Consider the following 57,671-nt stretch of genomic DNA (forward strand, 5'->3'; position numbering starts at 1 on the left):
ATTCGTCTAATTGACCATCTGCAATCCGATCTTGAATGACGGAATGAACAAATTCTTTAATTTTTTCATTTGTGGGAGAATCCATTGCCCGAACAGCCGCTTCACAGGTATCAGCAATGCTGACAATCCCTGCTTCTCTTGTTTGCGGTTTTGGTCCAGGATAACGGAATTCTTCTTCCTTAATATCAGGATTGCGTTCCTTGGCTTTAAAATAGAAGAACTTCATTAAGGTTGTGCCATGATGCTGATAGCAAATATCAATCACCATTGAAGGCATACGATAATCTTCTAAAATTTTAGCGCCATCAATCACATGACCAAAAATAATTTGTTTGCTATCTTCAGGCAATAAGAAATTATGTGGATTCTCTGCACCAGCCGGCAGATTTTCAACAAAGAAGTTGGCATGCTTGATTTTGCCAATATCATGATAATAACAAGCCACACGAGTTAATAATGAACGACCGCCGATTTCAGCAACCGCATTAGCACTTAAGCTGGCCACCATCATACTGTGATGATACGTTCCCGGTGCTTCCTCCAACAATTGTTTTAACAATGGATGATTCGGATTGCTTAACTCGTTCAGTACAATCATACTGTCATCCGTCACCAATAATTCAATGTAAGGGTGCAAGCCCATGCTTGAAAGAAATGACAAAGTCGTTCCCGCTAAAGCACAGATCATCATCGTCCAGGATTTACCGTCAAGCACGCTCATCCCTTGATAGATCATTAGAATAAAATCCATACATACCGGAAAAATAACCACCCAAAAGATTGCCACTAATCCTTGTTCACTAATTCGTGTTCGTTTAACTACAGTCGCCAGCATACCGGAGAATGCATAACTCACCAAAATAATGGTCAATGAATTGGTTCCAATCGAATTATAAAAAACAAAAAGCGAAAAGACTACTTGGAAAATGGCTGCTAATATACCAGCTCTACGATTAACAAATGAATTTAATACAAGCGGTGTAAACGCCGCAGGGAAGAATAAGGAAATATACATCATTTGTTCTGACTGGAAAATCTGGAAAAATTTCATTAGTAAAATGCTTAAAGACATAGCACTCACATAAAACAGTATAAAATGCCGCCGTTTGCCGTCTTCAGTCACTTGCTTAGTAAAAAAGATCAGTACTAACACTTGCAGTAAAATCGCCAATGCAAGAGCTACAATCGGAAAAACCGAGGTGCTTTGATTCGTCATACCTAAAAGCTCAAGCTTTTCCATTGCTTTGGAATCAATTTGTGTTCCTTCACGCACAATGATTTCACCTTGATAAATCATTGACGGCTGAACTGCATCCATCGCATTTTGACGTAGCTCTTCTGTTTTCTTATCGTTAGGAAAATCATTGACGACAATTCCTTCATTGACAAGATAGCGAATTTCCTGCTGCATGGTTGGAGTCACATCAAGAAACTGGATTTTTTCGATCGCACTTTGACGAATTTTGCTTAAATCAGCTTCTCTTACGTGGTCCTTCATTTTTTCATCAATAATCTTTAAGCTTTCCGTTTTTACTTGTTGAATCTGATTGTTGGTCAAAGCAAAAATATTTTGATAAAACGAATTAGGCAATTTTTGGAAAAAGGAGAGTTCATCCTGATCCAGCGATTCAAATTGTGCTTTTAGATTCGCTACTCTTTCCTCAATCGTTGGCTTGGGAATCGTTTCATCCTTTTTCGCCTTCGCTTGTTTCTCTTGATATTCTTTATCTGTTTTTTCATTTGCTGTAACGATTAATTTAAACAACTTTTCAATTCGTTTATGCTGAACACCGGCTGTATCTTCTTGATACATGTACTCCGGTGTAATTGCTTCAGCAGCTAATTTTTTCTTAGCATTGGTTTCATGCGTATTTTCGATGTTTTTGTTGGCACGAATCGTTTTTTCAGCCAACTGACCGGCTTTAATTTCGACTCTCTTTTGATAGACACTACCAAACATGACGATAAATAAGAAAGCTGAAAAAAGCAACAGCAGCAACGGAATAAAGGCTTTGCCTAATTTATCACGCAGCTTTATTAATGAGTGTTTCAACGGAATTTCCACTCCTTTCCGCAACATTGTGCCTACGAATTTTAATCTGCTTGTTCGTAGGCTCGAATAATTTGAGCAACTACCGGATGTCTTACTACATCATTGGCATCAAACTGAACAAAAGCAATTTGGTGAATGCTTTGAAGAGTCTTTTGCGCATGAACCAGTCCGCTTGTCACTCCCTTTGGTAAATCAATTTGACTTGCATCGCCATTAACAATCATTTTTGAATTAAAACCAAGTCTTGTCAGGAACATTTTCATTTGAGCCACGGTAGTATTTTGCGCTTCATCAAGAATGACAAAAGCATCATCTAGCGTGCGTCCTCTCATATAGGCCAGCGGTGCAATCTCAATTACACCGCGTTCCATTAAGCGATTAGTATGCTCCATCCCAAATACTTGATACAAGGCATCATAAACAGGACGCAGATAAGGATCAACCTTTTCTTTTAAATCTCCGGGTAAAAACCCCAGACTTTCCCCTGCTTCGACTGCCGGACGTGTTAAAATGATCTTTTGGACCTCGCCTTTTTTTAATGCAGCAATCGCCATCACAACGGCTAGAAACGTTTTACCGGTACCAGCTGGACCGATCCCAAAGATTACATCATGACTGCGCACCGCGGCCACATAATTCTTTTGACCAATATTTTTAATACGAATGGCTCTGCCATGATGATCCTTCATGATCTCTTCTTCATACATTGCCATAAATTTATCCAAATCATTACTTCTTGCCATTTTTAAGGCCGAAACAACATCAGGTGTACTGATCTTGATTCCTCGCTGAATTAAGACCTGAAGTGTTCTGATTACCGTAGCAATTAGTTGAACCTCTGCTTCTTCTCCAATTAACTGGATCGTTTCGCCTCTTGTATTAATGGTGACAGCAGAATTGTCTTCTAAAAATTTTATGTGTTTATCATGGGTTCCTAAAAGCATACTCACATCATCAGAATCAGTTAATTTCAATTCTAACGACACCGACTGATTTTCTGTCAAAAAAAGCCCATCTCCTTTATTTTTTTCATTCCTAACAATCATACCACATTATTAATTTATAAAAAAGAAGTCATCCTTTTTAGGATCTATTTGAACAAAAAAACCAACGGCTTCCCGTTGGTCCTTAAGACTAATTCTCTTGTAGTAATTCTTTTACAATTGCATTGACCTGGTTTCCGACTGCTTTACCTTTTACTTTCGGCATCACAGCGCCCATTACCTTACCAAATTCCTTGGCTGAGCTTGCTCCAGTCTGATCAATTGCCGCTTGAACAATCTGACGAATCTCTTCTTCTGAAAGTTGCTCGGGCATATATTTTTCAACAATTGTTATTTCGATTTTCGCTTTGTCAGCAAGATCATCACGTCCCGCTTTTTCAAACTCTGCTAAAGAGTCTCTGCGTTGTTTCATCTCACGAGATAAAACTGTTAACTCTTCTTCTCCGTTCAAATCACGGCCAGCTTTAATCTGCTCATTTTGAATGGCTGTCTTCAACATGCGAAGCACAGACAATGTTTCTTTATCTTTTGCTTTCATCGCAGTTTTGATATCGTCATTCAGTGTCGTAAGTAATGACATACAACCAGCTCCAATTCATCGAAAACTAGAATTTTTTACGCTTTCTAGCTGCTTCAGATTTTTTCTTACGCTTTACACTTGGTTTTTCGTAGAATTCACGTTTACGAGATTCTTGTAAAGTACCCGCTTTTGAAACGGAACGTTTGAAGCGACGAAGAGCATCGTCAAGAGATTCGTTTTTACGAACAACAGTTTTTGACATGTTAATTCCCTCCCTCCGAGCTTAAAAAGTAACCGTTTTTTGTATTTATGAATAAAACAACATAAATAAAATACCGTTCTTAGTATATTATATCTAATGGTTATTTTAACGTCAACCTCTGTCTTAAAAAATATACAAAAAAGTTTCAAAATGCGTAAATTTTTAAACACAACACTGCTTTCAAGCCTTTTTACAAATTATCGCCGCGGCATTCTTCACAACGACCGAAAATTTCAAAACGGTGCCCTTCAATTTCACAGCCGCTTAATTGCTCTTTAAAAAAATCCATCGGACACATGTGAATTTCTTTCGTTTTTCCGCAAACCGTACAAATAAAATGATGATGGTGGCCTACTTCTTGGCAGCAATGAAAACGAAATTTTTGTTCGCCATTTAATTCTGTAGTTTCCAATAAAGCAAAGGCTTCAAAATCACGCAAGTTACGATAAATTGTATCATAACTGATTCCTTTGTATTCTTGATTCATATATTCGTATACTTCGCGCGCAGAAATATAACGATTGCGTCGAATCAGATAAGTAATCATCGCTTCGCGTTTTTTAGTATATTTCAAGCCATGTTCTTTCATAACGGCTAACGACTGTTTAACTTGAGAATTTGACTCATTCATTTTAACGCCTCCAAAGGATAAATCAGAATCATTACGAATAAGATTCATGAAGGTATGGTATACTATTTCTATAAAAAAAGCAAGAGAGGAATAAGACTATGACGACAGAAAAAAAATGTGTGACGATTTTTGTCATTTCTGATTCAGCCGGCGAAACTGCCTCAAAATTAGCAGCAGCTTCCATGGCACAATACCCCACTGTTGATTTTACTTTAATCAGAAGAACTTTCGCTAAAGAAGAGGATAAGCTAAGAAAAGCACTCGAGGATGCTAAAAAAGCTGATGCTATGGTTTTACATACGATTGTCAACGATCGTCTTGTTAAAATCGCGAATGAATTCTTCGAAGAAAATAATCTTTATCATTTTGATATTTTAACACCTCCAGTCGCTGAAATTGAACGTTTGACAGGAGTTGCTCCTACAAGAGAACCGGGAGCATTACATCATTTGAATGAAAACTACTTTAAACGTATTGAGGCAATGGAATTTGCCGTAAAATATGATGATGGCAAGGACCCACGCGGCTTTTTGGAAGCTGATGTGCTCCTACTAGGAGTTTCGCGCACCTCGAAAACGCCGCTTAGCTTGTTCTTGGCTAACAAAAACTTAAAAGTCGCTAATTTACCGTTAATTCCGGAAGCCCATTTGCCAAAGCAATTATGGGAAACCAATCCTAAAAAAATTGTTGGTTTAACAAATGATCCAGAGATTTTGAACGGCATTCGAAAAGAACGCATGAGAACCTATGGACTTCCGGCTGATACCTCCTATTCAGATATTGAAAAAATCCGAACTGAGCTGGCTTTTGCTAATGAACTTTACGAAAAACTGGGTTGCGTAGTGATTAATGTTGCTTCATTATCCATTGAAGAAACAGCTTCTATGATTTTAAATGCCTTAGACTTAGAAGATCACAGCTACTATACTACTGAAAGTATCGATGCTTAATCATTCGTCGTTTTTCTGAGCAAAACAACGAACCGACCTTTAAACATTAGACTTAAAAATCTAGTGTTTAAGGATCGGTTCTTATTTTTATTCATTAAAATACCTGAATTCCTTCTTGATCGACTGCTAAAACATTAATCGTAGCAGAAAGAGGGATTTCTTTTAGAGCCGCGACCATTTGCTCTGTTTTTTCTTCCGGTGATAGAATTAATACTGTAGGCCCGGCGCCGCTCAAAAACGCGCCATAGGCACCAATCTTATGGCCCAATTCACGAATCTGATCGAGATGAGGAACTAGTTTTCTACGATGCGCTTCATGCCAGCGATCCTTTTCCATCATCACCCCAGCTAACGGTAAATTACCGTTTAAAATAGCAGCGATCATCACATTGGCAATGGAGCTCGCCTGTACTGCCTCTTGATAAGATAACGTTTGCGGCAAGACACTGCGGCTTTCAGAAGTCAATAACTGTGTGTTTGGTACATAAGCAATCACATCACATAACGGAAAATGATGCTTCACAGAATGGACTTCACCATCCACGTAACTAGCCACGACAAAATCTCCGCAAATAGCAGGCGCCACATTATCAGGATGTCCTTCAATTTCCGTCGCAATTTGTACCTTTTGTTTTTGAGATAAATTCAACTTTCCTAAGCGATTAGCCAATTCAATACCGGCAACAATCACGCTGGAACTACTACCAAGACCTCTGGCAAGTGGTATATCAGAGGTCATTTTTAAAACTTTTGGTGAAAGCTTCGGTGCAAGTTTTAAGGCTGTTTGCAGTAAAAGATTGCTTTCATCGGTCGGTATCTCGTCTCCTAAAGAATGAATAATTTTCCAATCATCCGCTTCTTCCAAAACTTCGATATTAAGATATTGGGAAAGCGCAATACCACAAGAGTCAAATCCTGGACCAAGATTTGCACTGGTCGCGGGAATTCTTATTTTCATAGCTCAGACACTCCATTACGTAAATGCAAACGCATTTCTTCCACATCACTCATTTTAGAAATTTTCACATCCGTTGCGTTGATAGCTGTATCTGGATCTTTTAAGCCATTGCCGGTAAAGACAGTAACGACTGTTTCACCTGGTTTGATTTTGCCGGATTTGACATGCTGAATCACACCAGCCAACGAAGCTGCCGAACCTGGTTCAACAAAAACACCATCCTGCGCCGCAACTTTACGGTAAGCATTTAAAATTTCTTCATCTGTCACTGCATCAATGTAGCCATTGGATTCATCACGTGCTGCTTCGGCCAATTGCCAGCTGGCAGGATTTCCAATTCGGATTGCCGTAGCAATCGTTTCAGGCTCTTTGATCGCTTCTCCTCTTACGATAGCAGCGGCACCTTCTGCTTCAAAACCGTGCATCCGTGGTAAAAGCGTCCCTTTTTTATCATGCCATTCTTTAAAGCCTTTCCAGTAAGCGGAAATATTTCCGGCATTCCCTACAGGAATCGCTAAAACGTCTGGTGCCTTGCCCAACTGTTCACAGACTTCAAAAGCCGCCGTTTTTTGCCCTTCCAAACGATAGGGATTCACTGAATTTACCAATTGTACTGCTTCTGTCTTGGCAATATCGCGTACAGCTTTCAATGCTTCATCAAAATTTCCAGGGATGGAAATAATATCCGCTCCGTAAACAATTGCCTGCGCTAACTTGCCCATTGCAATTTTCCCATCCGGAATAACAACATAGGCTTTAACGCCAGCTCTAGTCGCATATGCCGCTGCCGCCGCACTGGTATTCCCGGTCGAAGCACAAACAATCGCTTTAGCACCTTCTTCCACCGCTTTTGCAACAGCCATCACCATGCCACGGTCTTTAAAGGAGCCAGTCGGGTTCAATCCTTCATATTTTCCATACAAAGTAATCCCCAATTCCTTAGATAAATGGGGCAACGGAATCAATGGTGTATTCCCTTCCGCTAGTGAGATCATCGGTGTTTTGTCAGTAATCGGTAAATATTCTTTATATTGTTTTAAAAGTCCTTCATACATTGCTTTAATCCCCCAGTACTTTAAATGTATTTAACAAATCAAATTCTTCTGTTGCTTTAATTTCTGTTATCACTTTTTTCATTTGTGCTTTCGTGATTGTATGTGTAATTGCCACAATTCTGGCTCTAGTACCATCGGATTTTTGCTGAACCAATTGGTCAAAGCTGACGTTTGCTGCGGTCATTAATTGCGTTAATTTTAAAATCTGTCCTTGTCTGTCCGGCACTTCAATGGAAAAATAGTATTTTCCTGAAATTGACTGATCAGCTGCAAGCTTGGTGTCGTGTTGATAGGCATTAAACATATGTCCAGTTGTTCCTAAACGAATGTTTTTAGCAATGGTAATAATATCGCTGACCACGCTTGTCGCTGTCGGTTTTGCACCTGCTCCCGGTCCATAATACATGGATTCCCCTACACCTGAGCTTTCAATGAAAACCGCATTAAATTCATTGCGGACAGAAGCGATCGGATGTGCTTTAGCGACTAACATTGGCCCAACTTCTACAGCAATACTGCCGTCAATATTTTCTGAAGAACCGATCAGCTTCACTTCATAGCCTAAATGAGCGGCCATCTCCACATCGTCCAGCGATAAGCCACGGATTCCTCGAGTGTCAACCTGATTCAATTCAATATTCATACCGAACGCAAATTGGCTTAAAATAACCATTTTATAAGCAGCGTCTATACCATCCACGTCATTCGTTGGATCAGATTCAGCGAAGCCCAGCTCCTGCGCCTCTTGCAAGGCCTGATCATAAGCTTTCTTCTCAGAAACCATCTGCGTCAGCATATAATTAGTCGTACCGTTAACAATCCCTAAAACCTTTTGAATATTATCCGCCGCTAGACTATTGGCAATGGTTCTTAAAATAGGAATGCCGCCGGCAACGCTTGCTTCATAATAAAGATCACACTGATTCTCCTGAGCCAAGGCAACTAATTCACTACCATGCTGCGCTAAAAGATCTTTATTCGCCGTTACAATATGCTTGCCGTTTTTTAAAGCTTTTGTAATGAAGGTTTTCGCTGGCTCCACTTTTCCTATCAATTCTACAACGATTTTGATCTCATCATCATTAATAATCTCATCAATATCGGTTGTCAACTGAATATCAAATCTATCCGCCTGACGTTTCTTTTCGTCCTCATCGCGAACCAATGCTTTGGAAACCACCACTTCCATTCCAGTTACTTGAGAAATCTTTTCCTGATGTTCTTGTAAAATTGTCGGCACTCCTGATCCGACTGTACCGAGACCAAGTAGACCAATCTTTAACTTTTCTTGCATCCTTCTTCCTCCAGCTATAAAAATTAGAAACATTTCATCTTCTTCTAATAAAACATGTATCTAGTATAACGAACTGCCGAAAAAAAAACTACCCTTTTCCATGAATTTCCACGGGAAATCATAGAAAAGGCAAGTTATTGATGTTTCACATGTTCGAATGTTTGAGTAAGAATATCGATAACGTGGTGATCATCCAGTCTGTAATAAATTGTTTTGCCTTCTCTTCTGGAACGAACCACGTGCGTATCACGGAGTAGTTTTAATTGATGAGAAACAGCTGACTGCTCCATTGAAAGCTTTGTACCAATCGCCGTAACATTTAATTCTCCCTGCTTCAATAAAAGTAATATCCTTAATCTGGTTGGATCACTCAACACTTTGTATAATTGGCTGACTTTTTGAATTTCTTCTGTTTCTTTCATTGCTGAGCTTCCTTTCCTTTTTCTCCTTGCTTATTATAACAAACTTCCTCAAAAAGTGGCTAAAATTTTTCTCAAGATCGGGGCAAAATTAAAAAATAGTTTTGATCCATCCTCTGAACACGTACAAACGGCGGGAGCAGCAGTAACTCCTTCTTATTACGTTGAGTCACGAAGAACGAAGTGATTCGATGATGAGTGTACCTTCTCTTGGTTCTCGGAGCTTAACACTTCTGTCCTAGCCTTATGAAAAGAAAGAACCCATAAAAATCAGTTGAAACACTGATTTTTATGAGCGTCTTATTAGATCTTTTTAGCTATTCGCTTGTTTCACTGCATCCATCACTGCATATCTAAAGCCATTTTTTTCTAAAGCAGCGACACCTTTAATTGTGCTGCCTCCCGGAGAAGTTACGCCGTCTTTTAATTCACCAGGATGTCTTTGAGTTTCAATGGCTAGTTTTGCTGATCCAAGTAGCATTTGTGCTACGACATCATAAGCTAATGCGCGTGGCATGCCTTCCATTACTGCTCCATCGGCTAATGCCTCCATAAAGATATCCACAAAAGCAGGACTACAGCCAGCTACCGTTCCAAAGGTTCCTAAAAGATTTTCATTGACTTCCTCAACCTTACCCAGCACCTCTAAAACCTTTAATGCTTGCTCTTTAGCTGATGCCGGCATACCTTCTGCAAAAGCAGCGCCGATCATTCCTTCATTCACACTAACAGGCGTATTTGGAATAGCGTGAACAACATGAATGTCCTTACCAACCGCTGCCTGCGCCTCTTTTACGGTGTGACCAGTTGCAACAGAAATTAGAATACTTTCTTTAGCCATGAAAGGTGCTGCTTCTTTCAAGACCTCCAGCACGATTTTTGCTCCGGTAGCAATAAAAATAATTTGGCAGTCTTTTAATTCTTGATAGTCTTGCATTAGTTGAAAGCCCAGTTCTTTTTGCAGTGCTTCGACAGTACCGCTAGAGCCGCCTTTGACAAATAATTGTTCTGGCGATACAAACGAGGCGTTTAGTAACCCTTTAATCATGGCGCTGCCCATATGACCGGCGCCGATAAACCCGATATTCATTAACCATCACTCCTAGATTTTGCTGTAAAACAGATTGAAACAAATAGTCCGCAGCAAAAGCGACGACTATTTGCTTCAATTATTTTTTAAGCTGTTAAAGTGTTAATTGCTTCTTCAAATTCTTTGATTTTTTGATCAGCTTCTTCTTGTGAAGCCGCTCTTGTAGCTATATAGAATTTAATTTTGGGTTCAGTGCCGGAAGGCCGAATAGCAATCCAGCTGCCGTCTTCCAAATAATATTTCAGAACATCCGCAGGTGGTGTTTTTAAAGCTTCAGAATGACCATCTGCCGTTGTTACCCGGATTAATGCTTTGAAATCTTCTGTTTGAGTTACCGGAACTTCAGCAAACGCTTTTGGTGCTTCTTCACGGAACTTAGCCATTAAAGCTTTGATTTTTTCACTACCTTCAATACCGCTTAAGGTAACAGAAATGGTTTTTTCTTCAAAATAGCCGTATTCTTCAAAGATATCTTGCAAGCCGTCGTACAAGGTTTTACCTTCTTTTTTGTAATACGCAGCTACTTCAGCTAACAGAACAAGCGCTTGAATCGCATCTTTATCACGAACGAAGGGCTTAACTAAATAGCCGTAGCTTTCTTCAAAGCCGAACATAAAGCTTTGGGACTGATCTACTTCGTATTGTTGAATTTTTTCAGCAATAAACTTGAAGCCCGTTAAAACGTTCACCATTTTTGTATCGTATTTTTTAGCGATTTCTGTCGCTAATTCACTGGAAACAATAGATTTTAAAACAACCGCATTTTCAGGTAGTGTGCCTGCTTGCTGGTGTGCCTTCAAAATATACTGAATCATAATGGCACCCAGTTGATTACCGGTCAACACTTGATAGGTTCCATCAGGTAAACGGACAGCTGCTCCTAATCTATCAGCATCCGGATCCGTGGCGATTAAAAGATCAGCGCCTTCTTTTTCACCCAAACGAATCGCATATTCAAAAGCAGAATGCTCTTCCGGATTTGGTGATTTTACCGTAGTAAAGTTAGGATCTGCCACTGCTTGTTCTGGTACAATGACAAATTTTTCAAAACCGGCTTGCTGCAGCGCTTTTTCTCCTAACATTTTTCCTGTACCATGTAATGGTGTATAGACTAATTTTAATTCTTTCCCCATTTCGTCAATCAACGCTTGGTTAATCGTGACTGTTTGAAGCTCTTTTAAATATTCAGCATCCACTTCTTCACCAATAATGGTGATTAAGTCACTCATCTGCGCTTCATTTTCAGAAAGCACTTCAACCTTTAACGGATTTTCAACGGCACGAACATATTTGGTTAAAGCATCTGCATCTGCCGGTGGCATTTGTCCGCCGTCTTCTCCATAGACTTTGTAACCATTATATGCTGCTGGATTGTGTGAAGCCGTAATCATAATTCCTGAAAAGGCATTTAAATGACGAACTGCAAACGATAACTCCGGAGTTGGACGTAAGCTTTCAAAAACATAGGCCTGAATATTGTGCTGCGCCAAGGTTTTCGCTGCTTCCATTGCAAATTCTGGAGACATATGTCTAGAATCATAGGCAATTGCTACGCCGCGGCGTTTCACTTCTATTCCTTGTGCATCCATAAAGCGAGCCAAGCCTTCTGTTGCCTGACGAACAGTAAAAATATTCATACGGTTAATGCCGGCGCCTAAAATGCCGCGCATCCCCGCTGTACCAAATTCTAAAGGCGCATAAAATGCATCCTCACATTTTTCAGGATCTTCATTTAAATCTTTTAATTCTGCTTTTAAATTTTCCGGCAGGTTCTCTTCATTTAACCATTGTTCATATACTTGTTGCCAAGACATATTCAGCACCTCTTTTTTTTCTATTGTTTTTATCTCATCTTCTAGTATATCATCCTAATGCTTTAGAGAAAAGCAATGCCTACAATACTCGTGAAGACAGACAATTATCATTGAATGATCCCTTGTAATTTCAGCAATTGATCTGTGACAAGGGCAGGTTTTGCGGCAAAATAATCTGCAAATTTCTGACTCCAACGTTTTGTTTCTCGCGCCTCGCCAAAACGTTCCATCGTTTCATTATATTGTTCTATCATGGTATAGGCAGGACGCTGATAACGATCGTAATGAACAACGAGTGCTTCCGGCAATCGTGGTTTTACTCTCATTTCTACAATCGGCTTGCCGATACTTAAGCCAAATAGAGGAAACGTATTTTCCGGTAGCTCCAATAATTTTGAAATTTCTTTTCCATTTTTACGGACACTGCCAACCACTACTGAGCCTAAACCAAAACTATCCGCAGCAATTACTGCGTTTTCCAGTGCTAATGCGGCATCTGTGGTCGCCAACAACACTGACTCAATACTTTCATTGATTAAATAGTCGCTTTTATGTGCTTCACTGACTAGCTTTGTTCGATATAGGTCCCCAACAAAAAGCAGAAAAACTGAACTTTTCAGCATATGAGGATTGCCGGGATTCCATGACACCAATTGTTCACGAATTGCTTGATCCTGAATCACAATAATGCTGTAAAATTGCCCATTCATCCAGCTGGGCGCTTGACGTGACGCATCCAAAATCGCCTGTAGTTCTTCTTTAGGCAATTTATATTCTGGGTCAAACTCTCGATAACTGCGACGTTCTTTTAATAGATGAATTGTTTCGTTCATAACACTTCGCCTCCGTTTCTTTCTATTTTAGCATAGAGTTTAAGTCTCAGAGACAATTTTTTCAGTAATCGCTTGTATTTTTGATTGAAAAAGGGGTAATTCTGCTTGAGCTACACGCGAAAAATTGATCCGAATGCTGTCGTTCCGTTCACTAAATATAAAACTAGGAGCGATCAGCAAGCCTATTTCCAAAAATCGAGACCAGTCTTTCGGTTTCAGGCTGCCCTTTTTCCATGTAGCCCACAAATAAAATCCGCCTTGAGGTTCAGCTACGTCCCATTCCTTCATATTCGCCATAATCTTGTAAACAGCTTGACCACGTTGCTTCACTTCTTCTTTCAAATCAGCTATTTTCTCAGCAAAGGCTTCATCGGTGAGTGCAAGATTTGCTAAAAGTTGCGGGAAAATGCTTAAAGAAAAATCCATCATTTTTCTCGCCTCAGCTAGTTGGCGGATAACAGAGGTTGGTGCACTTAACCAGCCAATTTTGGTCGTTGAACCAAGTATTTTAGACAAAGAGCCAATATACAAAACGTTTTCCGGATCCAGCTTTTTTAAAGGAGGAATTTCTTCTGCTTCAATAAAATTCAACTGCGTGAAAACATTATCTTCCAAAATAGGCACTTGGTATTTTTGACATAGCTGAATCAAGGCTTGTCTGCGTTTCAGTGTCATTGTTTTTCCTGTAGGATTTTGAAAAGATGGATTGACCATAACCATCTTGACCCGATGCTTACGGATCGTTTGTTCCAAATCATTTAAGCAGATACCTTCTTTATCCATTTTCACGCCATACAAACGAATTCCCGCGGCTTGAAAAATAGGCAGTGCATATAAAAATGAAGGATCCTCAATAGCTACACTATCGCCTGACTGTAATAATACCTGTAAAATTAAAAATAATGCCTGCTGTGCACCAGAAGTAATCAGTAAGTTCTCTGATGGCAGGGTAAAATCATATTCATTTTTCATTTCTCGACTAATCGCCTGTCTCAATGGCAAATAGCCAAAATCATCCTGCTGTTCCTCCTCGAGAAAATGTTTCCAAGTTAATGGAGGAAAAGAAAAGCTAGGAATTAAGTCAAGTGGTAGTTCACCAGTATATAAATCCAGCTGCTGCTCTTTGGGTTGTTTCACTGCCTGTTCAATTTTTTCTATGAAGGGATGAACTTTTGCAAATGCATTTTGTTCCAGATATCGACGCCAATCTGTTCTAGGCGTTGTGCTGATGCCCCATTTCCCTTCATTTACGATTGTACCGCTGCCCTGTTTGCGGATAATCCAGCCCAATGCAGTCAGCTCATCCAATGCATGCACCACGGTTGAACGATTCACTTGAAGCGCTGCAGCTAATTTTCTTTCTGACGGGAGACGCTGACCGGGCAGCAACTGACCAGTTTTAATATATCCGAGGATTAATTCTACAATGCTTATATAAACCGGTACTCCTTTTTCCTTTTTGATTGACCACATCTTTTATGCTCCTTTTTTGCTTTTTAAATTCCTTGAGCGATTTTATTACTTGATTATGGAAGTAAAACTATTTTCTATGTTTATTAACTGATTTGCTTTGTTCATTTATTTTTGTAAGGATCGTTCAATAATAATTCAAACTACGTTGTGGCTTTATCAAAGATTACAACTCATTTCGCGCGTACTGCTCTACATCAACTCGTTCCTCGTTGTGTTTCGCAGTAATTGGATGAGTTGAAAATAACCCAATTGGCTGTTTTTGTCAACAGGTGTTATGTTTATAATAGGTTTAATATATTAAAAGAATCGAGGTTTTTGTTATGATAAAGAAGGTATTAACAGTTGCTGGCTCTGATTCTAGCGGTGGCGCGGGGATTCAGGCTGATTTAAAGACTTTTGAGGAGTATGGAACATTTGGTTTTTCTGCTTTAACCAGTATTGTAACGATGGATCCGGATGAAGGCTGGAGTCATTTGGTTACGCCGATTGAGCCTGAACTGGTTGAAAGACAATTAAAAACAATTTTTGCCGGCGGTGCACTTGATGCGATGAAAACAGGAATGCTCGGTACGATCGAAGCGATTGAAATCACTCGTAAGTATATCGATCAATTTGAAATGGACAAGATTGTGATTGATCCTGTCATGGCCTGTAAAGGAACTAGTGAATTATTGCAGCCTGAAAACGTGGCAGCTATGACACGCCTACTTTTACCGAAAGCCTTGGTTACCACACCTAATTTAGTCGAAGCGGGTATTTTAGCTGAAATGGGTGAATTAACTTCAATTGATCAAATGAAAGAAGCAGCCAAGAAAATTATTACTTTAGGACCGAAAAATGTGGTTATTAAGGGCGGTCATCGTTTGCACACAGACAAAGCGATTGATCTCTTTTATGACGGTCATGAGTTTACCTTATTTGAAGCAGAATTATTTAGTACGGATTTCAATCATGGTGCAGGTTGTACCTTTGCCGCAGCTGTTACAGCAGGACTTGCCAAAGGCTATCCAGTTGCAAAGGCAGTAGCCTTAGCGAAAAAATTTGTCGCAGCTGCCATCAAAAACGGACAAAAAATCAATCCATTCTTAGGTCATGTTTGGCATGGTGCGTATAATCACGCAGAAGAACGGCTGACCGAATCAAAAGGAGATCGCCAATGAAACAACAATCATCCATTACCTCAATTGTGTTAATCGCATTATTTGCTGCCTTAACCATGTTGGCTACTATGATAAAAATTCCCATGCCCGGGGCTTTTGTTCATTTGGGTAATTCTGTTTCCTTGCTGGCTGTTCTTTTAATTGGCTATAAGCGTGGGGCCTTAGCTGGCGGATTAGGCTTTGCTATTTTCGATTTATTGAATGGCTATGCACTGGAAGCCCCTTACTTTCTCGTTGAAAGTTTTATCGTCGGCGGTGCAGCAGCCTTAATGATTTATTTTTTCCAACATAAAATCGATTCTGCCCGAAAAATTCTTATTGTAACCATTGTCGCTGGTATTGTTAAAATCATCATGACCCAGCTTAAAAATACGACCATCGCTGTTTTGGCAGGCTCCAATTTCTCTATAGCTTTTATGGCGGCTTTTAGTAAGTTGCCTGCTACCTTAATTAATGTAGCAACAACAATTGTGATTGTCAGCTTAGTGTATTTCCCGTTAAAAAAAGCCTTGGAGCGAACCTTTTCTAGAAATAGTATTTAATAAAAAAAGACAAAAGTCGCTGGACTTTTGTCTTTTTTCGTTATCGTTCTTTCCTGCTAAAAATAGATTCAAGTAAGCCAAAAATGATTCCTGAAATTGGAAAAATGATCCAACCGGTTGCCCAGTTCCCCAATAAAAAACCTTGAATAACAAATATTCCACCAATCACAGGCCAAAAAATGCGTTCAAGCTGCAATAACCACTCTGGTTTATTTCTATTACGTTCAACCTGCGCATTAGGTCCCAGCTCATCTTCATCAGAAACAAAATACTTTGATTCGAGCATTTTGGTAAAACTGCCCATGATGACTCCACCAAAAATAAAGAAGAAAACTCCTAATCCGGCAATGGTTAATAAAAGCGCCAATCCGAAAAGCTCCATTTTTTCTGAGCCGGTCATCTCTGATAAGACAATCAAAGGAATCACGGATAAAATACATAAAACAACGCCAGTTGCAATACAAAAGACAAAGGAGCGCTGGAAAAGTTCTTTTCGTTTTTTCATTTCATTTTTGACAGCTAGAGGAATGAAGCGATCATTCAGCTTTTTACTTTCGTTCGATAAGCTCGTACCAGCGATAATAAATAACGGCACGCCGACAGCTGCTCCGATTAAGATGAACAATACGCCAAAAATTTCAGCAGTATTTTCCCCATAAACACCCATTAATCCAAAACAAGCAGCTGCTCCCAGCATAATAACTAGTACGCCTAAACCAATCATAGTTGCAGCCTTGCGCCGTTTGTTTAAAAAGGTAACAGCTTCCTCTACCGCTATTTCATTTAATTCGTAGCCTGTTTCGTCTTCAAATTCGTGTTTAATATTCATTTCTTCCAGTAATTCATCAATCGTACCGAACTCAGCAATGACTCCGCCAATCGCTTCATTTTCTGTCTTCCCCTGATTCTTTAAGTCTTCATAACGATCTTCTGCACCTGCCAGTAAATCCTCTTTTAATTGTTTGATTTGATCAGTTTCACTAACTCCTAAAAATAAGCTTTCGATATAATCTCGTATAGTTTTCATTTTGTTTCCTCCTTTATAAAACATTCGACCACTTTTTTAGTTAAGTGCCATTCTGCTATTTTTTCTTGCAAATACGCATTTCCTGAAGCGGTAATTCGATAATAGGTTCTTTTTTTCCCATGGGTCACTTGTCCCGGAAACGACTCAATAAAGCCGTTTTTTTCTAAACGATTAAAAGCAGAGTACAAGGTGGTTTCCTTTATTGAATAATGGCTTTCTGAAATTTCGGTAATCCTTTTTGAGATGGCATAGCCATAAGAATCACCTTCCTGCAAAACGGATAAAATAAACGTATCGTTATAGCCTCTGATTGCGTCACTACTGATCATTTTCACACCTCCAAATTACTCCACTTAACGTACTACGTCTGTCGTTGTAATTATCATACCACGATTACTACGACAGGTAAAGTAAAAAAAGCAGAGAGAAAACATTTCCTGTTTTCCTCTGCTTTTTAATGAAATTATTACTATTTAAATTGTGTCTCCATTAAAAATGGAATTTTTTACAATCACATAATCCACTTTACGAATGGCTTCAAGATCACGGCCGCCTGCATAGGAAATGGCAGATTGAAGATCCTGTTGCATTTCGACTAAGGTATCCGCTAAGCTCCCTTTGTGCGGCAACCAGATTTTCTTCCCTTCGACGTTTTTCTTTTCGCCTTTTTGATATTCAGATGCACTGCCGAAATATTCTTTGTAGACTACGCCATTTTCAACTTTTGTTTCCCCCGGTGATTCTTCGTGTCCGGCAAATAAGGAGCCGATCATAACCATGGTTGCACCAAAACGAACAGATTTAGCAATGTCGCCGTGTGTGCGAATACCACCGTCCGCAATAATCGGTTTTCTGGCAGCCTTGGCGCACCAGCGTAATGCTGCTAATTGCCAGCCGCCTGTTCCAAAGCCCGTCTTAATTTTCGTAATGCAAACCTTGCCTGGTCCAATGCCGACTTTCGTTGCGTCTGCGCCAGCATTTTCAAGTTCACGAACAGCTTCAGGAGTGCCCACATTTCCAGCAATTACAAATGTTTCCGGTAAATGCTTTTTCAAATGCTGAATCATTTGAATCACTGCATTTGAATGTCCATGAGCGATATCAATGGTTACATAATCGGGAATTAGTTGCCGCTCAGCCAATTCTTCCACAAAACGGTACTCGCCTTCTTTTACCCCTACACTAATAGAAGTAATTAGGTTTTTCTTGTTCATTTTTTCAATAAAAGGAATGCGAGCCTCTTCATCGAAGCGATGCATAATATAGAAATAGCCATTTTCTGCTAAAAATTCTGCAATGTTTTCATCAATAATCGTCTGCATGTTGGCAGGTACGACTGGCATCTTAAATGTATGTTTGCCTAATGCTACCTCAGTTGCACATTCTGAACGACTGTCAACAATACATTTATTCGGAATTAGTTGTACGTCTTCATAGTCAAAAACTTTCATTATTTTTGCCTCCTAGCAAATTCTCTCAAAAATACGTAAAAACACGAACATTAACGCAAAAAACGTTCGCGTTCTCAAACGCCTATGCTAATTTACACTATTTCTTAATGAAAGTCAAAGAGTAAATAACGAAAAATAGATTTTTTTAATGATTTTAATGAATCGAAAATTTCTTCTTAATTATGATTCAGTCACCGCGGATGGTTCAACCTGTGGCTCCACTCGTTCCGAAGGCAGTAGACAATTTAACAAAATCGCTGCAATAGAAGCTGTTGCTACAGAAGAGCCGAACAAATATTGTAAAAATTGTGGTAAGCTCTGAATAAATTCATCCGGAATCAAGGTTAACGCCAACGTTAGAATCATCGGTACAGCAATCACATACATTTCTTTTTCGCTAATCTCCACTTCTTTAATCACTTTAATGCCGCTAATTGAAATGATCCCGCAGACAATGACAAACACTCCGCCAATGACTGGAGCAGGAATAGCTGAAATTAAGGTTGATAGCTTACCAGATAATCCAAATACAATAAACCAGGCCCCTGCTGCTGCAAAAACTTTCTTGCTGGCTACGCCAGTGATTGAAATAATACCGGCATTTGTCGAATAGCCAGTAACCGGAGTTGCTCCAAGCAATGAAGCAATCAAGCAGCCGATTCCTTCTCCTACCACTCCGCGGTTAATATTTTTATCGGTTAACGGCGTTTCGCAAACATTGCTGACAGCAAACCAAGTTCCCGTCGTTTCTGCCATTAAGACAACATAAATAATCACCATCGTCAAGATAGAGGATAGATCAAACGAGAAATGTAAATCAGCAAACGGCAACTTAGGAAAACTGAATAATTGCGCCTTTGAAACCTGAGAAAGATCTAAAATGCCCATAAAGTGTGCAGCAAAACAGCCAATAATTAAGGCTAAAATCACAGAAGAAATTCTAAAAATACGGCCTTTCCCCGGAAAACGAGAACCGATCATTGCAAATAAAATAAGAGTTCCTGCCGCAATTAATGCCAGAAGAATATTTTGACTAATATCGCCGCCAGCATTAAAAACATTATCACTCAATGCAACCGGCATTAACGACAAACCAACAACAAAGATGATGGTACCGCCCACAATAGGTGGCACAAAGGTTTTAATAAGACGATTAAAAATACCAGTCATCCCTAATAGAATAACCAGTAAAGAACCGATTAGACTAGCACCTAAAACAGTCGCCCACCCATCACCATTTTGATTATTGGCAAAATAAATACCGGCAACCGCACCAATTGGAATAAAAGAGGGCCCTTGTGCCACTGGCAGCTTCATACAAAAATAGGATTGGATAATTGTCGCAATTCCCGCCGCAATAAATGTCGATTGAATTAAAGCTGATGATTCATTTGTACTCAAACCAATAATCGAAGCGATAATTACAGGAACTACGTAGACATCCATCGCCAGCACATGCTGAATACCTAACAAAAGGGATTGACCGATGGATAAATCATCCTCTGGTCCCACGGTTAATTTTGAATTTCTCACTGTTTTTTCTGTCATTTTTCACTACACCTCTAGTTTTCTTGTACGATTTTGATGAACCTTGCGCCCTTGAATCCAAACTTCGCAGATATTGGCTGGTTGAGCTAAGTAAAGTATTTTTTGAAAAATATCAACGAGCGCTTCTGTTTCAGAAAAAATTGGCAGTTTAGCAGTTGTTGCCTGTACATCGATGATTTGAGCATCCCAAGCATAGCCGACTGCTATTTTTCCGATCGGCAGACTTAATGAATCACCACCGCCTGCAGTTGCTAAATAAAAAGCTTCATTTATCGTAATCCGTGCGTTTGGAGTTCCCCGTTGTTCACTGCAGCAGGTACTGTCTACACCATCTTCCAGCATCCTTGAGGACATGACTGCTTGTTTGATATTATCAAACAAGCTTGGTGAAAATCCGCCTGAAATATCACTGCCTAGCCCCGCTTCTACTTGGTAAGTTCGTAATAGTTTTGCCATGGGGGTCACCGCATTGCCGAAATAGGCATTAGAAATAGGGCAATGTGCTACTGCGGTACCTTTTTCAGCAAATAGTTGCATGTCGGCTTCAGAAAGAAAACCGCAATGTGCCATGACGGCTTTTTCAGTGATTAAACCAAAGTCATTCAGCGCAAAGGCATCATTTTTGCCGAAACGCTCTTGGACAAACGTATGCGCCCAATCACTTTCACTACAATGTGATTGAATATGCACATCGTATTTTTTCGCTAAAGTTCCCAAGCCCGTCAATGCTTCATCCGAGCAACTTGGAATAAACCGTGGCGTAACAACAGGATAAACTCCTTGAGGCGTTTTTTCGTTTAAAGCGAGCACCTCTTGAATAAACAGCTCTGTCTCTGCAAGAGCTTCCTGTGCTGAAGCATCCCGATAATAATCCGGGTTTTCATCAGGAGCATCCATTACTACCTTGCCAACTAAGCCGCGTTGGCCTAATGTACTACAAATTTCGGCTAATTTTTGACTGGCCGAGCGATGAACAGTGGCAAAATACAAGGCTGTGGTTGTTCCGTTTTTAATCAATTCACGAACTAAGTCCGTGTACACTTCTTCTGCAAAAGTCAGATCTGAAAATTTGGCCTCCAATGGAAATGTATAAGTGTTTAGCCAATCATATAAAGGCAAATCAAGGGCCGTTCCAGCTTGCGCCCACTGAGGAGCATGAACATGCAAATCCACAAATCCCGGTAAAATATATTGCCCCTTTTCATATTCTTGCAAACGATTCTGCCGTGAATATTCATTGATAAGCTCTTTATATTCTGCCTCTTCCGGTGCAACAATCTGTTCAATTACCCCGTTGGCCGAAATACAAAATAAATGGTCTTCAAGAATGTCGATATTTTGGTGATCGCGACTGCTGAAAGCAGTCCCTTTAAAAATCATGTCAAACAAAAGAAACGCTCCTCTCATAACAATACAAAAATAGTATAAACAATAATTCGTTTATTTTCTATCTTTTTCTATAAAAACCTTAAAAAAAGCGTTGCTTTTTGCACAAAAAACGAACATTAACCATTTTCGAATAAATAAAATTCTCTTTTCGCATAATTTCTCTAACAAAATTAAAACCCACTAAAAGCCTTTCCTAATAGCCAAACAATTCCTAAAAAAAGGGTCGCTGCCTTTGGCTAATCACAAAATTTGCGTTATACTTAATACAGATCTATCCATACTTAGGAGGCAAACGTTATGCTAAAAATCGAACGAATTCAAACGGGTGTTATCAAGGAAAATTGTTACTTAATTTACAATGATGATCATCTCTTGATTATTGATCCGGGCGCTGATGCCGAAAAAATTGCAGCGTTAATAGAAAAAACAGGAACAACACCGGCGGCTATTTTATTAACCCACACCCACTATGATCATATTGGCGCGGTGGAAGAATTACGTCACCTCTATAACATTCCTGTTTATGTCAGTCCATTAGAACAAGAATGGCTGTCTGATCCGACCTTAAACTTATCTGGTTTAGGCCGTCATGACGATATTGCGGATATTATTGTACAGCCAGCAGATGTAGAGTTTGAATTGAAAGATTATGAGCTTGGCGGCATGCGTTTTACCGTTGTACCAACACCTGGTCATTCAATTGGCAGCTTAAGCTTTATTTTTGATGATTTCGTCATTACTGGAGATGCTTTATTTAGAGGAAGTATCGGTCGAACAGATTTGCACACAGGAAATCTTGAACAGCTTTTAGATAGTATTCAAACCTATTTATTTACCTTGCCTGATGAATTTCCTGCCTACTCGGGTCACGGCGAAGCAACAACCATTGGTCATGAAAAACAAACCAACCCTTTCTTTAACTAGAAAAAGGCAATCATTAGGAGGCAGCAACATGAACAAACCTACCGTACTTTATATTATTCGTCATGGTAAAACAATGTTTAATACGATCGGGCGTACCCAAGGCTGGTCAGATACACCGCTGACCAAAGAGGGAGAACAAGTAATTCAGTATCTAGGTCAAGGATTAAAAACGATTGATTTTAAAGAAGCTTATTCAAGTGACAGCGGCCGCGCGATGCAAACCGCACGTATTATTTTACAGCAGCACGAACATGGTTCTGAGATTCCTTACGCAACAGACAGTCGTATTCGTGAATGGTGCTTCGGTTCGTTGGATGGCGGCTACGATGGTGAACTTTGGGGCGTCGTTCCTAGAATTTTAGCCTTCAAAAATTATGAGGATATGATGACAAATCGGATTAGCTATAAGGATTTGGCTGATGCAATTATTGCTGCGGATACAGCTGACTGGGCAGAGCCGTATGAAAAAATTCGCGAACGTGTTTGGAACGGCTTTGAGGACATTGCGCATCGAACAGAAAAAAATGGCGGCGGCAACGTTATGATCGTTTCGCATGGTTTAACTATTTCCTTCTTACTTTCCTTAATTGATAATACCTTACCGATGCAAATTGGCTTGGAAAACGGCAGCGTAACGAAATTAATTTACGAAAATGGCACGTTCACCATAGATACGGTTAACGACACACATTACATTGAAGAAGGCAAAAAGCAAGCCAGCTAAGTCCTTTTCAAACAACTTAAAAACAACTAAAGAAGCAGCAAGAAAATTCACTTCTTGCTGCTTCTTTAGTTGTTCCTAGCTTCTATGCCTGTGCTTTACCGATTACTTCACCAGCTGAAACGCGCCCTGTTTTTGTTAATTCAAAGTGCTTTACTGCATCCATATTCGTGATAACAACAATGATGTCATCTGCCTTTTCTGCTGCCTTAATTGCTTCTAAATCGACCACCGCTACCATGGTTTCATTCGTGACCTTTGCTCCATCGCTAACTTTCACAGTAAAAGGCTCACCCTTTAATTCAACAGTATCTACTCCCATGTGCAGTAAGATTTCAAGGCCGTTTGTCATCTTCAAGCCAATTGCATGCTTCGTTTGAAAGACACTCATAACCTCTCCTTTAATTGGCGCATAAATTTCCCCTGAATCAGGAATGATCGCAAAACCATCGCCCATCATTTTTTGTGAAAAGACAGGATCTTTTACTTCACTGATCGGCACTAAATTCCCACTGACCGCTGCATATAATGATTCATCTAGCGTTGCTGATTCTTTCTTTTTTAAAAAGCCGAACATCTCTTTTGCCTCCATCCATAATCAATAGATTAAGTATAGAAAACTTTCATAAGAATTTCAACAATTCCGAAGGCGGATTCTAATTTTTCTTAATTGTTTTTTATTGATAGTTGGCTTTTCTGATGTGAAAAGGTATACTGTAAAGTGATTTATCATTTTAAGCAAGAAAGGATTGAATTTATGCTTCTCTCAAATTTATGGAAAGCTATTATCCTAGGTATTATTGAAGGAATAACTGAGTGGTTGCCGATCAGCAGTACCGGCCATTTAATTTTGGTCGATGAATTTATCAAAATGAATCTAAGTAAAGATTTTATGGAGATGTTTAACGTAGTTATTCAATTGGGTGCTATAATGGCGGTTGTTGTGCTTTATTTCCATAAGCTGAACCCCTTCTCGCCGCGTAAAAATTCAACAGAAAAGAAAGAAACTTTATCCTTATGGGCCAAAGTAATTGTAGCGGTTGCTCCTTCAGTCGTTATTGGTCTTCCCTTAGACGACTGGCTGGAAGCTAAGTTCCATAATTTCTTCACTGTTTCACTAATGCTGATAATCTATGGGGTGGCCTTTATCATCATTGAAAAACACAACCGCAACTGCGAGCCAAAATGTTCGAACTTAAATGACTTTACCTACAAGGCAGCTGCAATTGTCGGTTTTTTCCAAGTTTTGTCACTGATTCCGGGAACTTCTCGATCCGGTGCAACTATTCTTGGTGCCATTCTTATCGGTGCTTCGCGTTTTGTCGCAACTGAATTTTCGTTTTTCTTGGGAATTCCGACTATGTTCGGTGCTAGTTTCTTGAAAATCGGCAAGTTTATTATGAAAGGAAATTCGTTTACTTTCGACGAAACATTCATTTTATTAGTAGGGTGCATTGTCGCGTTTATTGTTTCCATCATCGTTATCAAGTTCTTGTTGAATTATCTTAAACGCAATGATTTTACTGTATTTGGCTGGTATCGAGTCGTCTTAGGAGTATTGTTGATTAGTTACTGGTTATTCTCATAAAAAAGACCATTTTGGTCTTTTTTTGTTATTTCAATTGATAATGATTTTCATTACTATTTAGAATTAATATATTTAAAACAAACATAAAACACTGTTATATAAACTAAAAACCTAAATGATAATCACTTTCATTCTCATTTAGGTATTTTCATTATCAATTACATGCACGTTATGTTATGCTCTTAATGAGGAGTGATAACAATGAAAATTTCCCAAGAGAAAAAAGCAATGCTTGCAACGATCTTGTGTTTATTATTGATGATTTTGGGGTTTATTTTAGAAAAAACAAACAATCCATATGCATTTATTAGTTATCTGCTGGCTATTTTCTTCGGCGGTTATAAGCAAACGAAAGAAGGTCTGTTGGATACGATCCAAAACAAGCACTTGAATGTTGACTTACTAATGGCATTGGCAGCAATTGGTGCTTGTATTATCGGTCATTGGTTTGAAGGCGCTATGCTGACTTTTATCTTTTGTTTAAGCGGTGCACTAGAGGAATACGCAACGAATAAGAGTAAAAAAGAAATTTCTAGTTTAATGAACTTGCAGCCAAAAACCGCTCTTTTAGTTAACCAGTCCGGCAAAGCCATTGAAACAGCGGTAAGTGAGCTGCAGATCGGTGATACTGTTTTGGTTCCAAAAGGAGCTAGCATTCCTATTGACGGCATTCTGATTAGTACGGCTTCTTCTATCGATGAATCAGCAATCACTGGAGAATCAATACCGGTTGAAAAAGGTCAGAACGATGAATTATTTGGCGGCACACTGAATCTGGGAGAAGCACTGACTATGACTGTCACTAAAACCAGCGATGATAGTTTATTTTCCAAAATTATTCGTTTAGTTGATGAAGCACAGAATACACCTTCAAAAACCGCTAGCTTTATTGAAAAAATCGAAAATATTTATGTCAAAATTGTTTTGCTTGCTGTTCCATTAATGATTTTTATTCCCTATTTATTTTTAGGCTGGACTTGGGCTGAAAGCTTTTATCGCGGAATGGTATTGCTTGTCGTTGCCTCTCCGTGTGCTTTGGTTGCCTCAGCAACACCTGCTACCTTAGCCGCTATTTCAAACGGCGCCAGAAACGGTGTACTATTTAAAGGCGGAATTTATCTAGAAAATTTAGCTGCTTTAAAGGCGATTTCCTTTGACAAAACTGGTACTCTAACGCAAGGAATGCCTATCGTCACCGATGCTGTCTTTTTAGCTGAATCTGATGAAGCTGTTAACATGCTTGTGACGATGGAACGCCAATCAACACATCCGCTGGCTCAAGCCTTGATGAATCGCTTTGAAGATCAGTATACGATGATTTATGAACAACTTGACGTAAAAAATATTATCGGCTTTGGCATGGCCGCTGATAAAGACGGCGATCATTGGCAGATTGGTAAGGGTGTTTTTAATGAAAACACAGTCTTTGACAAACAAATACTTGCTAGGACCAACAGCCTTCACGAAGAAGGTAAAACGGTGATCTATTTGTATAAAAACGAAGAAGTTATTGCTTATTTTGGTCTGCTGGATGTTCCCAAACCAGAAGCAAAGCAAGTTCTTCATTTCTTCAAAAAGGAAGGCATTCATACAACAATGATGACCGGCGATCACAAAAAGACTGCGTTGGCGGTCGCTAAGGAACTGGAAATTGATGAAATTTACGCCAACTGTTTACCTGAAGAAAAAACTGCATTGATTTTAAAACAAAAAGAAACGTATGGCATCAACGCTATGGTTGGTGACGGGATCAACGATGCACCCGCTTTAGCGAATGCTGCAATTGGCGTGGCGATGGGTGGCGGAACCGCTATTGCAATGGATGTAGCTGATATGGTCCTTATGCAAAATGACTTGAAAAAACTACAAATGAGTTATCTGCTGTCTAAAAAACTGAAAAGAATTGTCACACAAAATATTTGTTTCTCTGTTGCGGTAATCCTATTGTTAATCCTATCTAATTTTTTCCAGTTCATCTCACTTCCGTTTGGTGTTATTGGTCATGAAGGCAGCACGATTTTAGTCATTTTAAATGGCTTACGCCTGCTACAAACGATTTCCTTAGATAAATCTGAACAGCCCCCGAAATTTCAACAACAAAAATTAAGCCTGTCAAAATAGACTAAAAGCCCGAGACAATTGAATCTATGTCTTGGGCTTTTTGCTTCTCAGTTGTTCAACGCTGCTTTAAGCTACTGCAATCAATTAACTATTTTTTATAACTAAGCCGCTAATAACATCAACGACCGCTTCACTTGCATTTAACAACTCTTCCAGCTTATCGTATACATTTTTCCATTTGATGACTTCTATCGGGTTTTGCTCTACAGTAAACAGCTCTTTTAGCGAATCACTATATAATTTATCTGCTTTACCTTCAATTGCACTGACTTCATCAATCATGGCATGCAATGTTTTAGAATTTTTAAACTTAGCAAATTCTTTCGTTGCTGTCAGAACACCTGCCGTCGCTTCTACTGCATAAGTAATAAAAACAAGGACATTTTCATTTAATTCCGTCACAACCAAGCTGCCTAGTAGATAAGCAATGCTGTTAATTGTATCCAGCACATCGTCCAGACGCTCGGTAATTTCTACTATATCTTCTCGATCAATTGGGGTAATAAAAGAAACATACAGCTCACTTAAAATACTTCTTACAATTGCATCCGCTTCATGCTCCAGCTGATGAATTTGTTTTGCCTGATCCTCTAAGGTTTCTAAAGAATAGTCAACTGTGAGCATTTCTAATAGTTCCGCTGCTTGATGGGCATTTTTTGCTAAATGTTCTAACGCACCAAAATAATCAAATTGTTTTTTTCTTGCCACTACACTCTCTCCTTTTCCTACAAGTCAAATCAATACTTCTATATAAAATCGTCAAAATATAGTAACGAATAATTTCGCCATAATAAATGCAATCACACCGCAACCCGGAAAAGTTAAAATCCAAGCGATCAGCATTTCCTTTACAATACGCCAGTCAACACTGGACACACGTCTTGAAGCTCCTACACCCATAATTGCGGTCGTTTTCGTGTGCGTAGTTGAAACGGGAATTCCAAAGACAGAAGCAGCAAACAAACAAATCGCGGTACTCAAATCCGCTGCAAAGCCCTGATAACGCTCAAGCTTGACCATATCCATGCCGACCGATTTGATAATTCGCATACCTCCGACAGACGTTCCAATCCCCATCGTTAACGAACACAAGACCATAACCCAAAGAGGAATAACAAAGCCTGAGCCAGTCTTTTCCGCCAGGTTATTATAAAAAAGTCCCAGCATAAAAACACCCATGAACTTCTGACCATCTTGTGCGCCATGTAAAAAAGCATTCGCACCAGCTCCAAAAGCTTGTCCATAGGTAAAAATTTTATTTGCTTTTCTTCTTGGTACTCCCTTGAAAAGGATTACAATTAATTTCGTAACCAGAAAACCACCACCAAAGCCCAACACAGTTGAGACAACAAGGCCGATCAAGACCTTTAGCCATTCAGCGCCATTAACCGCACCAATTCCGCCTAAAGCCATTGCAGAGCCCGTTAAGCCCGCAATTAATGCATGACTTTCGCTTGTAGGTATCCCAAAATACCACGCAGCTACTGACCAAACAACGATTGAAAACAACGATGCCGCTAATGCCACTTGCGAAGCATTCCCTTGAGCATCAAAGCTCACAATGTTGCTAATTGTTTCCGCAACCTGCGCATTAAAATAAGTCATCACCAACGCACCCAGAAAATTCATTACAACAGCCATCCAAATCGCAACATTCGGTTTCAGTACACGTGTAGAGACAGCGGTTGCAATTGCGTTCGGCGCATCCGTCCACCCATTAACAAAAATAACACCCATTACCAAAGTCACAGTTACAATCAAAGCAATATTCACATTGACACCACCATTTCATTTTTTCATTGTTATAATAGCATATTTTTCACTAAAAGTATTGATTATCCTGCTAAAATAAAAATTATTCAGCGTTTTCTGGCAATTAAACAACAATTTTCCTGTTAAGGAAAAAAACTTGTCATCTTTTATTGCAATGAAAGAATGGATTAGGTATAATGATTAGTGTTGAATTACATATGGACTTTCCTGTGTAAGACCTTATTTTATCGGAGGTGAAAGAAATGCCAAATATTGAATCTGCAATTAAACGTGTACGTACAAACGCTAATGCGAATGCTAAAAATTCATCTCAAACTAACGCGATGCGTACAGCTATCAAAAAATTTGAAGATGCTGTAGCAGCTGGTGCTGACAATGTAGATGCGTTATATAAAGAAGCTGTTAAAGCTGTTGATATGGCTGAATCAAAAGGATTAATCCATAAAAACAAAGCGAACCGCGACAAATCTCGCTTAAGCAAATTAGTAGCAAAATAATAACCGCTAGAAGTTAACACTTAGTTAGCTTCTTTTTTTATCAAAAAAGCTGAAACGGTCACTTCCGACGTTTCAGCTTTTACTTATTTACTTAACGAACCATTTCACCGGACAGTTTAAGAATGAATAGTTCAAACAATAATTCTTTGTTCATTCTACCTGTTTTCATTTTATAATCATTTTCTACAAGCTCATCATAGATTATCTCCAAACGCTCTAATTCAAAGCGACGGACTTGCTGCAAAGCTAGTTTTACGCGATAAGGATGAATTTTTAGCGTTTCTGCGATATTCGCCTGTTGATAGCCCAACTTAGCCAAGATTTTGGTTTGTAGAAAAAGACGGATTTGATTCAGCAATATGGCGTTCAATTTAATGGTTTCTTCTCCTTGAAGAATTAAATCTTCATAAAGCTGCATAGCTTTTTCGCTATTTCCAGACAACACATCATTTGTTAAGTCAAATACATTATGCTCTAGTGACTTAGGAACTAATTCCTTTACCGCATCCAGTGTGATTACTTTTTCTTGCGCTGCATATAAATACAGCTTTTGCAGCTCGCCCATGATCTTTGACAAATTTAAATCGGTCAAATACAGCAGCTGCTGAAAAGCATCCGGGCGGATCTCATAGCCTTCTGATTGAATGGTTTGTTCAATATATTGGCGGACCTCCTTTTCTCCCATCGGATTAATGTCGATTACTGTAGCAGATTTTTTTAAAGCTTTGGTTATTTTTTTCCGTTCATCCAGCTTTTCAAATGCCGCAATAACAACAAGAATCGTAGTTGGAGAAGGCTGATCTAAATAGCTTAATAAGCCATTAATATCATGTTCAATGCCATTGTTTTTTCTTTCTGCTGTTAAAAAATAGGGATGCTCTATAAAAACGAGACGATGATCGCCAAAAAATGGAATGGTTTCCGCTTCTTCTATCGCTAAAGATAATGGCACTTCCTCCATATCAAAAGAAGAATAATTGAATTGATCATCTTCTGTTTGTATTAGCTGTTTCATTAATTCTGATTTAAATAATTCAGCTAAATAATTTTCAGTTCCTTGAATTAAATATACTGAAGAAAAATTTTGTTGTCTCACTTGCTTTAGCGCTTCTTGTAAATTCATAATTCCCCTCGTTTCTCCCTTTCATCCTATCATGACTTTTCTGGAAATGCTAGTGCTCTTTAATGACTGTTTCGGGATTGGACATTCTTTTAAAAAAGGACCATTCATAATAAATCATCCCCTGCCTATCAGTACGTAAAATGGTTGTTTGGGCTTCTTCTAGATTTTGTAAGGTTATTTGATGCGGATGCTTAAAACGATTGTTTCTACCGCAGGAAATAATTGCTTCCACTGGTTTAATTTGTTTAATAAAAAGCGGTTCAGTTGAGGTTTGGCTACCGTGATGACCAGCTTTTAATAATTCTACCTGCAAAGAAGGATACGTTCGTATCAGCTCTAGTTCACCCGCTTTTTCTAAATCTCCAGTAAATAAGCAGCGTTTGTTCGCAACTCGGGCATAAATAACCATAGAATCTTCATTTGCTCCAACACCTGGCTTAAGCGGCGCCAGCAACTGCAACGGGATTTCTCCATTAATTGTTTTACCACCCAAAACCGGAAAACAGACTGTACCTGATTGCTGAAGTTCGTACAGTAAACTAGCAAACATCGGCTTGTGTTCAGTTCCTTCTGGGTAATAAAGCCGCCGAATTGGTATCTTTTGATTAATCATGCCCAAATCACCACAATGATCCGCATCTCCATGACTAATAAACACCTTATCTAAATATTTGACTCCTTGACTTTTTAAATACGGAATAACGGAAGTTTCAGCATTGGACTTACTATTGATTTTTTGCGCCCAGGCTTCTTTTTCAAAGCTAATCTTGCCACCTGTATCAATCAAAATATTTTCCCGATGAAACGGTGCTTGAATAAAAATGCTGTCTCCTTGTCCAACATCAATAAAAGCAAGTGTACCGATAGGATTAAAAAATTTATTGTTGATAAGCAAAAATAAACCGGCAAAAAAGAACCAAAACTTTTTAGACCCTCGATTCAAATAATGCAGCAGTAAAAAAACACAGCCACCTGCCAACAAGAACACACCCGCAGAAAATTTCCCAGTGACTATAGTAAAAGTTCCATGTTGATTTAGCCATTCAAATAGCTGCTGCTGAATATTAAAATAAGCTTCAAGTCCTACAATCATTACTTGCCAGGGATAAATCAATGAGCAAATCAGACTAAAACTCAATAGTGGCAAAACAAAACGCTCGAAAATAGGCATTAATAAAAAAGTAAAAAGACTCCCTAAAACCTGCCATTCAAAAAAATTTAAACCAATCAACGGCAAAATCACGAGATTCAATAGAAAAGAAAAACATAGCATTTGCAAGTGTCGCGGATGAATTTTAGCTATAATCGGCTGAACATAAAGGATAAGAAAAGACAGACCATAACTTAATTGTCCACCTATAGAAAATAATAAATAGGGATTCAGCACTAGCCCTAAAAGTAAGGTCAGTGCCCAACAATCCAACCCAGATAATTTCCATTTGTACTGACTATTTGCCAAACGAATCATGCTGTATACTAAAGCACGAACAACGCTCACTGAAAAGCCGGTCATTCCAGCATATATAAATGAAGCAATCAGCTGTAGCCAAAACAGCTGCTCAATTGTCAGCTTGCATCTTAAACAAATATAACGAAAACAACCAATAAAAAACGCCACATGCATTCCTGACAAACTAAACAAATGGACAATACCCAAATTTGCAAGCAAATCTGCTTTTTGTGCATAATCATTTGCTTTATAGCCAAAAACCAAAGCTTTTAAATAAATAGCTGTTTCAGGTAAAAAGATAGTCTCGCAATAAGCTAAGGCTTTTTTTCTAAATAAGCTTAACCACTGAGTAACTTGATAAAAGTGCGGCATTTTAGTCATTGGATTTTCCATGACTTCAATTGTTAGTGTTTGATGAATGCCTTTTTCTTTTAAAAATTGGCGATAATCAAACCCATGCTTATTTGTTTGCCCAAGCGGCAACTCCAATGTTCCTGATATCTGAACTTGAATCAATCCATTTAAATTTTGCCAATGCTGTTGTTCAGCTTGAGAAGAAAAATGATAAAAAGCCTGGACCTTTTGCTTTTGAGAAACAGATTGATAAAAATCACCTTCTACTTGCAGCTGGTCGCCGTCAATTTTAACTTGGTCTGGCAAAATAGTCAGTAGGCCAGAAGTCTTTCGTTCTTCATGGAAACGAGGTTCAATTTCTTTTTTGATTTGTATCAAGCACAGTAAAGCCATTATCAAGATACTAGTACCGCTGATAATCATTAGCGGCTTAATTCCAGTACAAGCAATCCGAAAGCCTATGAATAAAACTAAACTGCCTACCAGCAAGCCGGGTTTTAAGATAAGCTGAGCAGTTCCCAATGCGGCAATCACCGGAAAAATCCAGTAATTATTGATCGCTTTGAGCTTCAAGGGAAGCGATATCTTCTCCTAATTGTAATTCAGCAAAATATTTTTTCGATAAAACCACCTGATCAACTGTTGCACCCGCTCTTTTAATCAAGTCAAGTGCATACTCATCATTACGATAATCTTTTAAATAATGTATTTTTTTAATTCCTGCCTGCAAAATCATTTTTGTGCATTGTAAACAAGGAAAATGAGTGACATAAATTTCAGCACCTTCTGTAGGAATGCCAAATTTAGCACACTGCAAAATCGCATTCATTTCAGCGTGAATAGTCCGTACACAATGACCGTCAACCACGTAGCAGCCATCATCAATACAATGAACATCTCCGCTGACAGAGCCATTGTAGCCGCCGGCAATGATGCGTTTGTCTCTTACAACAGTCGCGCCAACCTCCAGACGTGTACAAGTGCTTCTCAAAGACAATAAAACACTTTGAGCCATAAAATACTGATCCCAAGGAATTCGTTCAAAAGTCATTATAGTTCTCCTTATCTTCTATTATTTATTCTTAATTTTAAGCTATTTTTGCTGATGTGTATACTGTATTTGGGTGATACAATCGTAATTTAAAGTATTGCACTCGTCAAGTGCTATATTGGGTCTGCTGCTTTTTTATATGCTGAGATTATCTTTTAATTTTTCAAAAGTTTTATCGCCAAAGCCAGAGATATTTTTCAATTCATCTATGGTTTTAAACCCGCCATTTTCTTCCCGATAACGAATGATCTCCTGCGCTTTTTTCTGACCAACTCCCGACAGCTCCTGTAATTGTGCTTCGGTTGCTTGATTTAGATTAACTTTGCTCGACTCTCCCTCGCTCGATTGCTGTAGCGTATCTTCTAAGGCTGCCACCTGTTCTCCCTGTTTAGGGATATAAATCACCATTTGATCTGTTACGCGTTTTGAAAAATTTACTTGCTTGGTATCTGCTTCTTCACTGAAGCCGCCAGCCAGTATCACTGCATCCCAAACACGCATGTTTTCTTTTCCTTCATACATTCCCGGCTGTCTTACAGCACCTTTGATATCCAGAAAAATACGTTGATCCTGCGATTGAGAGAGCTGTGGAGACTCTTCAGTAAATTCTTGACTTTGAGCCACCTGCTCCAACGGATCAGACTTTTTTTGCTGGATAAAGAAAAAAAGTATAATAAGGCAAATGACTATACCTGCTCCCCCTAAGGCTAACTGTCGCCAGTACTTTTGTATCAATGTCCGATAGTCCATTTTTTCCCTCCTCACAATAAGAATACGCAAATTTAATGTGTTTCTTTTAAAAATATGAACTTTTTCAGTTATAAAAAGACGAGGCAAAACTAAAAACAGTTTTGCCTCGTTCTCTATTTACAAATAAACGGGAACCAAAAGTCAGACTCTTTGATCTCTACCTTTGTTATTAGTTTAATTTATCAAGATAATCCAACGCATCCTGAACCGTTTTAACTGGAATAATTTTCATTTTGGTGCCGATTTTCTCAGCAGCCGCTTTTGCTTCCTGATAATTGGACTTAATCGTTGGTTCAGCTTTTTTCATTTCATCGGTAATTTCATCATCTGGAGCAAAAAAGATCTCTACGCCATTTTGACTGGCTGTGACAATTTTTTTATCAATCCCGCCAATCCTTCCAACAATTCCATCAGCATTCATGGTTCCTGTACCGGCTATTTTATGCCCTTTACGAATATCCTTTTGGACTAATTGTTCATACGTTTCCAATGTGAACATCAACCCGGCGGATGGACCACCAATATCTCCGGCATCTATTTCAACAGGAACAGAAGAATCGATCTCAGTATGATCGGTCAAACCAATGCCAATACCAGCTTTTTTATCCGTTGGCAGCTTAATTAAATTTCCTTCTGCTTCTTTGGACTTACCATCCTGCAGATAACTAACCTTTACTGTTTGGCCTACTTTTTGTTTCTTCACATAGTCAACGAATTCTTGACTACTTTTAAATGTTTTTCCATCAATGCCCGTAACAGTGTCGCCAACAGATATACTATCTTTAAAGTTAGAGTTTTCCTCAATAGATAAAACATAAACACCTTTAAATTTCATCGTATACTGAACATCCGCCAGCTTCAGCGCTTGTTCAATTGCAGCATTTTTAGATGAATCCATGTAATATTGCTGAATACGATCGTACTCTTCACTAGTGCTATTTCCCATCAAATCCTTTTTACTAATCAATTCTTCAAAGGAAGAGAATTTAGCTTTAGCTGCAGAAAATAGGGTAGCTTTGCGCACACTAACGGTGGTTAAATAAAAAGCACCTGATTCGGAATCTTTTTTATTATTCACTGTTACAAACTCTTTTAAATTCTCCGTCGTTCCCGGACCTTCAATATAATATGGAATAGGAAAAATCATAGCAATAATGAAAAGGACCACTACGACAAAGGGCAGGATTACTTTAAGTGAAAGCTTTTCTTCTTCATTGTTCATTTTGCGTCATCTCACGATTCTTTTGATTTAGTGCCTTACAGACATTTTCTGGTAAATAGGCGGTCACGTCTCCACCAAATTTCAGCACTTCTTTTAATAAGCTGGAACTGATATGACCATAGGCTTCATCCGCCAATAAAAAAACCGTTTCTAAGTCAGCGGACAAATGATGATTCATTATAGCAATATCTCTTTCATATTCATAATCTTTTACATTACGAATCCCGCGAATTAGAAAGCGAGCATTCAATTCCGCTGCACTGTCAACTGTGAGCTGGCTCGCTTGTGCAATCACTTCTATATTTTTCAAATGCTTCGTGGCCTCAGTAACAAGCTGTAATTTTTCTTCAAGAGTAAATAAAGAACGTTTACTTGTATTAACGAAAACGCCCACAATCACTTTATCAAAAAGCTGTGAACTTCGTTCAATTAAATTTAAATGTCCATTTGTCAGCGGATCAAAGCTGCCTGGAAAAAGAGCAATCTTTTCCATTTCTTGCCTCCTATTGATAAATTGTTATTTGAGTAATACCATAAATTGCTTCTCGTTGCTTTTGCAATGAACCGATTGTTTCCGGCATTTGAACAGATTTATCTGTTTCACACACAATAGTTACATCATCATTCAACAATTGGTACCTCTGCATTTGTTCGATCTGCGCTTGAATCTTCTGTTTAGCATATGGCGGATCAAGCAATACTAGATCAAATTTTTCTTGTTCAGCACTTAAAAATTCAAGTGCTTTATCTGCATCCATCTTTTTTATAACAAATTTTTCTGGTTCTTTTGTGATGGCAATATTTTCTTTTATCACTTTAATCGCAGCAAAATTCTTTTCAATACAAAAAGCTTTGTCCATTCCTCTTGAAACAGCTTCAATCGCCAAACCAGCACTGCCCGCATATAAATCCAATACTTGTCCACCTTCAAAATAAGGACCGATAATATTAAAAATAGACTCTTTGACTTTATCTGTCGTTGGCCGCGTCTGATCGCTATCCAAGGATTTCAGACGACGTCCTCTATATTCTCCAGAAATTACCCGCATTAACCTACATTCCTCTCTAAAACATTCTACATAACCCATCTAAAATTATACAGAAAAAAGATGAAAAATGTTTGAAAATCGTCACACTTTTCATCTTAAAATTACACATTTTCAGCTAAGCGAATCTGTGTATTCAATTCTTCTACGTTAAAGCCTTCATCTTCTTGTTGATAAGCCGCTTTTGTCCCAATCTTTTCGGCAAAATTCATTTCAACATCCGGACGATAAGAACGTTCTACTCTGCGGACAAAATGCAGGCTGTTAATCTTCTCTTCCGCCTGTTCGATCGCTTCTTCATTCATATACAAAACGACATATTTCATTCGTCTGGAAACATATTGAATAAACCCGTATCGTTTTAATGTTTTCAACTGCTTTAGACTATACACCCAAACAACTAGACAACGCCGCTTTTGAAGCGTAAATTCTTTTTCTTCTTTATCCTGCATGGCAACTACCTCCGCACCCATGATTTCCCTTCTCAAAGAACGGATTTCCTGCATCTACTTTTATATCTTCTGAAACATTTTTAGCGACCGCACTTCCTATCAAATCCAAGATGGTTTGCACAGCCGTTTCCGATACTCGAAATTCAGCAACTTCCTCGCTCATGTCCAACGCACGTTTTGCTTGACGCAGTGTCCGCTGCTTTGTTCTGAAATCCGGCGCATGACTGCCGTAGGCTTCGATCCGTTCAAAAGCTTCTTTGGCATCTAGGAAGGCCTTTTGCTTTTCCTTCACCTCTTGAGAGCGGTACATTCTATCACGATTCGCTTGATATGTTGCCATTTCTTCACTATCCAAAATGGCTTGAATCAAGCGTTCTGTCTGATCTTCTATCTTAAAGAGTTCTTCTGTTACAATCATTTCTCTTCACTTTCCTCTGTGTGAGCTATTTCTTTCTCATTTTCCTGTATTAAGACTAACATATTTGCTTTAGAAAACGCAACGCCTATGTTCTCTTTTTCATCATGCCCAAAGCGTGAATGATACAATGAATCTGAAAACCACGATAAAACAGTGAACGTAGGATCATAAACAGGCTCTGTATACATTCCTGTTGCTTTCTTAGCATCAACCTGACCATTTTTTAAGAGCTTTTGGAATTCATCATTGGTCAACGTAAAAGCAGCTGCCGCATTTGCTTCTTCTTTGCTAAATTGCCAATTCTCAATTCTTTCTATCGCTAAAATATTTTTTTGCTTTTTAGTTAAAGTCTCGTAAAGCTTTTGCGCAGTTTTCTGATCTTCAGTTGTCATTCCATAAACAGATAAGCCTTCTCTAACTCTTAATAAATTAATGATCTGCAGTGTCTGATTACTTTTTACCCCATCAAAGCTATTCACATTGTCAGTTTCAATGATCGGTAGTGGCTGCCCTTCAACTAATTCATAAGGCATCAGTGTTAGCAATGTCTCTTTATCCAAATAGGTCACTGCACTCAGCTTACTATTTCCCTGACTAAAAAAAAGAATGGCAAACGTTTTGTTGTCGAAAGCAACTAATGGTCGATAATTCATATCCTCTTCCATTAGCTCTATGTTATAGTTATTTTCCTTATATGTAAAACTAAAATTAGAATAAATCGTCATTAATTCCGAAACATCGGACAAATTCATTCCAAGTGAAAAAGGGGCCATCTTTTGAGAATTTCCAAAGGCTTTGATTGCTGCGATCTTTTCATCTTTAACATTAACCTCTATGTAATCCTGATCTTTTTTACCAAATAACCATAGTTCATAATTCATATTTGTTTTTATCTTTTCTTTTGGCTCGCCAAAAACAGCTATAAAGTCATTGGAATTTGTTCCAATATAAGAAGCAAATCCTGTAGCCTTAAGCTCCTCATAAGGCAAGGCAGTATGAGTGTTAAGCGGTTTAGGTTCGTCCACCGCTTGTTTAGATTTTTCAGCGGGGAAAAAGACTGGTTCTAGATATCCAATAGTTAGGACTATCGAGAGAATGCCTAAAAAAGCTAAAAATCGTTTCATCCTTTTCCCCACTTTTCATCTAATTTTCTTTCACTTCAATTAATAAATCGCCAGAGCTGATACTTTCCCCTTCAACGACGTAGATATGATCTACAATACCGTCGTAGCGGGCTTCAATGCTCGTTTCCATCTTCATTGCTTCAGTGACCAGCAAGGCATCACCTTTTTTGACTTTATCGCCCTTTTTAACCAGCACTTGTAAAACAGAACCGGACATCGTTGCACCGATTTGTTCTTTATTTGTTGGTTCAGCTTTCCGTTTTGTTTGAACAGCGGATTTAATAGATACATCTTTAATAACGATTTCCCGACGCTGACCGTTCAAATTAAAGAACAAGACTCTATTCCCCTCAATATCAGGATCACCGATTTCATCCAAGCGAATAATCAACGTTTTTCCTTTTTCAATTTGAACTTCTACAGACTCGCCTTGACGAATCCCTTGGAAAAAGGTTGGCGTATCCAGTAAAGTAACATCGCCGAAGTTCTGATAAGATGTTCGATAATCTAAGAAAACCTGAGGATACATCAAATAGCTTAAAACTTCTTCTAATTTTGGTTCATAACCAATTTTTTCCGCTAATTCTGCTTTCACCTTATCAAATTTGACAGGTGCAGCAAGACTTCCCGGACGTTCAGTGAAGGCTGGGCGACCTTTCAAGATAATCCGTTGAAGCTCCTTAGGAAATCCGCCAACAGGTTGACCTAAATCGCCTTGGAAAAAGGTTACCACAGATTCTGGAAAGCTTAATTCTTCCCCTTTATCATAAACGTCCTGCTCGGTTAGATTGTTTTGCACCATAAATAAAGCCATGTCACCCACCACTTTTGAAGAGGGCGTCACTTTTACAATATCGCCAAACATCAAGTTAACAGTATGATATACTTTTTTGATTTCATCCCATTTATGACCTAAACCAACTGCTTTAGCCTGCTGCTGCAAATTGGAATACTGTCCGCCCGGCATTTCATGCATGTAAACTTCTGTTTGTGGCGCATTCAACCCATTTTCAAAAGGCTGATAATACATCCGTACATCTTCCCAATAATGATTAATCTGCTGCATGTTGTCAATATTAATGTCAGGTGTCCGTTCGCCATTTACCAACGCGTAATACAAACTGCTCATGCTTGGCTGACTTGTTGCTCCGCTCATTGCGCTTGTAGCAACGTCAACAATATCTACGCCGGCCTTTGTCGCAGCAGAATAAGTGATAATACCATTGCCGCTTGTATCATGTGTATGCAAATGAATCGGCAGATCTGTAGTTGCTTTTAATTCACTAATTAAGCGATAAGCTGCTTGAGGTTTAAGCAAACCGGCCATATCTTTGATAGCAATGATATGCGCACCCATTTGTTCAAGCTCTTTTGCCATATTTTTATAATAGTCAACGTTATATTTGGCTCTGGATGGATCATTAATGTCGCCCGTATAACAAATAGCTGCTTCTGCAATTTTTCCTGTATCACGTACTGTTTGAATACTTTTCTCCATTTGCGGCAGCCAATTTAAGCTATCAAAAATTCGAAAGACATCAATTCCCTGACGTGCAGATTCTTTAATGAATTCTTCAATGACATTATCTGGATAATTTTGATAACCGACAGCATTGGAGCCTCTAAAAAGCATTTGTAATAAAGTATTCGGCATTAATTTGCGGATTTTTCTAAGTCTTTGCCATGGATCTTCATTTAAGAAACGGTAAGCCACATCAAACGTTGCACCGCCCCACATTTCGCTAGAGAAAAGTTCAGGCAAGGCTTCGCCGGTTAAGCGGGCAATTTCTTTGAAATCCTGTGTACGAACTCGAGTAGCCAACAAGCTTTGATGCGCATCACGGAAAGTTGTATCTGTCAACAACACGTTTTCCTGTTGTTTAATCCAGTCAACAACACCTGCAGCACCTTTAGCATCCAACACATTTTTAGCCGTTACGTAATCTTCACGAAGCTGTAAATCAGTCGGAATTCTCGGCGCATCAAAATAACGCTTCGTTGTTTTTTCAATTCCTGGGAATCCATTAACGGTTACTTCACCAATATACTTCATTGTTTTATTTCCGCGATCTCTTAATCGCGGAAACTCAAACAATTTAGGAGTGTTGTCAATAAACGTTGTTTTCGCTTCACCTGATTGGAATTCAGGATGACCAATTACTTTGTGTAAAAATGGAATATTGGTCTTCACGCCGCGAATTCTAAATTCACGTAAACAGCGCTCCATTTTTTGGATCGCTTTTTCAAAGGTAAAACCATGTGTACATACTTTTACTAATAATGAGTCAAAATATGGGGTAACCACTGCTCCAGAATATGCATTACCAACATCCAAGCGGACACCGAAACCACCTGGTGAACGATAAGTATCAATTTTACCGGTATCCGGCATGAAGTTATTTAACGGATCTTCTGTGGTAATCCGACATTGAATAGCTGCTCCATTTAAGGTAATCGCTTCTTGATGAGGAATTTTCATATCTTTATGTAAATCCATTCCTTGAGCAATTTGCAGCTGTGAAACGACGATATCAATGTCTGTAATCATTTCCGTAATCGTATGTTCTACTTGAACACGAGGATTCACTTCGATGAAATAAAAATGCTCTCCTTCAACCAAAAATTCGACTGTGCCAGCATTCACATAGTTTACATGCTTCATTAATTGAACAGCTGCTTCACAGATTTCTTTACGCTGTGCTTCATTCATAGAAACACATGGCGCTACTTCCACCACCTTTTGATGGCGCCGCTGTACAGAACAGTCACGTTCAAAAAGATGAATGACATTTCCATGTTTGTCTCCTAAGATTTGCACTTCAATATGTTTTGGATTAGAAATATATTTTTCTACATAGACTTCATCAGAGCCAAACGCTGCCTTCGCTTCGCTTTTTGCTCTTTCATAACCTTCTTTTGCTTCTTTTTCATCATGTGCGACACGCATTCCGCGACCGCCGCCGCCTAGAGCAGCTTTAATCATAATTGGAAAACCGTGCGTTTGACCAAAACTCACCACTTCTTCTACACTGTCAACTGGTCCATTTGATCCTGGTATAGAAGCAATCCCAGCGGCCTGAGCTGCCTCTTTAGCTTTAATTTTATCGCCAAAAATATCTAAATGGTGCAAAGATGGTCCTACAAAAATCAAGCCTTCTTCTTCACATCGACGTGCAAAGGCTAAATTTTCTGATAAAAAACCATAGCCAGGATGAATTGCATCAGCCCCAGCTTTTTTAGCGATACGAATAATATCTTCCACATCTAAATACGCTTCAATCGGTTTTTTGCCTTTACCGACCAAATACGCTTCATCTGCTTTAAAACGATGGACAGAGTATTCGTCTTCAGCTGCATAGATTGCCACAGTCCCGATGTGCATCTCTGTGCATGCTCTAAAAATTCGAATCGCGATCTCGCCGCGATTTGCTACTAAAACTTTTTTCATACCTTCACTCCTACCTACATATTTATTTGCCTATAGTTACTGATTAGCAAGCATTTGATATTCTTGGTCCATCTTTTGCTTTTTCTCATCGGCACTGATGTTCAGCACGAAAGCAATTGCAATGGAAATAATCAATAAGCTATTTCCGCCGTGACTTAAAAACGGGAAAGTAATACCTGTTAATGGAATAATTCCGGTAAGTCCGCCCAAGTTAATGAAAACTTGTAGCAATAACATAGCACCAATACCAATACACATTAACGAGTTAAACGGCTTCTTGGAACGAACACCGACTAAAATAATCCGAGCAATCATAAACATTAAAATCGCTAGAATCAGTAAAGAGGCAAGCAGACCTAATTCCTCAATGGTAATTGAAAAAATAAAGTCCGAATGGGCTTCAGGCAGGAAGCCTTTCTTTTGAATACTATTGCCCAGCCCTCTGCCGAACCAGCCGCCATTGTTAATTGCATAATAAGAATTGGCCAGCTGATGCCCTGCATTTCGTTCATCTTTGAACGGATTTAAAAAGATAGCAAAGCGCTGATATACATATTGATAACGCGCAGGTACAAAACTACCCTTAGTCAAAACTAAGGTTTCGATAACTCCCACACTACCAATAATGCCCAAACCGCCGAAAATATAGGTGTACATATAGTTAATACCGCTTGATAATAACATGACAATTACAAGTAATGTTAAAATCGCGGCATTTCCTAAGTCGGGCTGAATTGCTACTAAGAAAATTAAAAAACCAACTAAAAGCATTGGTCGAAATACTGCTTTTTTAAATTCTTCATCAATGTATTTCTGTCTTCTTCCTAAAATAAATGCCAAGTACCAAATTACCATGATTTTCAAATATTCCGCCGGCTGCATAGAAAATCCACCAAACTGAAGCCAACCTTTGGCACCATTAATTTCTTTCCCCAGCGTTGTAAAACGAACTGCCAGCAGCAAAGCCGAGATAACCACAATAGCAAACATAATAAAGCCTTTGTTTTGAAAAACCGTTGTCTTCATCTTATAAATAAAGAACATCGCCACCAAACTCAAGCCCCAAAACTGCAGTTGAGAAATAATCATGCCGTTCGGGTTTTTCCCTTGTGATACTAAATATGTCGAGGTTGAACTATAAACCATGATTAAGCCAATGGCACTTAACATTAAATAAGGAATTAAAATGCTGTAATCCAGCAAATGCCGTTTTTTTACCTTATTTGGCAAAGTTTAAACCTCCTTGCCAATTTCTTTTTTTTCTTGTGTTTCTTCGTAAACGTCGCTATATAATTGATTTAGTTCTTTTTCTAAATCACTTAGTAGTTGATGCCCCTGACTTGAACTTAAAATACCTAAACGTATCGCATAAGTTACTTGACGGGAAAAACCGTACATTTGCGTATCTACAACTTCTTCAAACGCCTTGCATTGTGAGATGCATAGACTATTCTTTTGATTGCGGATAAGCATCATAATTCTTTGCGCATCTTCATTTAATAATTGAATAGCAAATTCTTTTGAAATGGTCTCCATATTGGACGCTACCTCCCATCTTAGTGCTGTAATTATAGCATAATTTCCCCTATGATTCATAGCAGTTTTCTAAAAACCACAGTTTAATAAAAAAATTTAATCTTTTCCTATTTTAATCTGTTTTTTTGAATTCATTTACCGCAGCCAAGAACTGTTCACCATATTTATCCAGTTTGTTTTGACCTACACCTTTTACTTGCAGCAACTGAATAGAATTTTCCGGTAATTTTTCACATATTTCCTTCAATGTGCTATCTGAAAATATCAAATACGGCGGCACACCGGCTTCTTGTGCTAAATCCATACGTAAAGCACGCAACTTTTCAAATAGTTCATCATTCACTTCGGCGACTTTTCTGACGCGCTGATCTTCTTTTCTAAAAACGGTCTGTTTGCCTAAAAGAACTTGAACGCCGGACGGTGATACCGATAATAAAGGATATTGTCCATCCGACGGCGTTAAGTATCGTTCCGCAGTCAAATAATCAATTAATTGCGTCACTTCCTTTTGTGTCCGGTCTTTCATTAACCCATAAGTGGGCAGGCGATCAAAATGCCACATATCAATTTTTTGATCCTTTGAACCAGTCAAAACTTTGCCAACCAAGCCCTTGCCGAATTTTTCACCCATGCGTTTCACGCAGGAAAGGACTTTCTGTACATCCACCGTAATATCTACTAATTCGCGGTCATCCAAGCAATTCGAGCAACGGCCGCAATCCGTACCAACCTCTCCAAAATAACGTAAAATAAACTTTTGCAGACACATTTGCGCATTAGCGTATTGAGACATTTCTCTTAATTTTAAATATTCCTTTTGTTTGTAATCAATCGTCATGTCCGACTGCTCAATAAAAAACTGCTGAATCTGCAGATCCTGAGGTGCATACATCAAAATGGCATCACTGGGCAGACCATCTCGACCTGCCCGACCAGCTTCCTGATAATAGGACTCAATATTTCCCGGAATTTGGGCATGAATGACAAAGCGGACATTGCTTTTATTAATCCCCATGCCGAAAGCATTCGTCGCTACCATTACTTGTAGCTGATCAAATAGAAACTGTTCTTGATTCTGATTGCGCTCCTGCTCGTTCATACCGCCATGGTACATGCCGACAGTGATTTTCTTACTTTTAAGCAAATGATAAATTCGCTCAACCTCTTTTCGAGTACTTGCATAAACGATTCCGGATTGTCCTTTGTTCAACTTCAAATATTCTAAAAGAAAGACGTCTCTGTTTTGATCTTTGACGACCTGAAAAGCTAAATTTTCTCTGGCAAAGCCAGTTTGAACTAAGTTTTGCTCCGGAATATGCAATTGTTCGATGATATCCTGTGCTACTTGTTCAGTCGCAGTAGCTGTTAAAGCAATGATTGTCGGCTGCTGCTGAAACTGCGTAATGATTTCCGCCAAACGTAAGTAGCTGGGACGAAAGTCGTGGCCCCACTGAGAAATACAGTGTGCTTCATCGACAGCCAATAAATCGATCGGTACATGTAAAAGCAGCTGTTGAAAATCGAATGATTCCAAGCGTTCGGGCGCCACATATAAAAGCTTGACCTTTCCGTCTACTGCCATTTGGATCCGCTTATTCATTTCTTGCTGAGAAATGGTACTATTTATAAATGTTGCAGGAATGCCCATCATATTCAAGGCATCCACCTGATCCTTCATCAAAGAGATCAAAGGCGAAATAACCAGAGTCAAATGCTCCAGCACCAAAGCTGGCAGCTGATAACAAATCGATTTTCCGCCCCCAGTGGGCATAATTCCTAAAACATTCTCCTTTTTTAATACATGCTGGATGATTTCTTCTTGTCCTTGCCGAAATTCATCATAGCCAAACTTGTCTTTTAATAAGCTTTTGATATCTACCACGAAACTCTCTCCGTTCTTTTTACCTAGTTGCTATTCTAGCACGGGCAATTTGGCAATTCAAGGTTGATCGGCCCCTTCGTGAAACATCACCGTCACGTGAAACAATTCTATTTATTCATAAAATTAGAGAGCTTGATTTAACAGCCTCTTATAAAAAAGATACGCATTTTTGTGGTAAATAATGCTAAGTTATCCACAAAAATGCGTATTATCTAGTTTTATTGTAAAAGATTTTCAATTTGACCATTTACGTCATCAAATGTTTGTCCTGTAATGATTCCATATAAAGCAATCAATAAAACCAGCACAGCTGCAATCAGTCTCAAAGGACGAATCACATAGCCGTGACCTGCTTTTCTATTTTTTCTAATCATATACATTTGATAAACGAAATAAAATAATGCCAATCCAAAAATAATATACGTAATGTTTCCTTCGTTTGCCATAATTAATTACTATCTCCTTTCTGCGCTGTCATTTCTGTATCTAAACCAAAATAGCTTCTAAATTGATTGTATTCCTCAACCTGCGAAAAATTAATCGAATATTCGCCATCAGCTGCGTAATCCTCTGCTTTGGTATTAACAGCGAAGAGCTGTTTCCCCTTCTCATCCTTAAAAATGTAGTTTGTATGCATACCGCTGTGAACATCGATCGCTTCCACGCAATCTTTTGGAAAACTTCCGTGCGCGGACATCTTTTTCGTTTCTGGATGATAGCTATACACATCAATTTTATTGCTCTTTGGATCTAAAACTAGCGCATATGAATAGTAAGTAGTGATTTTTATACCCAGTTCAACCCGTTTACTGTAATGGCCGTTCACCATTATCTTATTCTGTAAATTCGGATCAAACTCTTGAACCATTCCTTTAATTATTTTTTGCAGCTGCAAATCCTTCTCAGCCTTTTCTCCTGTAGCGTCCTCAAAATAGCTTTTCGTCGCTTTATGAGAGTAAAAAGCATAAATACATACAGCAACCAACACAATAGGCACAATCCAATAACCTGTCATAAAAAAACTCCCTTATTTATTTTTTCATTTCCTATTGTAATTTATTGCTGACTAATTTTCCATAACAAAATGAAAAATAAAATAAAAAAAAATGAAAAAATCTCGAAAACTCAGTAGTCTCCACTAAGTCTTCGAGAAATATTAAATATATAACAGATTTATTCTGCTATTTTCTTCTTTTTATTGGCTTTTTCACGTTCATTTTTATTTAAAATTTGTTTTCTTAAACGAATACTTTCTGGTGTTACTTCACAGTATTCATCTTCATTCAAGAATTCTAATGATTCTTCTAAAGTCAATTTCTTCGGTTTTTTAATAACAGAAGTTTGGTCTTTAGTTGCTGAACGAACGTTAGTCATTTGTTTTGCCTTGGTAATATTAACGGTTAAATCGTTGTCACGATTGTTTTCACCGATAATCATGCCTTCGTATACTTCAGTACCTGGTTCTACAAAGACTGTTCCGCGTTCTTCAATACTCATGATACTGTAAGTCGTTGCTTTACCCGTATCGATAGAAACTAGCGCACCTTGATGACGGCCGCCGATCGTTCCTTGAATCATTGGCAAGTATTGATCAAACGTGTGGTGCATAATACCGTAACCACGAGTCATAGACAGGAATTCAGTCGTATAGCCGATTAATCCACGTGCTGGTGCCAAGAAGATTAAACGAATTTGACCGTTTCCAGTATGAATCATGTCCTGCATTTCACCCTTACGTAAGCTTAGTGATTCAATGACACTGCCCATGTACTCTTCCGGTGTATCAATTTGTACACGTTCGAAAGGTTCGCATTTAACCCCTTCAATTTCACGTTCGATAACTTCCGGACGTGATACTTGCAACTCGTAGCCTTCACGACGCATATTTTCAATTAAAATAGACAAATGCAGCTCGCCACGACCGGACACTGTCCAAGCATCTGGCGAATCAGTTGGGTCTACACGTAAAGATACGTCTGTTTGTAATTGAGCCATTAAGCGTTCTTCAATTTTACGGGCCGTAACGAATTTCCCTTCACGACCGGCAAATGGTGAATTATTAACCAAGAAAGTCATTTGCAGAGTTGGTTCATCAATGTGTAAAATCGGCAACGCATCTTGATGATCGATTGGCGTTACTGTTTCACCGACGAAGATATCTTCCATGCCTGAAACAGCAATTAAATCGCCGGCTTTGGCTTCTTGAATTTCTAAACGCTGTAAGCCGAAGAAACCAAACAATTTGGTAACACGGAATTTTTTAACCGTACCGTCTAATTTCATTAAAGCTACTTGATCGCCAACTTTAATTGAACCGCGGAAAACACGACCAATCCCGATACGTCCAACGTAATCGTTATAATCTAATAGAGAAACTTGGAATTGTAAAGACTCATCGCTATTGTCTACAGGAGCCGGAATGTGTTCAATAATCGTATCGAAAATTGGTGCCATTGTTGTTTCCTGTAATGCTGGGTCATCCTGCAAACTTGACGTGCCGTTAATTGCTGAAGCATAAATCACTGGGAATTCTAATTGATCTTCGTCAGCTCCTAATTCGATAAATAGTTCTAATACGTCATCAACAACGTGTTCAGGACGAGCAGAAGGTTTATCAATCTTATTTACAACAACGATAGGTGTTAAATGTTGTTCCAGGGCTTTTTTCAATACAAAACGTGTTTGCGGCATAGTGCCTTCGTAGGCATCAACAACTAAGACAACGCCATCAACCATTTTCATAATACGTTCTACTTCACCGCCGAAATCCGCGTGTCCGGGAGTATCCATGATGTTGATGCGCGTACCCTTATAATTAACAGCGGTGTTTTTAGCTAAAATAGTAATACCGCGTTCTTTTTCAATTGCATTAGAGTCCATTGCCCGTTCTTGTAATTGTGTATGACCGTCTAATGTTTCTGATTGTTTTAATAGCTCATCGACTAACGTTGTTTTCCCGTGGTCGACGTGGGCGATGATGGCTACGTTTCTAATATCTTCTCTGTATTTCAATATAATTGCTCCTTATCCTTTTGCCTTACGTCACTTGTTCATTAAATCCGACTTTTTATTATAGCAAATATTTTTCATGAAATATAGTCTAAAGTGTTGAAAACTTTTGAAAACCTCATATTTTATTGCTTTTTTTAGAAAATAAATCTCTTTTTCCTTGTTTATTTCTTCGAATCACACATTTAGATATTTTTCCTGAATAGTGTCAAAGGCCTTCGGTGTAGCAGCCAAAAAGTATTCTCTACCGGAAAAACGTAAATTTTGTCCGTTAATCCCCGCATACTTAAAGCCAAACTCTTCAAGCAGCACTAAGCCGGGCGCATAATCCCACGGACTAAGATTGGATAAATAGCCGATATGATTTCCTTTTAGCATAGCAATTATTTCTAATCCTGCACATCCGCTAACACGCACGCCCATACTTTCATGACCGATTTCCCAAGCGGAATGAATATTTTTTCCGTACATATAGGCATTCATGCCCAACAGTCCTTCAGACAATGTCAAATTGGCAGGTGGCAGTAACGCTGCTTCATTCTTATAAACCCCCAGACCTTTACCGCCCCAAAAAAGCTCATCCTGCATGACATCATAAATAAACCCCAGCTGTCCAATGCCATTTTCATAAAAGCCGATCATGATGCAAAAGTTTTCACGCTCCAAAACAAAATTCAAGGTTCCGTCAATCGGGTCTATGATCCAAACTCTGCCCTGCAAAGAATCAAGCTCACTATAGCCTTCTTCCTCCGCTAGAATACGATCCTTAGGGTACCGCTCCTTAATTTTGCCAATCAGGAAAGCTTGCGTTTCTTGATCAATATTTGTTACTAAGTCTGTGCGTCCGGATTTTTGTGCGATGGACAGTTCAGCATCTATGCTAGCACGGATTTTTTCAGCTGCTGCATAGATCCATTCCTTGACTTCTTTTATCATTACTTGCTGTATCATTTTGTCTTCGCTCCTATTTTTAATCTGCCTGACTGCTGCTTTTTCGCCTGCTGAACGGTTCGATAAAGGGAATAGCCAGAAGCTTTTTCGAACTCATTGCCTAAACGTTTTTCTTCTCCGATACTTTTGACGACTTGTTTAAATGCTTGATAGTTTTTAAGAAACGTAGTCGTTTCAATCCCTTGTTCATTCGCTGCTTCTACTGCAGACCACAGATTCGTCACGATCACCATTTCCTTTGTGGTCCAATCTAAATCTAATGGATACTGATAGTCTTTCATTGTTCGCCCTCACTTACTTATCGTTCATTTTGCTTTGCGCTTTTGCCAATTCGTCCAAATGGGTAAAAACAATACACCTTTTTCCACTTCAGTTTTTTGAGAAGAATATATACCAGTGTTGCCGGAACACATGAAGCTGATTAAACAGATCATAAAAAAGAACAAGGCCGCTTCCCCGCCAAACAGCTCAATCCCCATAATAAAGCAAGCAATCGGAGTATTTGTTGCACCTGAAAAGACGCCGATAAAGCCTAAACCGGCCAAAAAAGGAATCGACAAATTCAATAATGGTGCTAAAGTACTGCCCAAGGTAGCCCCAATTTCAAACAACGGTGTTACTTCGCCACCTTGATAGCCTGCGCCTAAAGATAGTGCTGTGAAAAATAGCTTTCCTATAAAATCGTACCAATGATTGCTTCCAGCAAAAGCGTCTTTTAAAAGCGGCAAGCTTAACCCTAAATAGCGCTGCGTTTGTAAGATTAAAGCAACTGCCACAACAACTGCTCCGCCGATAAAGTTTCGCCAGACGACATTTCCCACATGTTTTGCATAAAACGTTTTAAGCCAAACAATCGAACGACTGAACAGCCAGCCGACTAAACCGAAAATAATTCCGGCAATAAAAAGCTTGATAAACAACGCACCGGTCCATGCCGGAATTGCCCCCATTAAATAATGGGTATGCTGAGCGCCTAAAGCTTCTGCAACAAAATTTGCAAAAAAAGCAGCAAAAAAGCTTGGGAAAATGGCATCTGATCGTAAACGGCCAATCACTAAGACTTCAAGTCCAAAGATCGTGCCCGCTAAAGGTGTGCCAAACACTGAACTAAACCCAGCGCTAATGCCGCTGATAATAACAATTTCTCGTTCCACATTATCTAACTTGAACAAGCGACCAACCGCGTTAGCTACTGCTCCGCCCATTTGTACAGCTGTTCCTTCTCGACCTACAGAACCACCGAATAAATGAGTCGTAATTGTTCCAAATAAAGTTAGAGGAATTAAGCGCAGCGGAATATTTTCAGCATTGCCATTCGCCTGCTCAATCACTAAATTATTTCCGCGAACTGCATTTCCGCCATACCGGCTGTATAAAAAAGCGAATAACGCTCCACTGACCGGTAGTAGCAATAACAGCCAGCTATTTTCAAGTCGAAGCTTTGTAACAAACGTCAAACTACTTAAAAAGAAGGCAGATAAGCTGCCCATCACTATGCCGACGAACGCGGTAATCACCAACCATTTCAACATATAAATACTAATTTTAACTGGTGCGTGTAAATTATCTTCCATTTTTAATCCATCGCCTCTTTCTGCCTGTACCAATTGAATACTCTCTCTACTTTTGAATCATCGTTTACAATTATAACAATTTTTCCAGAAAGAAACGAGAAGGAAATCATCTATATATAAACTTTTCATTTTTTTATTTTTTATCAGCAAAGTCTTAATGTCAACCTCTTGCAAAACCTAAAAAATGTGCTACTATGAATAGGAAAATTTTGAACCGTTCTACTAAAATATTTTTGTTCTGCGCACTAAAATTACACATCAATCAACGGAAGGATGTTTTCAGTGAAAGAACTCACTCACGGTAATCCCGCAAAACTGATTTTTTTCTTCACGATTCCTTTATTAATCGGTAATATCTTCCAGCAATTTTACAATATGGCTGATATGATTATTGTTGGACAAACCTTAGGAAAAGACGCCTTAGCTGCAGTAGGCTCTACCGGCAGCATTACTTTTTTAATTATCGGCTTCGCGCAAGGGTTGACCGCTGGACTATCAATTATTACCTCGCAATATTTCGGCGCCCAAAATTATCAAGGAGTGAAAAAAAGCTTCGCTACCAGCATTTTGATTAGTGCTGCTGTAACGATTTTCTTAACTGTTTTAAGCTTGGTTTTTGTTCATCCGATACTGGTTTTAATGCAGACGCCTCCTGAAATAATTAAAGATGCTCAAACCTTTATTTCTATTATATTTGTTGGTATTTTTGCCGCAATGGCTTTTAATTTACTTTCCAATATGATTCGGGCTTTAGGCGACAGTCGAACGCCGCTTTTCTTTTTAATCATTGCCAGTGTCATCAATGTTGTTTTGGATTTGATTTTAATTATTAACTTTCATATGGGGGTAGCAGGAGCTGGTATCGCTACTGTCACTGCACAGATCATTTCAAGTATCTTATGTGTCCTCTATATTCGCCGCAGAATACCCAATTTACAGTTACGCAAAAAAGATTTTGCTATCAATAAAGAAGAAATCCGCACGCATTTAAATATTGCTCTGCCGATGGCTTTCCAATCTTCCATCATTGCCATCGGTGCGATTGTTTTACAAGCTGCCTTAAATAGTTTAGGAACAGATGTGGTTGCCGCACAAGCTGCATCCAGCAAAATTGAACAATTTGCGACTCAGCCTATGATGTCCTTTGGTATCGCGATGGCGACGTTTACTGCCCAAAATTATGGCGCTAAAAATTACAAACGAATTATTCAAGGCGTGAATCAATGTTTAGTGATGAGTATTGGCTTTAGCTTTTTAGCCGGCGCCATCGTAATTTTCTTTGGAGATCACTTGGTGACTTTGTTTGTCAGTGCTAAGGAAACAAAGGTTTTAGCTCTTGCACAGACCTATTTTAATGTCAATGGCAGTATGTATTGGTTATTAGCAATATTGTTCATTGTCCGTTATACCCTGCAAGGTCTTGGTCAAAGCGTGATTCCTACTTTAGCCGGACTTATGGAGCTGGTCATGCGCTCCTTTGCAGCGATTATTCTAACGGCAGTCTTTGGCTTTATCGGAGCAGCACTTGCCTCACCACTAGCTTGGGCCGGATCTGTTGTAGTGTTGATTGCTTCTTATATCAAAGCGATGAACCGACTTAAATCCTTGGAACGGGCTAAAATGAACGAAGGCTTATAAATGTATTTTTTAACAAAAAAAACGGCTGCTCTGTTTAATTTACAGAGCAGCTGTTTTGGTTTAAATCGTTTGTTTTTTTCCGATCAATTGGCGCCATTTTGCTTTTACGGCATTGCCCATTGGCTCTGACGCTTCTTTGACTGCGCAATATTTGTCTACCATTGTTACAATATAGCTTTCTTTGTATTTCGGCGGTGCAATGGTTGCGCCCCACATATGCTTAATAATGATATCTCGTTCTAAGTCAGAAAGCTCTGTCAGCTTTTCTGCATTTTTAACGGCAATTCTAGGATGCATGTAGGCATGAGAGCCTTCATCGAATTTTGTTGTGCGCCAGTCATAATAAAATAGATCATGCAATAAGCCGGCACGAGCAGTCGCTCTGGCATCGCCATTCCATTTTTTGGCTAGCTTGTAGCTATTGTATGAAACACTGATTGAATGCTCTAAACGAGTTGAATGAACATGCTGAGTATAGTTGCTTAAACGCTGTACTTCTTCAGTTGCCAGTAAATCTTCTACATAAGACATATATTCCTGATCTTCACGCCATTTTTCCGTCATTAATTCTGGTTCCACCTTTTTATGTAAGCAATAATTAAATGATTGCTTTGCATTTTGATAAAATTCTTTGAATGACATCTGTTTCCAAAGAATTTTTCGACTTGTATGCAGTATAGCACCTTGTTTTTGGAAATACTAGGAATTTCAACTTCCGTAAACAAACTTTAATATTTCCTTTATAAACGTATTTTCTAGTATATTAAATGACTATCTTTACAAGATGCTTATTAAAAAAATCCTTTACCCAGTCAAAAAAACTAGCTAAAGGATTTTTTTTTAATTACATTTCGTTAGGTGCATGTAAGCCCAATAGACGTAAATCCTCTTTAAGAATCGTAGCCATGGCAAAGACTAAAGCCAGACGCGCTTCTTTTTGTTCATCTTCAGCTAAGATTTTAACATGAGCATAGTATTTATTAAATGCTTGTGCCAGTTGAATAGCATGTTTGGCGATAACAGAAGGCTCATATCTTTCAGCCGCCTGCAGGACCACCTCTGGGAATTTTTGTAATAACTTCACTACTTCCCAGCTGTCTTTATCGTTTAATTGATATGCTTTGTTTTCATCAATCGTGAAATCTGCTTTTCTTAGAATACTCATTGACCGAGCATGCGTGTACTGCACGTAAGGTCCCGTTTCTCCTTCAAAACGAACGACTTCATCCAAAACAAAGTCAAAGTTATTCAAACGATCATTTTTCAAATCATGGAAAATAACCGCACCGATTCCCACTTGCTTCGCAACTTCTTCACGGTTTGGCAAATCAGGATTTTTCTCCATAATTTGTTTGTTGGCAAGCTCGACGGCTTCATTTAATACTTTTTCCAATAAAACAATTTTTCCTTTTCGGGTGGATAGCTTTTTACCGCCTTGGGTAATCAAACCAAATGGTATATGATGCATATCGTCTGCCCAATCAAATCCTAGTTCTTTTAAGACCGCTTTAAGCTGTTTAAAGTGGTTGGATTGTTCATTACCGACGGCATAAAGAGATTGTGCAAAATCATACGTCCGTTTACGATAAATGGCAGCAGCCAAATCACGCGTAATATAAAGAGTCGCTCCGTCAGATTTTTTTATTAAGGCCGGATTTAGATCATAGGCAGACAAATCAACGATTTCCGCTCCGTCATTTTGTGTCAGTAGATGCTTTTCTTCCAGCATCGTTACGACTTCTGCCATTTTATCATTATAGAAAGCTTCGCCATTATAAGAATCAAAGGAAATTTCCAGCATCGCATAAATTTTATCGAATTCTTTTAGCGACTCTGTCCGGAACCACTGCCATAGTTCTGTGGCTTCCTGATTGCCTTCTTCCAGCTTTTTAAACCACGCGCGTGCTTCTTCTTCTAATTCAGGTTCAGTTTCAGCTTTTTCATGGAAATCAACATATAGACGCAACAGTTCAGCAATTGGTTCATTTTTGACTGCTTCTTCTGAGCCCCATTTTTTGTAAGCGACGATCAATTTACCAAATTGAGTCCCCCAGTCGCCTAAGTGATTAATGCGAATTGGTTGATAACCAATTTTTTCTAAAATATAGGCAAGTGAGTTCCCAATAACGGTAGAACGTAAATGTCCCATTGAAATTGGCTTCGCTATGTTTGGTGAAGACATATCGATCGGCACATTTCCCTGCCCACCGATATTACTGTCACCATAATGGCCTTTATCCTTAGCAATTTGCCCAATGACAGCTTCTGTAATCATAGCTTTGTTCATAAAGAAATTCAAGTAAGGCCCAACGACTTCGATTTTTTCAAAATCCTTACCGTCAATTTTTTCAGCTAAATCGGCAGCGATCTGCTGGGGCGCTTTGCGGTAAATTTTTGCCAGAGAAAAGGCTGGAAAAGCAACGTCACCATGCTCCGCAGATTTGGGATTTTCCAATAGCTGCGCGACTTGCTCCAAGGTTAAATCATCCTGTACTGCCTGAAAAATCGCTTTTGCGACTATTTCTTTGTTATTCATCATCGTTCCTCCTATTAATTTTAACGTTTTACTTACCATGTATTCATTTAGTGGATAAATACAAAAAAATCCCTGATGCTTACGCATCAGAGACGAGATTTTCCCGCGGTACCACTCTTTTTGTTCGTCAATTTGCAACGAACCTACTTTAATCTATAACGGTAGATGCCGTCTGCCTAAGCAGATTCTCAAAAGTGCGGTTCCTTCATCCAGTTATTTTCGGCTTGCACCTTCCCGAAATCGCTGTGGTAACGCAAATGAAGTACTCTCTTTTTCATCGAATCATTATTAAACTTGTTTTATTATAGCAAATTTTTTTTACTGTGCCTAGTCCTATTTTGCTTAGTTCATCGGTACAAAGCTTAAGCCCGGTTCTGCATTTAAAGATAAATCAGCCACATGTCCCTTTTGCGCTTCTACAAAAGCAGCACCGCCAATCATAGCGGCATTATCGCCGCATAAATGAAGAGGAGGAACAATGAAAGTTACCTCTGGAAGCTCCTGAGCCATTTGTTCACTTAAGCTTGCCCGCAAGCCTTTGTTTGCGGCCACACCACCAGCCAGCACTAGCTGCTTTACTGGAAATTCTTTACATGCACGTAGCGTTTTTGCTGTTAGAACCTCTACAACACTCGCTTGGAAGCTAGCAGCTAGATCTTCTGTTGATAGCTCTTCATCTCGTTGCTGGGCATTGTGAACCGTGTTGATGAAGGCACTTTTTAAGCCGCTAAAACTAAAATCATAATTCTCTTCTTTCAGCATGGCCCGAGGAAAGTGATAGGTATCTTTTCCTAAATGAGCCAATTCATCAATCTCTTTACCACTAGGATAGCTTAAGCCTAAGACACGACCTACTTTATCATAAGCTTCGCCAGCAGCATCGTCTCTTGTTTCGCCTACGATTTCATAGGAGCCGGCTTCTTTCATATAAACTAATTCGGTATGTCCTCCACTAACCAATAATGCCATCAAAGGAAACTGTAAAGACTCAACAAAATTAGCGGCATAAATATGGCCCGCCATATGATTTACAGGTATCAAAGGTAAATCATGCGCCCAAGCAAAGGCTTTCGCTGCTGAAATCCCGATCAATAAAGCTCCGACTAAGCCTGGACCATAAGTTACAGCTACACCGCTCAACTCTTGCGGTATTACTTCAGCTTCAGTTAACGCCTCATCAATACATAATGTAATTTCTTCTACGTGATGGCGACTGGCTACTTCTGGCACCACACCGCCAAAGCGTCGATGACTTTTCACCTGTGAGGCAACAATATTCGCTAAAATATGCTTGCCGTCTTCTATAACAGCGACACTGGTTTCATCACAGCTACTTTCAATAGCTAATAATAAATTTCTTTCTTTAGTAAACAAAGTCATTTTTTCACGTCCTTCAATTTCAAACACATTACGACCCCATCCTCTTGCGGATGACTATAATAATTTTTACGACAATTAATAAATTCAAAGCCGTTTTTTTCATATAATTTTTTTGCGGAAAGATTGGATGCCCGAACTTCTAGAAACGCCTGCGTAAATCCCTGTTGTATCCAATGCGCTACCGCCTGTTTCAGCAACTGTTGCCCTACGCCCTGACCTTGATGTTCCTTCGCTACGACAACATGGTTTATTTCTATTTCATCAAAAATTTCATGATAGGCAATAAAACCAAGCCACTGCTTTTCTTGAACTAGAACAAAATACTCACTAAGCCGCTGCTCAATATCCGCTGCAAACTGTCTAGCTGACCAAAGACTGCCATGATCATACGACTCTTCACATATTTCCCAAAGCCTTTGTGCTGTTTCCGGTGAAAAATCGCGCTTACTTAGGTACATCATTTTTCACTTCTTTTAATGGCAAAATCATTTCAAGAGCATCTTCATTATTCTCAGTGTAATATTCGGGTTTAATAGTACTTGACTGAAAGCCTAGCTGCCGATACACGCGCTGCGCATTTTTATTGCTGATTCTAACTTCTAAGGATAGACAGTCACATTGGTGTGCTTGGGCGAATGCTTTCATTTCTCTGATCAAAAAACTTCCGATGCCTTTGCCTTGATAAGCCTTTGCCACAGCTACATTTGTGATATGCGCTTCTTTGTCAAAAATCCGACAGCCAATGAAGCCCACTGTTTTTTGCTCTTTTTGGATCAGCAAATACAAATGCGGATCAGCAACCTGTAGCTCTACTAAAAAAGCGGTTTTAGTCCACGGCAGTTCTCCATTGTATACTTCTCGTTCAATTCCTAGTAAATCTTTAATATCACTATTGGCAACAGAGCGAACGAAGTAATCCTCATTTGAAATGGTCACGTTCTTCTCATTGTATTTTTTACTTTTATTAAATAGCTTTGTGAGATGCTGTAAAAGCTTAAATTTTTTCGACATAATTTTCTACCTCAGGCTGATTTTCCTTTAGCCAATTTTCTTCCGCTTCCACCCGTTTCAAATAGTTTGGCAGAAAATGATGCGGTTCAGCAATAACCTCTGCCTTACTTCCCAGTTCAGCTAGTACAGCTCCATGAGGTATTTGCCAGTGGGCGATGCGATTAATTTCTGCGGTTGGTAAAGTATGATGAATTTGTTCTTGAAATTTTTCAACATCCGTTCCTACAAAGAAAACATTTTCGTAGTCTGCCAGCTGATTTAACCAATCTGTTAAGGCGATATGCTGCTCTGCAATGATGGTTTGCAGCTGGCCAGCTTCCATTTTATAAGCACCGGTATAAACATTATTTCTGCGAGCATCAAACAAAGGCACGATGATGCTATTTATCGTGATACAATTCGCTGCCACTGTTTTTAAACTTGAAACACCAACAAGCTCTTTATTCAAGGTATAGGCTAATGTTTTCGCCGTGGTTACACCAATTCTCAAACCGGTATAAGAGCCTGGTCCTTGGGCGACGACAATCCGATCTAATTCTTTAGGTGTTAAGCCTACCTCTTGCATTAGGCGTTCAATCGCCGGCATTAAGGTTAGACTGTGGTTTCTTTTTACCGTTAT

General features: G+C 39.0%; 56 protein-coding genes and 1 other annotated feature (2 of these 57 cut by a window edge). Of the genes, 9 read left to right on the forward strand and 47 right to left on the reverse strand.

The features are described from left to right. The 5 genes from ABH902_RS01985 to ABH902_RS02005 form a co-directional block, all read right to left on the reverse strand. A protein-coding gene (locus ABH902_RS01985) for an HD family phosphohydrolase (protein ID WP_404588849.1) crosses the window boundary here: on the reverse strand, positions 1-2,053 show its 5' portion. Its footprint begins 146 nt before the window's first position; the window shows 2,053 of its 2,199 coding nt (coding positions 1-2,053); the start codon lies at positions 2,051-2,053; its stop codon lies beyond the left edge, outside the window. Positions 2,054-2,094: 41 nt separating this feature from the next. Then, positions 2,095-3,057, reverse strand: a complete 963-nt coding sequence (locus ABH902_RS01990) for a PhoH family protein (protein WP_404588850.1) — start codon at positions 3,055-3,057, stop codon at positions 2,095-2,097. A 130-nt stretch (positions 3,058-3,187) separates the two neighbouring features. After that, positions 3,188-3,637 (reverse strand): GatB/YqeY domain-containing protein, encoded by a 450-nt coding sequence (locus tag ABH902_RS01995; protein WP_404588851.1) that lies wholly within the window; start codon positions 3,635-3,637, stop codon positions 3,188-3,190. Between the two features lie 25 nt (positions 3,638-3,662). Then, the gene (gene rpsU, locus ABH902_RS02000; RefSeq protein WP_002356740.1) at positions 3,663-3,839 is read right to left on the reverse strand and encodes a 30S ribosomal protein S21; all 177 of its coding nucleotides are present in this window, start codon (positions 3,837-3,839) and stop codon (positions 3,663-3,665) included. Positions 3,840-4,029: 190 nt separating this feature from the next. Beyond that, positions 4,030-4,470, reverse strand: coding sequence for a Fur family transcriptional regulator (locus ABH902_RS02005; RefSeq protein WP_404588852.1), 441 nt, complete (start codon positions 4,468-4,470; stop codon positions 4,030-4,032). Between the two features lie 98 nt (positions 4,471-4,568). On the opposite strand from ABH902_RS02005, the gene ABH902_RS02010 reads away from it, so the two are divergent. Then, the gene (locus ABH902_RS02010; protein WP_404588853.1) at positions 4,569-5,420 is read left to right on the forward strand and encodes a pyruvate, water dikinase regulatory protein; all 852 of its coding nucleotides are present in this window, start codon (positions 4,569-4,571) and stop codon (positions 5,418-5,420) included. Between the two features lie 94 nt (positions 5,421-5,514). Here the strand turns inward: ABH902_RS02010 and thrB are convergent, their stop codons facing one another. The 8 genes from thrB to ABH902_RS02050 all read right to left on the reverse strand — a co-directional run bounded on the left by thrB (position 5,515) and on the right by ABH902_RS02050 (position 14,356). After that, positions 5,515-6,378 (reverse strand): homoserine kinase, encoded by an 864-nt coding sequence (gene thrB, locus ABH902_RS02015; protein ID WP_404588854.1) that lies wholly within the window; start codon positions 6,376-6,378, stop codon positions 5,515-5,517. After that, positions 6,375-7,433 (reverse strand): threonine synthase, encoded by a 1,059-nt coding sequence (gene thrC / locus ABH902_RS02020; protein ID WP_404588855.1) that lies wholly within the window; start codon positions 7,431-7,433, stop codon positions 6,375-6,377. Before thrC ends, thrB begins: the two co-directional genes overlap by 4 nt. Positions 7,434-7,437: 4 nt before the next feature. After that, positions 7,438-8,727 (reverse strand): homoserine dehydrogenase, encoded by a 1,290-nt coding sequence (locus ABH902_RS02025; protein ID WP_404588856.1) that lies wholly within the window; start codon positions 8,725-8,727, stop codon positions 7,438-7,440. A gap of 134 nt (positions 8,728-8,861) precedes the next feature. Further along, positions 8,862-9,149, reverse strand: a complete 288-nt coding sequence (locus ABH902_RS02030) for an ArsR/SmtB family transcription factor (RefSeq protein ID WP_404588857.1) — start codon at positions 9,147-9,149, stop codon at positions 8,862-8,864. Between the two features lie 310 nt (positions 9,150-9,459). Continuing rightward, positions 9,460-10,236 carry a pyrroline-5-carboxylate reductase gene (proC, locus tag ABH902_RS02035; protein ID WP_404588858.1) on the reverse strand — a complete coding sequence of 259 codons (777 nt, stop codon included), beginning with the start codon at positions 10,234-10,236 and terminating at the stop codon, positions 9,460-9,462. A gap of 86 nt (positions 10,237-10,322) precedes the next feature. Then, entirely contained in the window at positions 10,323-12,050 is a 1,728-nt protein-coding gene (locus ABH902_RS02040) for a phospho-sugar mutase (RefSeq protein WP_404588859.1), read from the reverse strand. Between the two features lie 107 nt (positions 12,051-12,157). After that, the gene (locus tag ABH902_RS02045) at positions 12,158-12,883 is read right to left on the reverse strand and encodes a nitroreductase family protein (RefSeq protein ID WP_404588860.1); all 726 of its coding nucleotides are present in this window, start codon (positions 12,881-12,883) and stop codon (positions 12,158-12,160) included. Positions 12,884-12,922: 39 nt separating this feature from the next. After that, on the reverse strand, positions 12,923-14,356 hold the full coding sequence (locus tag ABH902_RS02050) for a PLP-dependent aminotransferase family protein (RefSeq protein WP_404588861.1): 1,434 nt from the start codon (positions 14,354-14,356) through the stop codon (positions 12,923-12,925). A 320-nt stretch (positions 14,357-14,676) separates the two neighbouring features. Between ABH902_RS02050 and thiD the strand changes: the two genes are divergently transcribed. Together thiD and ABH902_RS02060 are read left to right on the forward strand one after the other, a co-directional pair. Further along, complete coding sequence (gene thiD / locus ABH902_RS02055) at positions 14,677-15,516, forward strand: bifunctional hydroxymethylpyrimidine kinase/phosphomethylpyrimidine kinase (protein ID WP_404588862.1); 840 nt, start codon at positions 14,677-14,679, stop codon at positions 15,514-15,516. After that, positions 15,513-16,058, forward strand: coding sequence for an ECF transporter S component (locus ABH902_RS02060; RefSeq protein ID WP_404588863.1), 546 nt, complete (start codon positions 15,513-15,515; stop codon positions 16,056-16,058). The genes thiD and ABH902_RS02060 overlap by 4 nt, the downstream gene beginning before the upstream one ends. 40 nt (positions 16,059-16,098) lie before the next feature. On the opposite strand, the gene ABH902_RS02065 is transcribed toward ABH902_RS02060, so the two are convergent. From ABH902_RS02065 to guaD, 5 genes are all read right to left on the reverse strand, one after another. Next, positions 16,099-17,085 (reverse strand): permease prefix domain 1-containing protein, encoded by a 987-nt coding sequence (locus tag ABH902_RS02065; RefSeq protein WP_404588864.1) that lies wholly within the window; start codon positions 17,083-17,085, stop codon positions 16,099-16,101. Continuing rightward, positions 17,082-17,414: a PadR family transcriptional regulator gene (locus tag ABH902_RS02070; protein WP_404588865.1), complete on the reverse strand. Its 333-nt coding sequence runs from the start codon at positions 17,412-17,414 to the stop codon at positions 17,082-17,084. Before ABH902_RS02070 ends, ABH902_RS02065 begins: the two co-directional genes overlap by 4 nt. 144 nt (positions 17,415-17,558) lie before the next feature. Beyond that, a complete protein-coding gene (guaC, locus tag ABH902_RS02075) occupies positions 17,559-18,536 on the reverse strand; it encodes a GMP reductase (RefSeq protein WP_404588866.1) in 978 nt (325 codons plus the stop codon). 180 nt (positions 18,537-18,716) lie between these two features. After that, the gene (locus tag ABH902_RS02080) at positions 18,717-20,084 is read right to left on the reverse strand and encodes a uracil-xanthine permease family protein (RefSeq protein ID WP_404588867.1); all 1,368 of its coding nucleotides are present in this window, start codon (positions 20,082-20,084) and stop codon (positions 18,717-18,719) included. 6 nt (positions 20,085-20,090) lie between these two features. Then, complete coding sequence (gene guaD / locus ABH902_RS02085; protein ID WP_404588930.1) at positions 20,091-21,464, reverse strand: guanine deaminase; 1,374 nt, start codon at positions 21,462-21,464, stop codon at positions 20,091-20,093. Positions 21,465-21,770: 306 nt separating this feature from the next. Between guaD and ABH902_RS02090 the strand changes: the two genes are divergently transcribed. Together ABH902_RS02090 and ABH902_RS02095 are read left to right on the forward strand one after the other, a co-directional pair. Next, positions 21,771-22,397 carry an MBL fold metallo-hydrolase gene (locus ABH902_RS02090; RefSeq protein ID WP_404588868.1) on the forward strand — a complete coding sequence of 209 codons (627 nt, stop codon included), beginning with the start codon at positions 21,771-21,773 and terminating at the stop codon, positions 22,395-22,397. A 28-nt stretch (positions 22,398-22,425) separates the two neighbouring features. Continuing rightward, entirely contained in the window at positions 22,426-23,121 is a 696-nt protein-coding gene (locus tag ABH902_RS02095) for a histidine phosphatase family protein (protein WP_404588869.1), read from the forward strand. 82 nt (positions 23,122-23,203) lie between these two features. Here ABH902_RS02095 and ABH902_RS02100 read toward each other — a convergent pair whose 3' ends face one another. Continuing rightward, on the reverse strand, positions 23,204-23,695 hold the full coding sequence (locus ABH902_RS02100; RefSeq protein WP_404588870.1) for a PTS glucose transporter subunit IIA: 492 nt from the start codon (positions 23,693-23,695) through the stop codon (positions 23,204-23,206). A gap of 180 nt (positions 23,696-23,875) precedes the next feature. Here ABH902_RS02100 and ABH902_RS02105 point away from each other — a divergent pair, with 180 nt between their 5' ends. Then, complete coding sequence (locus tag ABH902_RS02105) at positions 23,876-24,706, forward strand: undecaprenyl-diphosphate phosphatase (protein ID WP_404588871.1); 831 nt, start codon at positions 23,876-23,878, stop codon at positions 24,704-24,706. A 207-nt stretch (positions 24,707-24,913) separates the two neighbouring features. Beyond that, positions 24,914-26,827, forward strand: coding sequence for a heavy metal translocating P-type ATPase (locus ABH902_RS02110; protein ID WP_404588931.1), 1,914 nt, complete (start codon positions 24,914-24,916; stop codon positions 26,825-26,827). A gap of 84 nt (positions 26,828-26,911) precedes the next feature. Here the strand turns inward: ABH902_RS02110 and ABH902_RS02115 are convergent, their stop codons facing one another. Further along, positions 26,912-27,535, reverse strand: a complete 624-nt coding sequence (locus ABH902_RS02115; protein ID WP_404588872.1) for a DUF47 domain-containing protein — start codon at positions 27,533-27,535, stop codon at positions 26,912-26,914. A gap of 51 nt (positions 27,536-27,586) precedes the next feature. Then, positions 27,587-28,564 carry an anion permease gene (locus ABH902_RS02120; RefSeq protein ID WP_404588932.1) on the reverse strand — a complete coding sequence of 326 codons (978 nt, stop codon included), beginning with the start codon at positions 28,562-28,564 and terminating at the stop codon, positions 27,587-27,589. A 278-nt stretch (positions 28,565-28,842) separates the two neighbouring features. On the opposite strand from ABH902_RS02120, the gene rpsT reads away from it, so the two are divergent. After that, positions 28,843-29,097 (forward strand): 30S ribosomal protein S20, encoded by a 255-nt coding sequence (gene rpsT, locus ABH902_RS02125; protein WP_404588873.1) that lies wholly within the window; start codon positions 28,843-28,845, stop codon positions 29,095-29,097. 91 nt (positions 29,098-29,188) lie between these two features. Here rpsT and holA read toward each other — a convergent pair whose 3' ends face one another. From holA to ABH902_RS02225, 20 genes are all read right to left on the reverse strand, one after another. Then, a complete protein-coding gene (holA, locus tag ABH902_RS02130) occupies positions 29,189-30,220 on the reverse strand; it encodes a DNA polymerase III subunit delta (RefSeq protein ID WP_404588874.1) in 1,032 nt (343 codons plus the stop codon). A 49-nt stretch (positions 30,221-30,269) separates the two neighbouring features. Then, positions 30,270-32,597, reverse strand: a complete 2,328-nt coding sequence (locus ABH902_RS02135) for a DNA internalization-related competence protein ComEC/Rec2 (RefSeq protein WP_404588875.1) — start codon at positions 32,595-32,597, stop codon at positions 30,270-30,272. Further along, positions 32,575-33,075: a ComE operon protein 2 gene (locus ABH902_RS02140; protein ID WP_404588876.1), complete on the reverse strand. Its 501-nt coding sequence runs from the start codon at positions 33,073-33,075 to the stop codon at positions 32,575-32,577. Before ABH902_RS02140 ends, ABH902_RS02135 begins: the two co-directional genes overlap by 23 nt. 135 nt (positions 33,076-33,210) lie before the next feature. Continuing rightward, entirely contained in the window at positions 33,211-33,825 is a 615-nt protein-coding gene (locus ABH902_RS02145) for a helix-hairpin-helix domain-containing protein (protein ID WP_404588877.1), read from the reverse strand. A gap of 169 nt (positions 33,826-33,994) precedes the next feature. Beyond that, positions 33,995-35,047 (reverse strand): SepM family pheromone-processing serine protease, encoded by a 1,053-nt coding sequence (locus ABH902_RS02150; protein WP_404588878.1) that lies wholly within the window; start codon positions 35,045-35,047, stop codon positions 33,995-33,997. After that, positions 35,037-35,540 carry a pantetheine-phosphate adenylyltransferase gene (coaD, locus tag ABH902_RS02155; RefSeq protein ID WP_404588879.1) on the reverse strand — a complete coding sequence of 168 codons (504 nt, stop codon included), beginning with the start codon at positions 35,538-35,540 and terminating at the stop codon, positions 35,037-35,039. Before coaD ends, ABH902_RS02150 begins: the two co-directional genes overlap by 11 nt. A 10-nt stretch (positions 35,541-35,550) precedes the next feature. After that, positions 35,551-36,096 carry a 16S rRNA (guanine(966)-N(2))-methyltransferase RsmD gene (rsmD, locus tag ABH902_RS02160; protein WP_404588880.1) on the reverse strand — a complete coding sequence of 182 codons (546 nt, stop codon included), beginning with the start codon at positions 36,094-36,096 and terminating at the stop codon, positions 35,551-35,553. Between the two features lie 101 nt (positions 36,097-36,197). Continuing rightward, positions 36,198-36,545: a YlbG family protein gene (locus ABH902_RS02165; RefSeq protein WP_404588881.1), complete on the reverse strand. Its 348-nt coding sequence runs from the start codon at positions 36,543-36,545 to the stop codon at positions 36,198-36,200. Further along, positions 36,535-36,963 (reverse strand): YlbF family regulator, encoded by a 429-nt coding sequence (locus tag ABH902_RS02170; RefSeq protein ID WP_404588882.1) that lies wholly within the window; start codon positions 36,961-36,963, stop codon positions 36,535-36,537. Before ABH902_RS02170 ends, ABH902_RS02165 begins: the two co-directional genes overlap by 11 nt. Further along, a complete protein-coding gene (locus ABH902_RS02175) occupies positions 36,960-38,087 on the reverse strand; it encodes a CAP-associated domain-containing protein (protein WP_404588883.1) in 1,128 nt (375 codons plus the stop codon). Before ABH902_RS02175 ends, ABH902_RS02170 begins: the two co-directional genes overlap by 4 nt. A gap of 19 nt (positions 38,088-38,106) precedes the next feature. Beyond that, positions 38,107-41,535, reverse strand: coding sequence for a pyruvate carboxylase (locus tag ABH902_RS02180; protein WP_404588884.1), 3,429 nt, complete (start codon positions 41,533-41,535; stop codon positions 38,107-38,109). A gap of 36 nt (positions 41,536-41,571) precedes the next feature. Next, a complete protein-coding gene (locus tag ABH902_RS02185; RefSeq protein WP_404588885.1) occupies positions 41,572-42,765 on the reverse strand; it encodes an FtsW/RodA/SpoVE family cell cycle protein in 1,194 nt (397 codons plus the stop codon). Positions 42,766-42,768: 3 nt separating this feature from the next. Further along, complete coding sequence (locus ABH902_RS02190; protein ID WP_154775461.1) at positions 42,769-43,071, reverse strand: YlaN family protein; 303 nt, start codon at positions 43,069-43,071, stop codon at positions 42,769-42,771. Between the two features lie 112 nt (positions 43,072-43,183). Beyond that, entirely contained in the window at positions 43,184-44,953 is a 1,770-nt protein-coding gene (gene recQ / locus ABH902_RS02195) for a DNA helicase RecQ (RefSeq protein ID WP_404588886.1), read from the reverse strand. A 218-nt stretch (positions 44,954-45,171) separates the two neighbouring features. After that, positions 45,172-45,399, reverse strand: coding sequence for a hypothetical protein (locus ABH902_RS02200; RefSeq protein WP_404588887.1), 228 nt, complete (start codon positions 45,397-45,399; stop codon positions 45,172-45,174). Positions 45,400-45,401: 2 nt separating this feature from the next. Then, positions 45,402-45,968, reverse strand: a complete 567-nt coding sequence (locus tag ABH902_RS02205) for a hypothetical protein (protein WP_404588888.1) — start codon at positions 45,966-45,968, stop codon at positions 45,402-45,404. 158 nt (positions 45,969-46,126) lie between these two features. Further along, positions 46,127-47,965, reverse strand: a complete 1,839-nt coding sequence (typA, locus tag ABH902_RS02210; RefSeq protein WP_404588889.1) for a translational GTPase TypA — start codon at positions 47,963-47,965, stop codon at positions 46,127-46,129. Between the two features lie 174 nt (positions 47,966-48,139). After that, positions 48,140-48,913: an inositol monophosphatase family protein gene (locus ABH902_RS02215; protein ID WP_404588890.1), complete on the reverse strand. Its 774-nt coding sequence runs from the start codon at positions 48,911-48,913 to the stop codon at positions 48,140-48,142. After that, positions 48,910-49,194, reverse strand: a complete 285-nt coding sequence (locus ABH902_RS02220) for a UPF0223 family protein (RefSeq protein ID WP_404588891.1) — start codon at positions 49,192-49,194, stop codon at positions 48,910-48,912. Before ABH902_RS02220 ends, ABH902_RS02215 begins: the two co-directional genes overlap by 4 nt. Before the next feature lie 24 nt (positions 49,195-49,218). Beyond that, on the reverse strand, positions 49,219-50,487 hold the full coding sequence (locus tag ABH902_RS02225) for a voltage-gated chloride channel family protein (RefSeq protein ID WP_404588933.1): 1,269 nt from the start codon (positions 50,485-50,487) through the stop codon (positions 49,219-49,221). Positions 50,488-50,769: 282 nt separating this feature from the next. Between ABH902_RS02225 and ABH902_RS02230 the strand changes: the two genes are divergently transcribed. Then, on the forward strand, positions 50,770-52,125 hold the full coding sequence (locus ABH902_RS02230; protein WP_404588892.1) for an MATE family efflux transporter: 1,356 nt from the start codon (positions 50,770-50,772) through the stop codon (positions 52,123-52,125). 60 nt (positions 52,126-52,185) lie between these two features. Here ABH902_RS02230 and ABH902_RS02235 read toward each other — a convergent pair whose 3' ends face one another. The 6 genes from ABH902_RS02235 to tsaB form a co-directional block, all read right to left on the reverse strand. Beyond that, on the reverse strand, positions 52,186-52,689 hold the full coding sequence (locus ABH902_RS02235) for an HD domain-containing protein (RefSeq protein WP_404588893.1): 504 nt from the start codon (positions 52,687-52,689) through the stop codon (positions 52,186-52,188). Between the two features lie 280 nt (positions 52,690-52,969). Further along, entirely contained in the window at positions 52,970-54,661 is a 1,692-nt protein-coding gene (gene argS, locus ABH902_RS02240) for an arginine--tRNA ligase (RefSeq protein WP_404588894.1), read from the reverse strand. Between the two features lie 85 nt (positions 54,662-54,746). Next, positions 54,747-54,948: a binding site (T-box leader), on the reverse strand. A gap of 55 nt (positions 54,949-55,003) precedes the next feature. After that, on the reverse strand, positions 55,004-56,041 hold the full coding sequence (tsaD, locus tag ABH902_RS02245; protein ID WP_404588934.1) for a tRNA (adenosine(37)-N6)-threonylcarbamoyltransferase complex transferase subunit TsaD: 1,038 nt from the start codon (positions 56,039-56,041) through the stop codon (positions 55,004-55,006). Next, positions 56,038-56,502, reverse strand: a complete 465-nt coding sequence (gene rimI / locus ABH902_RS02250; RefSeq protein ID WP_404588895.1) for a ribosomal protein S18-alanine N-acetyltransferase — start codon at positions 56,500-56,502, stop codon at positions 56,038-56,040. The genes tsaD and rimI (ABH902_RS02250) overlap by 4 nt, the downstream gene beginning before the upstream one ends. Then, the gene (gene rimI, locus ABH902_RS02255; RefSeq protein ID WP_404588896.1) at positions 56,486-57,052 is read right to left on the reverse strand and encodes a ribosomal protein S18-alanine N-acetyltransferase; all 567 of its coding nucleotides are present in this window, start codon (positions 57,050-57,052) and stop codon (positions 56,486-56,488) included. The genes rimI (ABH902_RS02250) and rimI (ABH902_RS02255) overlap by 17 nt, the downstream gene beginning before the upstream one ends. Then, a protein-coding gene (gene tsaB, locus ABH902_RS02260; protein ID WP_404588897.1) for a tRNA (adenosine(37)-N6)-threonylcarbamoyltransferase complex dimerization subunit type 1 TsaB crosses the window boundary here: on the reverse strand, positions 57,036-57,671 show its 3' portion. The gene runs 84 nt beyond the window's last position; 636 of the gene's 720 nt are visible here — the last part of the coding sequence; its start codon lies off the right edge, out of view — the gene reads right to left on this strand; the stop codon is at positions 57,036-57,038. The genes rimI (ABH902_RS02255) and tsaB overlap by 17 nt, the downstream gene beginning before the upstream one ends.

The organism is Enterococcus sp. UD-01 (genome assembly GCF_044909655.1).
Taxonomy (GTDB): domain Bacteria; phylum Bacillota; class Bacilli; order Lactobacillales; family Enterococcaceae; genus Enterococcus_L.

Coding starts and splice junctions, on each gene's coding strand:
- tsaD (WP_404588934.1), bottom strand. CDS start 56,041: ATGACTTTGTTTACTAAAGAAAGAAATTTATTATTAGCTATTGAAAGT.
- ABH902_RS02170 (WP_404588882.1), bottom strand. CDS start 36,963: ATGATTGTAACAGAAGAACTCTTTAAGATAGAAGATCAGACAGAACGC.
- ABH902_RS02065 (WP_404588864.1), bottom strand. CDS start 17,085: ATGAAAACTATACGAGATTATATCGAAAGCTTATTTTTAGGAGTTAGT.
- guaC (WP_404588866.1), bottom strand. CDS start 18,536: ATGAAAGTTTTTGACTATGAAGACGTACAACTAATTCCGAATAAATGT.
- ABH902_RS02045 (WP_404588860.1), bottom strand. CDS start 12,883: ATGAACGAAACAATTCATCTATTAAAAGAACGTCGCAGTTATCGAGAG.
- rpsT (WP_404588873.1), top strand. CDS start 28,843: ATGCCAAATATTGAATCTGCAATTAAACGTGTACGTACAAACGCTAAT.
- argS (WP_404588894.1), bottom strand. CDS start 54,661: ATGAATAACAAAGAAATAGTCGCAAAAGCGATTTTTCAGGCAGTACAG.
- ABH902_RS02205 (WP_404588888.1), bottom strand. CDS start 45,968: ATGACAGGTTATTGGATTGTGCCTATTGTGTTGGTTGCTGTATGTATT.
- rpsU (WP_002356740.1), bottom strand. CDS start 3,839: ATGTCAAAAACTGTTGTTCGTAAAAACGAATCTCTTGACGATGCTCTT.
- coaD (WP_404588879.1), bottom strand. CDS start 35,540: ATGGAAAAGATTGCTCTTTTTCCAGGCAGCTTTGATCCGCTGACAAAT.
- ABH902_RS02030 (WP_404588857.1), bottom strand. CDS start 9,149: ATGAAAGAAACAGAAGAAATTCAAAAAGTCAGCCAATTATACAAAGTG.
- ABH902_RS01995 (WP_404588851.1), bottom strand. CDS start 3,637: ATGTCATTACTTACGACACTGAATGACGATATCAAAACTGCGATGAAA.
- ABH902_RS02235 (WP_404588893.1), bottom strand. CDS start 52,689: ATGACGGAAAAATGGCGTGAAGATCAGGAATATATGTCTTATGTAGAA.
- ABH902_RS02140 (WP_404588876.1), bottom strand. CDS start 33,075: ATGACTTTTGAACGAATTCCTTGGGATCAGTATTTTATGGCTCAAAGT.
- ABH902_RS02090 (WP_404588868.1), top strand. CDS start 21,771: ATGCTAAAAATCGAACGAATTCAAACGGGTGTTATCAAGGAAAATTGT.
- proC (WP_404588858.1), bottom strand. CDS start 10,236: ATGAATATCGGGTTTATCGGCGCCGGTCATATGGGCAGCGCCATGATT.
- ABH902_RS02175 (WP_404588883.1), bottom strand. CDS start 38,087: ATGAAACGATTTTTAGCTTTTTTAGGCATTCTCTCGATAGTCCTAACT.
- ABH902_RS02165 (WP_404588881.1), bottom strand. CDS start 36,545: ATGCAGGATAAAGAAGAAAAAGAATTTACGCTTCAAAAGCGGCGTTGT.
- ABH902_RS02220 (WP_404588891.1), bottom strand. CDS start 49,194: ATGAAAGACTATCAGTATCCATTAGATTTAGATTGGACCACAAAGGAA.
- ABH902_RS02040 (WP_404588859.1), bottom strand. CDS start 12,050: ATGTCTTGGCAACAAGTATATGAACAATGGTTAAATGAAGAGAACCTG.
- ABH902_RS02105 (WP_404588871.1), top strand. CDS start 23,876: ATGCTTCTCTCAAATTTATGGAAAGCTATTATCCTAGGTATTATTGAA.
- ABH902_RS02095 (WP_404588869.1), top strand. CDS start 22,426: ATGAACAAACCTACCGTACTTTATATTATTCGTCATGGTAAAACAATG.
- guaD (WP_404588930.1), bottom strand. CDS start 21,464: ATGATTTTTAAAGGGACTGCTTTCAGCAGTCGCGATCACCAAAATATC.
- ABH902_RS02060 (WP_404588863.1), top strand. CDS start 15,513: ATGAAACAACAATCATCCATTACCTCAATTGTGTTAATCGCATTATTT.
- thrB (WP_404588854.1), bottom strand. CDS start 6,378: ATGAAAATAAGAATTCCCGCGACCAGTGCAAATCTTGGTCCAGGATTT.
- thrC (WP_404588855.1), bottom strand. CDS start 7,433: ATGTATGAAGGACTTTTAAAACAATATAAAGAATATTTACCGATTACT.
- ABH902_RS02050 (WP_404588861.1), bottom strand. CDS start 14,356: ATGTGGTCAATCAAAAAGGAAAAAGGAGTACCGGTTTATATAAGCATT.
- ABH902_RS02150 (WP_404588878.1), bottom strand. CDS start 35,047: ATGAACAATGAAGAAGAAAAGCTTTCACTTAAAGTAATCCTGCCCTTT.
- ABH902_RS02070 (WP_404588865.1), bottom strand. CDS start 17,414: ATGATCAGTAGTGACGCAATCAGAGGCTATAACGATACGTTTATTTTA.
- ABH902_RS02180 (WP_404588884.1), bottom strand. CDS start 41,535: ATGAAAAAAGTTTTAGTAGCAAATCGCGGCGAGATCGCGATTCGAATT.
- ABH902_RS02025 (WP_404588856.1), bottom strand. CDS start 8,727: ATGCAAGAAAAGTTAAAGATTGGTCTACTTGGTCTCGGTACAGTCGGA.
- ABH902_RS02080 (WP_404588867.1), bottom strand. CDS start 20,084: ATGACAGAAAAAACAGTGAGAAATTCAAAATTAACCGTGGGACCAGAG.
- ABH902_RS02190 (WP_154775461.1), bottom strand. CDS start 43,071: ATGGAGACCATTTCAAAAGAATTTGCTATTCAATTATTAAATGAAGAT.
- ABH902_RS02010 (WP_404588853.1), top strand. CDS start 4,569: ATGACGACAGAAAAAAAATGTGTGACGATTTTTGTCATTTCTGATTCA.
- ABH902_RS02100 (WP_404588870.1), bottom strand. CDS start 23,695: ATGTTCGGCTTTTTAAAAAAGAAAGAATCAGCAACGCTAGATGAATCA.
- ABH902_RS02005 (WP_404588852.1), bottom strand. CDS start 4,470: ATGAATGAGTCAAATTCTCAAGTTAAACAGTCGTTAGCCGTTATGAAA.
- ABH902_RS02120 (WP_404588932.1), bottom strand. CDS start 28,564: ATGGGTGTTATTTTTGTTAATGGGTGGACGGATGCGCCGAACGCAATT.
- ABH902_RS02200 (WP_404588887.1), bottom strand. CDS start 45,399: ATGGCAAACGAAGGAAACATTACGTATATTATTTTTGGATTGGCATTA.
- ABH902_RS02145 (WP_404588877.1), bottom strand. CDS start 33,825: ATGGACTATCGGACATTGATACAAAAGTACTGGCGACAGTTAGCCTTA.
- ABH902_RS02215 (WP_404588890.1), bottom strand. CDS start 48,913: ATGATACAGCAAGTAATGATAAAAGAAGTCAAGGAATGGATCTATGCA.
- rsmD (WP_404588880.1), bottom strand. CDS start 36,096: ATGCGGGTAATTTCTGGAGAATATAGAGGACGTCGTCTGAAATCCTTG.
- holA (WP_404588874.1), bottom strand. CDS start 30,220: ATGAATTTACAAGAAGCGCTAAAGCAAGTGAGACAACAAAATTTTTCT.
- rimI (WP_404588896.1), bottom strand. CDS start 57,052: ATGTCGAAAAAATTTAAGCTTTTACAGCATCTCACAAAGCTATTTAAT.
- thiD (WP_404588862.1), top strand. CDS start 14,677: ATGATAAAGAAGGTATTAACAGTTGCTGGCTCTGATTCTAGCGGTGGC.
- ABH902_RS02225 (WP_404588933.1), bottom strand. CDS start 50,487: ATGGAAGATAATTTACACGCACCAGTTAAAATTAGTATTTATATGTTG.
- rimI (WP_404588895.1), bottom strand. CDS start 56,502: ATGATGTACCTAAGTAAGCGCGATTTTTCACCGGAAACAGCACAAAGG.